Annotated in this window: 54 protein-coding genes and 1 riboswitch (1 of these 55 running past the window's edge); of the genes, 2 read left to right on the top strand and 52 right to left on the bottom strand. The window is 39.3% G+C overall.

From position 1 onward, the window contains the following. From HMPREF2795_RS07445 to eno, 17 genes are all read right to left on the bottom strand, one after another. Window positions 1-561, bottom strand: partial view of a tagatose-6-phosphate kinase gene (locus tag HMPREF2795_RS07445; RefSeq protein WP_075228561.1) — the 5' portion only. Its footprint begins 369 nt before the window's first position; 561 of the gene's 930 nt are visible here — the first part of the coding sequence; the start codon lies at window positions 559-561; the stop codon falls past the left edge of the window. A 10-nt stretch (window positions 562-571) separates the two neighbouring features. Further along, window positions 572-1,087, bottom strand: a complete 516-nt coding sequence (gene lacB, locus HMPREF2795_RS07440) for a galactose-6-phosphate isomerase subunit LacB (RefSeq protein WP_049526277.1) — start codon at window positions 1,085-1,087, stop codon at window positions 572-574. 30 nt (window positions 1,088-1,117) lie between these two features. Continuing rightward, window positions 1,118-1,543, bottom strand: a complete 426-nt coding sequence (gene lacA, locus HMPREF2795_RS07435) for a galactose-6-phosphate isomerase subunit LacA (RefSeq protein WP_000029280.1) — start codon at window positions 1,541-1,543, stop codon at window positions 1,118-1,120. A 257-nt stretch (window positions 1,544-1,800) separates the two neighbouring features. Beyond that, on the bottom strand, window positions 1,801-2,694 hold the full coding sequence (locus HMPREF2795_RS07430) for an aldose 1-epimerase family protein (RefSeq protein WP_075228560.1): 894 nt from the start codon (window positions 2,692-2,694) through the stop codon (window positions 1,801-1,803). Window positions 2,695-2,796: 102 nt separating this feature from the next. Beyond that, a complete protein-coding gene (locus HMPREF2795_RS07425; protein ID WP_000351356.1) occupies window positions 2,797-4,272 on the bottom strand; it encodes a PTS galactitol transporter subunit IIC in 1,476 nt (491 codons plus the stop codon). A 44-nt stretch (window positions 4,273-4,316) separates the two neighbouring features. Next, the gene (locus HMPREF2795_RS07420) at window positions 4,317-4,622 is read right to left on the bottom strand and encodes a PTS sugar transporter subunit IIB (protein ID WP_000590576.1); all 306 of its coding nucleotides are present in this window, start codon (window positions 4,620-4,622) and stop codon (window positions 4,317-4,319) included. Window positions 4,623-4,661: 39 nt separating this feature from the next. Then, entirely contained in the window at window positions 4,662-5,138 is a 477-nt protein-coding gene (locus HMPREF2795_RS07415) for a PTS sugar transporter subunit IIA (RefSeq protein WP_000521965.1), read from the bottom strand. 200 nt (window positions 5,139-5,338) lie between these two features. Next, entirely contained in the window at window positions 5,339-5,947 is a 609-nt protein-coding gene (locus HMPREF2795_RS07410) for a hypothetical protein (protein ID WP_000720934.1), read from the bottom strand. Window positions 5,948-6,144: 197 nt separating this feature from the next. Further along, window positions 6,145-7,968, bottom strand: a complete 1,824-nt coding sequence (lepA, locus tag HMPREF2795_RS07405) for a translation elongation factor 4 (RefSeq protein WP_001047197.1) — start codon at window positions 7,966-7,968, stop codon at window positions 6,145-6,147. A gap of 78 nt (window positions 7,969-8,046) precedes the next feature. Next, complete coding sequence (locus HMPREF2795_RS07400) at window positions 8,047-8,775, bottom strand: metallophosphoesterase family protein (protein ID WP_000133328.1); 729 nt, start codon at window positions 8,773-8,775, stop codon at window positions 8,047-8,049. After that, window positions 8,776-10,443, bottom strand: a complete 1,668-nt coding sequence (gene recN / locus HMPREF2795_RS07395; protein ID WP_075228559.1) for a DNA repair protein RecN — start codon at window positions 10,441-10,443, stop codon at window positions 8,776-8,778. A 6-nt stretch (window positions 10,444-10,449) separates the two neighbouring features. After that, window positions 10,450-10,881 (bottom strand): arginine repressor, encoded by a 432-nt coding sequence (locus tag HMPREF2795_RS07390; protein WP_001034387.1) that lies wholly within the window; start codon window positions 10,879-10,881, stop codon window positions 10,450-10,452. Then, entirely contained in the window at window positions 10,874-11,689 is an 816-nt protein-coding gene (locus tag HMPREF2795_RS07385; protein ID WP_001041049.1) for a TlyA family RNA methyltransferase, read from the bottom strand. Before HMPREF2795_RS07385 ends, HMPREF2795_RS07390 begins: the two co-directional genes overlap by 8 nt. Then, the gene (locus HMPREF2795_RS07380; RefSeq protein WP_001041145.1) at window positions 11,682-12,557 is read right to left on the bottom strand and encodes a polyprenyl synthetase family protein; all 876 of its coding nucleotides are present in this window, start codon (window positions 12,555-12,557) and stop codon (window positions 11,682-11,684) included. Before HMPREF2795_RS07380 ends, HMPREF2795_RS07385 begins: the two co-directional genes overlap by 8 nt. Then, a complete protein-coding gene (locus HMPREF2795_RS07375) occupies window positions 12,554-12,766 on the bottom strand; it encodes an exodeoxyribonuclease VII small subunit (RefSeq protein ID WP_000043228.1) in 213 nt (70 codons plus the stop codon). Before HMPREF2795_RS07375 ends, HMPREF2795_RS07380 begins: the two co-directional genes overlap by 4 nt. Continuing rightward, the gene (gene xseA, locus HMPREF2795_RS07370; RefSeq protein ID WP_000417499.1) at window positions 12,744-14,084 is read right to left on the bottom strand and encodes an exodeoxyribonuclease VII large subunit; all 1,341 of its coding nucleotides are present in this window, start codon (window positions 14,082-14,084) and stop codon (window positions 12,744-12,746) included. Before xseA ends, HMPREF2795_RS07375 begins: the two co-directional genes overlap by 23 nt. Before the next feature lie 250 nt (window positions 14,085-14,334). After that, window positions 14,335-15,639, bottom strand: a complete 1,305-nt coding sequence (gene eno / locus HMPREF2795_RS07365; RefSeq protein WP_000022825.1) for a surface-displayed alpha-enolase — start codon at window positions 15,637-15,639, stop codon at window positions 14,335-14,337. Between the two features lie 164 nt (window positions 15,640-15,803). On the opposite strand from eno, the gene HMPREF2795_RS07360 reads away from it, so the two are divergent. Continuing rightward, window positions 15,804-16,250, top strand: coding sequence for a DUF1694 domain-containing protein (locus tag HMPREF2795_RS07360; protein ID WP_075228558.1), 447 nt, complete (start codon window positions 15,804-15,806; stop codon window positions 16,248-16,250). Here HMPREF2795_RS07360 and HMPREF2795_RS07355 read toward each other — a convergent pair. The 28 genes from HMPREF2795_RS07355 to gyrA all read right to left on the bottom strand — a co-directional run bounded on the left by HMPREF2795_RS07355 (window position 16,247) and on the right by gyrA (window position 50,721). Further along, window positions 16,247-17,362: a glycerate kinase gene (locus tag HMPREF2795_RS07355; RefSeq protein ID WP_075228557.1), complete on the bottom strand. Its 1,116-nt coding sequence runs from the start codon at window positions 17,360-17,362 to the stop codon at window positions 16,247-16,249. The genes HMPREF2795_RS07360 and HMPREF2795_RS07355 overlap by 4 nt on opposite strands. Before the next feature lie 16 nt (window positions 17,363-17,378). Continuing rightward, window positions 17,379-18,020 carry a phosphoserine phosphatase SerB gene (serB, locus tag HMPREF2795_RS07350; protein ID WP_075228556.1) on the bottom strand — a complete coding sequence of 214 codons (642 nt, stop codon included), beginning with the start codon at window positions 18,018-18,020 and terminating at the stop codon, window positions 17,379-17,381. Between the two features lie 62 nt (window positions 18,021-18,082). Next, window positions 18,083-19,516: a glycogen synthase GlgA gene (gene glgA, locus HMPREF2795_RS07345; RefSeq protein WP_075228555.1), complete on the bottom strand. Its 1,434-nt coding sequence runs from the start codon at window positions 19,514-19,516 to the stop codon at window positions 18,083-18,085. Beyond that, window positions 19,513-20,652 (bottom strand): glucose-1-phosphate adenylyltransferase subunit GlgD, encoded by a 1,140-nt coding sequence (gene glgD, locus HMPREF2795_RS07340; RefSeq protein WP_075228554.1) that lies wholly within the window; start codon window positions 20,650-20,652, stop codon window positions 19,513-19,515. Before glgD ends, glgA begins: the two co-directional genes overlap by 4 nt. Next, window positions 20,642-21,784 carry a glucose-1-phosphate adenylyltransferase gene (locus tag HMPREF2795_RS07335; protein WP_006151163.1) on the bottom strand — a complete coding sequence of 381 codons (1,143 nt, stop codon included), beginning with the start codon at window positions 21,782-21,784 and terminating at the stop codon, window positions 20,642-20,644. The genes glgD and HMPREF2795_RS07335 overlap by 11 nt, the downstream gene beginning before the upstream one ends. Window position 21,785: 1 nt before the next feature. Continuing rightward, window positions 21,786-23,702, bottom strand: a complete 1,917-nt coding sequence (gene glgB, locus HMPREF2795_RS07330) for a 1,4-alpha-glucan branching protein GlgB (RefSeq protein WP_075228553.1) — start codon at window positions 23,700-23,702, stop codon at window positions 21,786-21,788. Between the two features lie 374 nt (window positions 23,703-24,076). Further along, complete coding sequence (locus HMPREF2795_RS07325; protein WP_049509042.1) at window positions 24,077-25,117, bottom strand: DMP19 family protein; 1,041 nt, start codon at window positions 25,115-25,117, stop codon at window positions 24,077-24,079. Window positions 25,118-25,349: 232 nt separating this feature from the next. After that, window positions 25,350-27,632 (bottom strand): type I pullulanase, encoded by a 2,283-nt coding sequence (gene pulA, locus HMPREF2795_RS07320; protein WP_075228552.1) that lies wholly within the window; start codon window positions 27,630-27,632, stop codon window positions 25,350-25,352. A 49-nt stretch (window positions 27,633-27,681) separates the two neighbouring features. Next, entirely contained in the window at window positions 27,682-28,614 is a 933-nt protein-coding gene (locus HMPREF2795_RS07315; protein WP_049509040.1) for a diacylglycerol kinase family lipid kinase, read from the bottom strand. Between the two features lie 3 nt (window positions 28,615-28,617). Continuing rightward, window positions 28,618-30,576 (bottom strand): NAD-dependent DNA ligase LigA, encoded by a 1,959-nt coding sequence (gene ligA / locus HMPREF2795_RS07310; RefSeq protein ID WP_049509039.1) that lies wholly within the window; start codon window positions 30,574-30,576, stop codon window positions 28,618-28,620. Between the two features lie 93 nt (window positions 30,577-30,669). Then, entirely contained in the window at window positions 30,670-31,929 is a 1,260-nt protein-coding gene (locus tag HMPREF2795_RS07305; RefSeq protein ID WP_000813114.1) for a nucleobase:cation symporter-2 family protein, read from the bottom strand. Beyond that, on the bottom strand, window positions 31,929-32,510 hold the full coding sequence (locus HMPREF2795_RS07300) for a xanthine phosphoribosyltransferase (protein WP_000770426.1): 582 nt from the start codon (window positions 32,508-32,510) through the stop codon (window positions 31,929-31,931). Before HMPREF2795_RS07300 ends, HMPREF2795_RS07305 begins: the two co-directional genes overlap by 1 nt. A gap of 76 nt (window positions 32,511-32,586) precedes the next feature. Further along, a riboswitch (purine riboswitch) is annotated at window positions 32,587-32,683 on the bottom strand. Beyond that, a complete protein-coding gene (gene guaC, locus HMPREF2795_RS07295; RefSeq protein ID WP_000931194.1) occupies window positions 32,676-33,659 on the bottom strand; it encodes a GMP reductase in 984 nt (327 codons plus the stop codon). (Overlaps the previous riboswitch by 8 nt.) A gap of 293 nt (window positions 33,660-33,952) precedes the next feature. Next, window positions 33,953-34,732 carry an L-threonylcarbamoyladenylate synthase gene (locus HMPREF2795_RS07290; RefSeq protein WP_000160518.1) on the bottom strand — a complete coding sequence of 260 codons (780 nt, stop codon included), beginning with the start codon at window positions 34,730-34,732 and terminating at the stop codon, window positions 33,953-33,955. Window positions 34,733-34,759: 27 nt separating this feature from the next. Beyond that, entirely contained in the window at window positions 34,760-35,353 is a 594-nt protein-coding gene (gene leuD / locus HMPREF2795_RS07285; protein ID WP_000410647.1) for a 3-isopropylmalate dehydratase small subunit, read from the bottom strand. 9 nt (window positions 35,354-35,362) lie between these two features. Next, a complete protein-coding gene (leuC, locus tag HMPREF2795_RS07280) occupies window positions 35,363-36,745 on the bottom strand; it encodes a 3-isopropylmalate dehydratase large subunit (RefSeq protein ID WP_000907589.1) in 1,383 nt (460 codons plus the stop codon). Window positions 36,746-36,748: 3 nt separating this feature from the next. Continuing rightward, entirely contained in the window at window positions 36,749-37,018 is a 270-nt protein-coding gene (locus HMPREF2795_RS07275) for a DUF1294 domain-containing protein (RefSeq protein WP_000772900.1), read from the bottom strand. Further along, window positions 37,015-38,052, bottom strand: coding sequence for a 3-isopropylmalate dehydrogenase (gene leuB, locus HMPREF2795_RS07270; RefSeq protein WP_000162517.1), 1,038 nt, complete (start codon window positions 38,050-38,052; stop codon window positions 37,015-37,017). The genes HMPREF2795_RS07275 and leuB overlap by 4 nt, the downstream gene beginning before the upstream one ends. A gap of 11 nt (window positions 38,053-38,063) precedes the next feature. Then, a complete protein-coding gene (locus HMPREF2795_RS07265; protein ID WP_001261090.1) occupies window positions 38,064-39,626 on the bottom strand; it encodes a 2-isopropylmalate synthase in 1,563 nt (520 codons plus the stop codon). Between the two features lie 314 nt (window positions 39,627-39,940). Further along, window positions 39,941-40,597, bottom strand: a complete 657-nt coding sequence (locus HMPREF2795_RS07260; protein WP_000461554.1) for an MmcQ/YjbR family DNA-binding protein — start codon at window positions 40,595-40,597, stop codon at window positions 39,941-39,943. Between the two features lie 43 nt (window positions 40,598-40,640). Beyond that, on the bottom strand, window positions 40,641-41,273 hold the full coding sequence (locus tag HMPREF2795_RS07255) for a copper homeostasis protein CutC (protein ID WP_000638817.1): 633 nt from the start codon (window positions 41,271-41,273) through the stop codon (window positions 40,641-40,643). Window positions 41,274-41,366: 93 nt separating this feature from the next. After that, window positions 41,367-41,726, bottom strand: a complete 360-nt coding sequence (locus HMPREF2795_RS07250) for a YbaN family protein (protein ID WP_045763427.1) — start codon at window positions 41,724-41,726, stop codon at window positions 41,367-41,369. A 256-nt stretch (window positions 41,727-41,982) separates the two neighbouring features. Next, entirely contained in the window at window positions 41,983-44,070 is a 2,088-nt protein-coding gene (topA, locus tag HMPREF2795_RS07245) for a type I DNA topoisomerase (protein WP_000179677.1), read from the bottom strand. Between the two features lie 118 nt (window positions 44,071-44,188). Continuing rightward, entirely contained in the window at window positions 44,189-45,046 is an 858-nt protein-coding gene (dprA, locus tag HMPREF2795_RS07240) for a DNA-processing protein DprA (RefSeq protein WP_025171313.1), read from the bottom strand. A 107-nt stretch (window positions 45,047-45,153) separates the two neighbouring features. Beyond that, on the bottom strand, window positions 45,154-46,089 hold the full coding sequence (gene dapA, locus HMPREF2795_RS07235; protein WP_000121596.1) for a 4-hydroxy-tetrahydrodipicolinate synthase: 936 nt from the start codon (window positions 46,087-46,089) through the stop codon (window positions 45,154-45,156). 50 nt (window positions 46,090-46,139) lie between these two features. Then, window positions 46,140-47,216: an aspartate-semialdehyde dehydrogenase gene (locus HMPREF2795_RS07230; protein ID WP_000542499.1), complete on the bottom strand. Its 1,077-nt coding sequence runs from the start codon at window positions 47,214-47,216 to the stop codon at window positions 46,140-46,142. Window positions 47,217-47,503: 287 nt separating this feature from the next. Further along, entirely contained in the window at window positions 47,504-48,253 is a 750-nt protein-coding gene (locus tag HMPREF2795_RS07225) for a class A sortase (RefSeq protein WP_000078698.1), read from the bottom strand. Next, window positions 48,253-50,721 carry a DNA gyrase subunit A gene (gyrA, locus tag HMPREF2795_RS07220; RefSeq protein WP_001153013.1) on the bottom strand — a complete coding sequence of 823 codons (2,469 nt, stop codon included), beginning with the start codon at window positions 50,719-50,721 and terminating at the stop codon, window positions 48,253-48,255. The genes HMPREF2795_RS07225 and gyrA overlap by 1 nt, the downstream gene beginning before the upstream one ends. 193 nt (window positions 50,722-50,914) lie before the next feature. Between gyrA and HMPREF2795_RS07215 the strand changes: the two genes are divergently transcribed. After that, window positions 50,915-51,901: an L-lactate dehydrogenase gene (locus HMPREF2795_RS07215; RefSeq protein WP_075228551.1), complete on the top strand. Its 987-nt coding sequence runs from the start codon at window positions 50,915-50,917 to the stop codon at window positions 51,899-51,901. A 57-nt stretch (window positions 51,902-51,958) separates the two neighbouring features. Here HMPREF2795_RS07215 and sdbB read toward each other — a convergent pair whose 3' ends face one another. The 7 genes from sdbB to HMPREF2795_RS10800 all read right to left on the bottom strand — a co-directional run. After that, a complete protein-coding gene (gene sdbB / locus HMPREF2795_RS07210; RefSeq protein WP_075228550.1) occupies window positions 51,959-52,522 on the bottom strand; it encodes a thiol-disulfide oxidoreductase-associated lipoprotein SdbB in 564 nt (187 codons plus the stop codon). A 12-nt stretch (window positions 52,523-52,534) separates the two neighbouring features. Continuing rightward, complete coding sequence (ccdA2, locus tag HMPREF2795_RS07205; RefSeq protein ID WP_049526265.1) at window positions 52,535-53,242, bottom strand: thiol-disulfide oxidoreductase-associated membrane protein CcdA2; 708 nt, start codon at window positions 53,240-53,242, stop codon at window positions 52,535-52,537. A 124-nt stretch (window positions 53,243-53,366) separates the two neighbouring features. After that, entirely contained in the window at window positions 53,367-54,227 is an 861-nt protein-coding gene (locus HMPREF2795_RS07200; protein WP_049525847.1) for a methionyl aminopeptidase, read from the bottom strand. 14 nt (window positions 54,228-54,241) lie between these two features. Next, window positions 54,242-55,519: a CBS-HotDog domain-containing transcription factor SpxR gene (spxR, locus tag HMPREF2795_RS07195; protein WP_061863167.1), complete on the bottom strand. Its 1,278-nt coding sequence runs from the start codon at window positions 55,517-55,519 to the stop codon at window positions 54,242-54,244. Next, a complete protein-coding gene (locus HMPREF2795_RS07190; protein ID WP_075228549.1) occupies window positions 55,512-56,063 on the bottom strand; it encodes a GNAT family N-acetyltransferase in 552 nt (183 codons plus the stop codon). Before HMPREF2795_RS07190 ends, spxR begins: the two co-directional genes overlap by 8 nt. 16 nt (window positions 56,064-56,079) lie before the next feature. After that, window positions 56,080-57,339 carry a UDP-N-acetylglucosamine 1-carboxyvinyltransferase gene (locus tag HMPREF2795_RS07185; protein WP_045763439.1) on the bottom strand — a complete coding sequence of 420 codons (1,260 nt, stop codon included), beginning with the start codon at window positions 57,337-57,339 and terminating at the stop codon, window positions 56,080-56,082. A 130-nt stretch (window positions 57,340-57,469) separates the two neighbouring features. Further along, a partial coding sequence (locus tag HMPREF2795_RS10800; protein WP_222563238.1) for a hypothetical protein occupies window positions 57,470-57,671 on the bottom strand: 202 nt, incomplete at its 5' end.

Here is a 57,671-nt window from a genome sequence, read left to right as displayed (position 1 = left end):
TTCTTCATTATTTGGTTTGATAACTGTTGGCTTATGTGGAGATTCAAGAACCGCCTGAAGTGAAGCTCCTGAACAGTCCAAGACAACAGGTTTACCAGCTTGGTTAGCAAGTTCAACCAGACTAGCATAATAATCCACTGGTAGTCCTGCTGGTAGACTACCTGAAATGGCCACTACCTCTACAGTCTCTAAAAGTTCTTTGAAATGAGCCAAGAAATCTTGACCTTCTTTTTCTTGAACTTCAGGACCTTTTTCTAGGATTTCTGTTTGGTTTTCTCCATGTAGAATTGCGATACAGTTACGAGTTTCACCTTGAATAGAGAAGAAACGTTTGCTTACTTTATCATCAATATTTTCTACTAAAAAATCACCAAGTTTACCACCGACAAGTCCTGTTGCGACTACGGAGTCACCAAATTCTGATAGGACCCGAGTAACATTAAGACCTTTACCACCAGCCGTTTTCGTAACATCTACAACACGGTTGACAGTGTCAATTTTTAATTCATCCAAAGGATAGGAAATATCAATGGATGGGTTCATTGTGACTGTTAAAATCATAAGTCACCTCTTAGTCGTGGTATTCACCACGATCCCATTTTTCAAGGAACTCTGTAAAGAAGTTGGCATCAGTTTGATGGTCGTTATGAGTTTCAACGTGTTGAATTTTAGCGATCAATTTTTTGTTTTCTTCAGATGGTTTGTATTCAGCGTTGATGAAAGCATCAATGATATCACACATGAGCAATTCACCAGTGATTTTACCACCAAATCCGATTACGTTGGCATTCAATTGTTCTTTTGCATATAAAGCTGTTGTCATATCGCGAACCAAAGCAGAACGAACACCTGGAACCTTGTTAACAGCGTTATTGATACCTACACCAGTACCACAGATACATACACCAAGATCAGCTTGGCCACTAACTACTGCTTCACCAACTTTTTTACCAAAGATTGGGTAGTGTGTACGAGCGTGGTCATAAGTACCAAAGTCGATGACTTCATGTCCTTTTGATTTCAAAAATTCTGAAACCGCCATTTTTTCATTTGTTACGATGTGGTCACATCCAATTGCAATTCTCATTTTTATCTTACCTTTCTTTCAATATAAAAATTAGCACATTTTGTTCAACATGTCGACACGGATTTGGTGACGACCGCCGTCATACTTACCATTTACAAAGCCTTTAGCGATGTTCTTAGCCAATTCGTCACCAACAAGTTGAGCACCCATAGTAATCATACGTGAGTTGTTGTGACCACGAGTCATATAAGCTGAACGTTCGTCAGATACTTCTGCAGCAACCATTCCTTTGATTTTAGTTGCAACCATAAATGGACCTGCACCATAAGCATCAATGACAATACCAAGGTTTTGTTCTTCTTTTTTAACTTCTTCAGCAACTGCAAGAGTTACATCAACGAAGTCTTGACCTTCAGCTGTAACATCCACAACGTGGAAGTTTTCTTTTTCCAAGAAATCTTTAACGACTTCTTTCAATCTCAAACCTGCAGCATCTGCACCAATAACAATAGACATATTGTATACTCCTTTTTTATATAGACCAGTAAAAATTTTTTGGTTCTGGAAAGAAAATGACCATCACCAAGTAGTTACTAGTAGTTTTTGTTGACTATTTTAGTTTAAGAATGATTTATCTAATCATTCTTTGTAACTTCTCCTTTGAGAAATTGGAAGAATAACTTGTTAAAACAAACACAAATTGTTCTTTCTAAACATAATATACTACTATTGTTTAAAAAAGTCAACAGTTTATGTTTGTTTTTGTTTATTTTTTAGAAAATTTCTATATCAAAACCAATTTGATCACTTTGACCTGGATTTAAGATTCGAACATTTTTCTTATCTTCTAGATGATCGCCCTCTTCGAGTGAAGTTGACAAACCTGACCAAGGTTCCAGAGCAAGGAAAGGACCTTTATTAAGCGTTGACCAAACGATGAGGTTTGGAAACTCTTCAAAGTCCAGTTTTAATCCCTTATCATGCTTACGTGACCGTAAGGAAACAGAGCGCGAGGTTAATTCATCTAACGTCACAGCATCATAGCTAAAGAAATCATAGTTTAGATCCAATTCTTTTTGCTCTTTTAACCAGCTACTTCTATCTTGAAAATCTAACATCCCTGTTTCTGGGAATGGTTTGGGAACTGTACAAGTTTCTGGCTTTTCAAATTCAAGATAGTAGTCTTCATAAGCTTCATCATCAAATAAAGGACAGTTAAAGCCTGGATGTCCACCAATAAAATATGGCATTTTCTTATCTGTTTCCTTATTGGTAACTTGATACTGTGTTCGAATAGTCTTTCCAGTAACAGTATAAGTTATTTCTAGTCGAAAATGATAGGGATAATTCTCATACATGTCTTGGTCATCTTCGATAGCAAAGGTGACAGAATTCTCTGTTTGTTCTACTAATTCAAATTCTTTTTTTCGAACCAAACCATGACGTGGAATTTTACCTTTTACTTGACTATCATCTTCTTGATCATACAAGACAGTATCATTTCTAACGGATCCACAAATTGGAAATAGAACAGGTGCTTGTCCACTCCAGTAAGTTGGATCACCTTGCCACAAATATTCAATTCCATCTTTGTCTTTTATCGAAGAAAGTGCACCACCAAAAGTTTGAAACTGTACACTTAACTGTTCTGTTTTTAATTCAATCATTAGAATTACCTCCATTTATTTAAGGCCTAAAAAACTAGGCTGTCGACTCCAGATTTGGAAACTGACAACCTAGTTTTTACAATTTACATTTTTAGGAGCGAATTATTTTGCGTTTGCTGCGTATTCTTCATTACGTTTGATCATTTGTTTTCTGTACCATGCAAAGATACCAACGTAGAATACTAGGAATACTAATGCGCCAAGGATAGCTTTGATATCACCAGTTGTAGCGTTACCAATTGCCCAACCAAATAGTTTTTCGATTGGTCCTTCAAGAGTTGAGTGAGTAATCAATTGAGTTTGGCTTACACCTTCTGGGAAGGCACCTACACCTTTAGCAAGTTCTGTTGCAAATGGTGCGATAAGTGTACCTGAAAGAAGGAAGAGTGGCAACAAGAGTGTTCCGAAGATAATCATACGAAGCAATTTACCACGAGTAACTACCAAGAGAGCTGGAGTTACACCCATTGCAATGATACCAGCAAGTGGCAAGATACCATTTCCGACATTTGAAAGAAGCACTGCTTCAACCAACATGATTGGTGCAAGTACGTTAGCACAAGCCCAGATTTCAGCACGACCAGCGATAAATGGCCAGTCAAGACCGATATTGAATTTACGTCCTTGAAGACGTTTAGTAGCAACGTTTGTAATACCTTGTGAAAGTGGTTCTACGGCTGCGATGAACCATGAACCGATCAATGAGAAGAGCTCCAAGCAGACACCGGCAGTCAAACCAAGTGACAACCAACCTTTAATAACAAGTTCCCATTTATCAGCACCTTCAACACCAGGAACTGGATGTGGAGTTCCCATCAAACCGATAACGATACCAAGGATGAAACCGATGAAGAATTTAGATCCCCAGAAACCGATTCGTTTATTCAATTTAGCAGCGTCAAAGTCGTATTTATCAAGACCTGGGAAGAGTTTATCAAAAATCTTATCCAAAACCATGATAACTGGGTTCATCATGTAGTTCATGTGAGTTGAAGTCATTGGTGATGAACTTGGTGCGTTAAGAAGGTCATCAAATGTTGGTTTCATCAAGTCAGAGTTGATGATTTTAAGAACCCCAACAAGAACAACTGCTGCAGTCGCGATGAAGAGTGAAACTCCTTGGCTAACTCCATTGTTGTCAGCGTACCATTTGATCAAAAGACCTGTGATAGACAAGTGCCAGATATCAAAGATATCGACGTCAAGTGTATCAGTTTTCTTCATTGCAAGCATTACAATGTTGACGATCAACATCACAAGCAAGAAGTAAAGTGTCCAAGCTGAACCCCAAGTGATTGTAGCAAGTGGTGCCCAACCAACGTCGGTAATATTCAATTGAATACCAGTGTTTTCAACGAATTTTGCAAGAGACGCTGAGAAAGCACCATTTAACATACCAATGATAGCACCGATACCAGTAAGAGCGATGGCAAGTTTGATACCACCTTCAAGCGCTTTGGAGAATTTCACTCCAAAAAGTAGAGCCAATACTGTCAAAATGATCAGCATGATGATCGGTCCACCCATTTCCAAGATAGGTTTGAACAGCTTATTGGCTAGTTCGATAATGATATCCATAATTTTCCTCCCTTTATTTTTATGGAATATTTACAAATTAATAATTAACTTAGACCATGTTCTTTGATAGCTGCTTCAATATTGTCATAAACTGGAGCGCTCATAGCTGGAATACGGAACAAGATTGGTCCTGCTTCAACAACTGGGATACCTGGTTCAAAACCTAAATCAGTAGCAGCGATTGGTGTGAAGATATCATAACCTTTAATCAAGTCTTCATTGACATCTTTTACCATAACAGCATCACATTGAACATCGTACCCACGGTTAGAAAGTTCTTCTTCAAGAGCACTTTTAATTTGGTGGCTTGAGTTAACACCTGCACCACAAGCAGCAAGAATTTTAATCATTTGGATTTCCTCCGTTTTTATATAAAAATTATTAACAAATTAAGCAGTCGCTTCTGAGATATATTGGAACAAAGCTTCAGGTTCCGTAATCTTAGACAGCGCTTCAAGATGACCATTGCCTGTAAAGAAGTCCATCAACTGTGCAAGTATATTTGTTTGACTTGAACTTGAATTGTTGATGATAAAGAAGAGTAATGAAACTTCTACTTCCTTATCAGGAGCAATCATATTGTGGAATGTTACTGGTTTTTCCAGACGAACCACGACAACATTTTCAGTTAGATTATGAATTGTATCAGTATGAGGGATAGCTACGTTAGGCAAATCCTTCCCTAAAAACTCCATATCCAAACCAGTTGGGAACGATTTTTCACGTTCAATCAAGGCCGATCGATAGGTCTCTGTAACAACTTTCTTTTCTTCCAGTAGGGTTGCAACTTGATCGAAAAGTTGCTCTTGATTATCTGCTTCTAAGCAAAAGACTAAGTCTTTGTCAAAGAAATGATCTAATCCCATGACCTTCTCCCTTCATATTTAACTTTTATGGTATAAGTATAACACTATATGAAACCGTTGTCAATGTTTTTTTGTTGTATTTTGTTTGATTTTTATTTTTTTTGTTTACGAATTAAACATTTAATGATTTCAAACATATTTTTTATAAATTTCTTAATAAGTAAAACAAAAAAACAGGAAGTACTCCTGTTTTCACGATGTTAACTCTTTTTATTGGTCCAACTTTCTTCCACCATTGGAAGGAGATTTTTTAATACCTCTGGAACACCTTCAAGAGAAACATATCTAAACTTACCATCATCGGATTTAAATACCCAGATAATTAAATATTTACCATTCTTAGCAATACAGTTTACTACGTAGGCCTCATAGCCACCGATAGTTGATTTTGACCCCCATACCTTGGAGAAATCTTGACTTTTCTGTTTGGATTCATAAATGCTAGTTGAAATTTGAACAGTTTCTAGCGCTGCATATTCGCTTTCACTAATACCAAACTGTTCTGGTTTAAAAGTATTGAGAGTCACAATGTTGACATCCGTTCCATCACAGTACTGAATGTCATCTCCACCTTCAATTTCTTTGAAATGAACCCATGATTTAGGAATTTTTACATAGCCATAATCATCTGAACCCACTACTTGCGTCTCTTCTGTCTGTTTTTGCGATGAACTAGACTCTTGACTTGAAGCTTCCTGAACACTTGAAGATGCTTCTGTCTTTACCTCGTTTTTCTTCTCTGAATTGCTACAAGCAATTAGACTAAGACTACAAAGTAAAAGTGTAGATAAAGTTATTATTTTTTTCATGATAACTCTCCTTTCACTTCTATTTTAAATTATGAAGGGAAAAGTGTCAAAAAAATACTGTATTTTGACACTTTACAAAAGTAACCGTGTGATTCAAACCAAAGAAAAGGATTGAAGAAAAATGTCCAAAATGGACTTTTCTTCAATCTAAATCAACTGATCGATTTCTTAAAATCAATGCTATTCTCACATAGCGACTATTCTTCATCCATGCTCAAGACGCTGAGGAAGGCTTCTTGTGGTACTTCTACAGAACCGATAGCTTTCATACGTTTCTTACCAGCTTTTTGTTTTTCAAGGAGTTTACGTTTACGAGATACGTCACCACCATAACACTTGGCAAGCACGTTCTTACGAAGGGCTTTAATATCTGTACGAGCCACAATCTTATGTCCAATAGCTGCCTGAATCGGTACCTCAAACTGTTGACGAGGAATGATTTTCTTGAGCTTATCAACGATGAGTTTTCCACGTTCATAAGCAAAGTCCTTGTGAACGATAAAGCTAAGAGCATCCACCTTATCACCATTAAGAAGGATATCCATTTTCACCAGTTTAGATGGACGATACTCTGACAATTCGTAATCAAAGCTTGCATAACCGCGTGTCGAAGATTTGAGTTTATCGAAGAAGTCAAAGACAATCTCAGCTAGTGGGATTTGATAGATAACATTAACACGATTGTCATCGATATAATCCATAGTCACAAAGTCACCACGTTTGCGCTGAGCTAATTCCATTACTGCTCCGACGAATTCTTGCGGTACCATGATTTGTGCCTTAACATATGGTTCTTCGATAGTTGCAATCTTTGTAGGATCTGGGAACTCGGATGGGTTAGACACATCCATAGACTCACCATCAGTCTGATTAACCTTGTAGATAACAGACGGAGCTGTCATAATAAGGTCGATGTTAAACTCACGTTCCAAACGTTCCTGAATAACATCCATATGAAGAAGTCCAAGGAAACCACAACGGAAACCAAATCCAAGAGCCTGGGATGTTTCTGGTTCAAACTGTAAGCTAGCATCATTTAGTTGCAATTTTTCAAGAGCTTCACGAAGGTCATTGTATTTATTTGACTCGATTGGATAGAGACCTGCGAAAACCATTGGATTCATCTGCTTGTATCCTGAAAGTGGTTCGGTCGCTGGATTTGTCGCCAAGGTTACTGTATCACCGACACGTGTGTCCTGAACAGTCTTGATAGAAGCCGCGATATAACCAACGTCACCCGTTGCTAGGAAATCACGCCCAACTGCTTTAGGTGTGAAAATTCCGACTTCAGTTACATCGAAAGTTTTACCATTGCTCATGAGCTGAATCTTATCGCTAGGTTTGACTACTCCATCCATGACACGAACTTGGAGGATAACTCCACGATAGGCATCATAAACTGAGTCGAAAATCAAGGCTTTCAATGGTGCTGACACGTCACCAGTTGGTGCTGGTACTTTTTCGACAATTTGTTCGAGAATTTCTTCGATACCGATACCCGCCTTGGCTGAAGCCAATACTGCTTCGCTAGCATCTAGGCCAATGACATCTTCGATTTCTGTACGCACGCGCTCTGGATCTGCTGCTGGTAGGTCAATTTTATTGATAACTGGAAGGATTTCCAAATCATTATCCAAAGCAAGATAGACGTTTGCCAGTGTTTGAGCCTCAATCCCTTGGGCAGCATCAACGACCAAAATAGCACCTTCACAGGCAGCTAGGGAACGTGAAACCTCATAGGTAAAGTCCACGTGTCCAGGTGTGTCAATCAAGTGGAAGATATAAGTCTCACCATCTTTAGCCGTATAATTAAGCTCGATAGCATTAAGCTTGATAGTAATTCCACGTTCACGTTCAAGGTCCATACTATCAAGAAGTTGGGCCTGCATTTCACGACTGGAAACTGTCTCTGTCTTTTCCAAAATACGGTCTGCTAGTGTTGACTTTCCATGGTCAATATGGGCGATAATAGAGAAGTTACGAATCTTCTCCTGTCGTTTTTTCAATTCTTCTAAGTTCATCATTCTCTTCCTTTCAGGGTATCTATTAATTATAAATTGTTTTTAACATTTTGACAAGACCATACCCTGTTAGGAGTACTAATCTTCAGCAACAAAGCCGTCATTTTCAATGAAGTAATGTTCTGTCATACCTTGGTCGGTAAAGATAATCCCATGAAGGACACCGCCGTAAACAGCTCCTCCATCCATTCCAATCTTACCGTCTTCTGTCATCCAAAGTTCAGATGTACCAGGTTTTTGATCCAACAAACCATAGACTGGTGTATGTCCAAAGACAATGGTTTTTCCAGTATGATTGGCTGCTTCATGAAATGGTTTTCTGAGCCATACCTTCTTATAATCGGTAGTATCATGCCAATCATCCAAAGTCAAATCAATACCGGCATGAACAAAGATATACTTATCTGTTTCAATGACAAAAGGCATCTGACGAATAAATTCCACTAAGTCTGCTGCTTCTGTTTCAACACGCTTTGCATCTGCTACTCCATCTACTGGTGCATCCAGTGGGCGCCCCAAAATAGAATTAATAGTTGTATCTCCACCATTTCGACGATAGTGGTCATAGCTTTCTTCAGGGTTATCCAACCAAGTTAAAAACATATACTCATGGTTTCCTGATAAGCAGATAGCTCCCTGATTGTCGACCAAGTCTTTGACCATTTCTAGAACTCGGCGACTATCTTCTCCTCTATCAATCAAATCTCCAAGAAAGAGTAATTGAGTCTTACCATCCCATGTTTTAAGTAAATCTTCTAACATTCCAGCTTTTCCGTGGACATCACCAATTACATAATAGTCTGTCATTTATTTCTCCTTACTTTGTAATAATTCTCTCGCTTGAGTCAATGCTGCTTCTGTCACATTCTCTCCAGCCAACATCTTAGCGACTTCTTCAATCCTTTCTTCAACTGTCAACAAGCGAACTGTTGAAACGGTTGAATGTTCATTGCTAATCTTTTCGATGAAGAACTGATAATCTGCAATCGCAATAACTTGAGGAAGGTGAGAAATAGCTAATACTTGACCATGCTGCCCAATTTTATGAATCTTTTGTGCAATGGCTTGAGCTACACGACCTGAAACTCCCGTATCCACCTCATCAAAGACGATACTGGTCTTGCCTTCCTTACGAGAAAAAGCGGACTTGATAGCTAACATCAAACGAGACAACTCTCCACCAGAAGCTACTTTTACTAATGGTTTAAAATCTTCTCCAGGGTTGGTTGAAATGTAAAATTCAACACTCTCATTACCTTCACGACTGAATTTTCCTTGACTAAAACGAACTTGAAATTGTGCTTTCTCCATGTATAGGTCTTGCAATTCTTGCTTGATTTCAGCTTCTAAGTCCTGCGCTATTTTATGGCGAGCTTGAGCAACTTGACCTGCTAGATCCACAAGATTTTTTTCAAGTTTCTTGAGTTCGATTTCCATATCTTCAGAAGATAGATTATTTCCTGTTAGAAGATTGTATTCGTCTGTAATCTTGGCAAAGTATTCAAGGACATCATCGACACTACCACCATACTTACGGGTAATGGTGTGAATTAAATCTAGTCGGCTTTCAACCTGCATCAAACGATTACCATCAAAATCTAAATCATCAATAATGGATTCCAAGCGCTTGGTGATATCTTCTAGAACATAATAGGATTCAGAAAGGGAGTTTGAAATCTCACGATACTCTGGATCGAACTCTTCAAGACTTTCCATATCATTCATGGCCGAACGAACATTTGCAAGGCTTGAAAATTCTTCATTATCAAGCATACTATAAGCATTTGTTAAAGTATCGGCGATATGTTTATGGTTAAGAAGTTTGTCTCTTTCTTGATTAAGGGCAATATCTTCACCAGCTTTCAAATTAGCTGCTTCAATCTCAGCCATCTGAAATTCCAACATTTCAATTCGAGCCTTGTGTTCCTGCTGATTTTTTTTGATGTCAAGCACTTGCTTGCGCATACGGCGGTAATTATCGAAGCTCGTCTGATAGGCTTCTTTTAATTCAAAGAAAGAGGCATCCCCAAACTCATCCAACATCTGGATATGTCGATGTGGGCGCATTAACTCCTCTTGGTCATGTTGACCATGGATATCAACTAGCTGTTGACCAATCGTCCTTAATACTGAAAGATTAACCATCTGTCCATTGACACGACTGATGCTCCGACCGTTTTGTAAAATTTCGCGACGAATAATGATTTCATCACTCAATTCTAATCCTTGTTCATCAAAAATTTCTTCTAGCGCGCGGTTACTTTCAATTGAAAAAAGACCTTCAATTTCCGCTTTTGGAGCCCCATGACGAATAACTTCTGTTGTAGCTCGAGCTCCTAACATCATATTCATAGCGTCAATAATGATTGATTTACCCGCACCTGTTTCACCGGTTAAAACTGTCATCCCTTGTTCAAAGTTCAAAGAAATTGATTCGATGATAGCAAAATTTTTAATCGAAATTTCCAGTAACATATAATCCTACCAATTTTTAACTTGCTCAAAAATATCCTTGGCTGTTTCTTCACTTCTCAATACCATCAAGATGGAATCATCATCAGCAATACAGCTAAAAATTTGGTCAGAAAAAACAGTCATCAACTGACTCTTGACGAAAATAGTATTTCCTGGAATGACTTGCAAATTAATCATATATCCCATGCGTTCAGCATGAATAATATTATTTTCTGCCAACTGCAAGCTTCTAACGATTGATTTTGGTAATTCATAAATGTAAGTATTGTCTTTCAATGGAATTTTTACAATACCTAATTCTTTAATATCTCGGGAGACTGTTGCTTGAGTAGCAGAGATACCCGCTTCTCTCAAGTGTTCAACGATTTCTTCCTGTGTGCCGATTTGATAATCTGTAACAAATTTTCTAATCTTCTCAAGTCTCTCTTTTTTATTCATCTTTAAATTCCCTATGTGCTTTCTCCACTATTTTTTCTATTTCAGAAGTAACCTGATTGATTGCGTGATTTTCTTTTCGCAAATAGGCTAAAAACTCGATATTCCCATGACCACCTTGAATAGGAGAATAATCCAATCCTAAGACTGAAAATCCTTCATCAACTGCCATTTTAGTAACTGATTCTAAAACATTTTGGTGAACTTTGGCATCTCTGATAATTCCATTTTTACCAATCTGTTCTCGACCAGCCTCAAATTGAGGCTTAACTAGAGCAACAACCTGACCTTGATCAGCTAAAACACGGTGCAAAGCCGGCAAAATAAGGCCTAAGGAAATAAAACTGACATCGATACTTGCGAAACTTGGTTCCTGTTCAAAATCAGTTTTTTCCGCATAACGGAAATTAAACTGCTCCATACTGACAACACGAGGGTCTTGGCGTAATTTCCATGCCAGTTGGTTAGTACCAACATCAACTGCAAAAACTTGTTTAGCACCATTTTGCAACATGACGTCAGTAAAACCACCTGTTGAAGCTCCGATATCAATGGTCGTTTGTCCCTCAACTGATAGACCAAAAATATCTAGCGCCTTCTCAAGTTTCAAGCCACCACGACTGACATACTTAAGTTTCTCACCCTTGAGTTTCAACTCTGTATCATCAGGAATTTTTTCTCCTGGTTTATCAAATCGTTCGCCATTTAAAACAGCGACTACCAAACCTGCCATAACACCTCGTTTGGCTTGTTCTCTCGTTTCAAATAAACCTTGTTTGTAAGCTAGTACATCTACTCTTTCCTTAGCCATTGATTCTCAAACTTTCTACTATTTTCACAATTGGCTCCTTATCAAAACTCACAACTTGACTAATCTCTTCTAGTTTCGCAGTAGCTTGATCCAAAGTTTGATTGCAAAACGCTATCGCCTGATCTAATCCTAACAAGGCAGGATAGGTTGACTTTTCGGCCTGCAAGTCTTTCTGGGGTGTTTTTCCAATTTCCTCAAAGCTAGCGGTAACATCAAGCACATCATCTCTCACTTGGAAAGCAAGCCCAATCAACTCGCCAACTGTTTTAAGCTGTTTCTGAAGATTTTCATCCAATCCAGCAATGATTCCAGCCGCTTGGAAAGGAAAGGCTAAAAGTTTACCTGTCTTATTAGCATGGATAGTCTGAAGTTCCTCTAAATTCAAGTGTTTTCCTTCGCCTTCCATATCTAACACTTGACCAGCTACCATTCCCATACTTCCAGAAGCAAGGGATAAATTAGCTATTAAATCAACCTTGGTTTGACTAGGCAAATCAGTTTGAGCAATTAAAGCATAGGGATCCAAAAAAAGCGCATCCCCTGCTAAAATGGCTAGAGCTTCACCATACACCTTATGGTTGGTCAAACGCCCCCGACGAAAATCATCATTATCCATAGCAGGAAGATCATCATGGATCAAACTTCCTGTATGAATCATTTCTAGTGCCGCTGCAACTTGAGCATGTTCCTGAGTGATAGGCACTTGCAAGGAGTCCAAAACTTCTAAAAGCAAATAAGGACGAATCCTTTTACCACCAGCATGGACGGAATAGAGAACCGCTTCTCTTAAACTGGACGCAAATTGTTGGTTGCCATAAAAGTCTTCAAGAGCTGACTCGACCAAAGCTAGTTTTTCCTGCTTGTTCATACCAGTTCACTTTCTGTTCCATCTTCTTGCATCACCTTGACCAAGGTCTTTTCAGCCTTATCAAGTGTTGCCTGCAATTCTTTTGACAAGAGCATTCCCTTTTGAAAAGCCGAAATAGCATCTTCTAGAGCAATTTCCCCATTTTCCAAACTTTGAACAATCGTTTCAAGTTCTGCTAGATTTTCCTCAAATTTCTTTTGTTTTGACATCTCTTACCTCTAATTCTACTTGACCGTCCCGCATCAACAGTGATACTTGGTCATTTTCTTTCAAAACTTTCGCAGAAGCGACTACGACTTCTCCTTTTTTGACAATTGCATAACCTCTGGCTACAATTCGACTAGTATCTAGCATAAGGAGAGCTTCTGATAGGCGTTTTACTTCTGCTACTTTTGCATCATAGGTCACAGCCATCTGGCTACGCAGAAGTTTCTTTAATTGCTGGATATGATCCTGATAACGCTGGATTTTAATAATTGGTGATAATTGTTCCAAACGGTGGACTTGTTCTTGCACCTTTTGTTGATTACGAACCAATTCAGCATTCAATCCTTGCTTCAGTCGCAGCTGTAACTGATCCAAGCGTTGTAGATAACCGTCATATAAACGCTCTGGTTGTCTGAAGATGACCGATTGACTGAGGATTCTCAATGCTTCTTGTTTCTTTGACAAACTATGCTTAACCGCTGTAGTCATGCGTTTTTCTTGATTCTGAAGATAGGTCAAAAGATCTAACTTAGTTACTGGTGTCGCAAGTTCAGCCGCTGCTGTCGGTGTTGCTGCTCTCTTGTCAGCAACAAAATCAGCCAAGGTGACATCTGTTTCATGACCTACACTCGAAATAATCGGTAAACGAGATTCAAAAATTGCTCGAACTACAATTTCTTCGTTAAAGGCCCAAAGATCTTCAATGGAACCTCCCCCACGACCAATAATCAGAACATCTAAATCCTCACGTTCATTGGCTCGAGTTATATTACGAGCAATCTCCTTTGCAGCACCCTCACCTTGAACTTTAGTAGGATATAAGACAATTTCCACACCAGGGAAGCGTCTGCTTACAGTTGTAATGATATCCTGGATAACAGCTCCACTACGGCTGGTCACCACACCTATTTTTTTTGAAAATTGTGGTAAAGATTGTTTAAATCGCTCTTGAAACAAACCTTCTTCTGCCAGTTTCTTCTTAAGTTGTTCAAATTGGATAGCTAAGGCACCGACACCATCTGGTTCAGCTTTTTCAATGATAATCGAATAACTTCCACTTGGCTCATAGACTTGGACACGACCAACCACATTGATCTTCATCCCTTCTTCCAAGTCAAATCCCAAACGTTGGTAGACCCCCGACCAAATTGTCGCCTGAATAACCGCTCGGTCATCTTTAAGAGAAAAATACTGATGGGTTGGACGCTTACGGAAGTTAGAGACTTGACCAGTTAAATATACCCGTTCCAAGTAGGGGTCTTTATCGAATTTCATTTTTAAATACTTGGTCAAAGTTGTAACCGATAAATACTTTTCCATCTCTACCTCCTTCTTTTCTCTAGTTTTTCCTAGGTATTATTATACCAAAAATATGCTTAAAAATCTTTAATTTCCACCTAGAATAGTGAAAATACAGGGAATTTATGTGCGAAATTATTTCTTAATATTTTTGCCCCTCGAACAGAAAAAAAACCCTTCGGATAAAATCCGAGGGGCTTAAAACGTTGTTAAATCAACGACCGAACTTTTGAGTTTCAAGGTTCGGGATAAAATAGTTCACTGAACTATTTTATTTCTTAAGGTTGTAGAATGATTTCAATCCACGGTATTCAGCTACTTCACCAAGTTGATCTTCGATACGAAGCAATTGGTTGTATTTAGCGATACGGTCTGTACGTGAAAGTGAACCAGTCTTGATTTGTCCTGCGTTAGTTGCAACTGCGATATCAGCGATTGTTGAATCTTCAGTTTCACCTGAACGGTGTGATACAACGGCAGTGTAACCAGCTTCTTTAGCCATTTCGATAGCGTCGAATGTTTCAGTAAGAGTACCGATTTGGTTAACTTTGATAAGGATTGAGTTAGCAGCGCCTTCAGCGATACCTCTTTCAAGGTAAGCAGTGTTTGTTACGAAGAAGTCGTCACCAACCAATTGAACTTTACCACCAAGACGTTCAGTAAGAGCTTTCCATCCATCCCAGTCGTTTTCGTCCATACCATCTTCGATAGTGATGATTGGGTATTTGTTTACCAATTCTTCAAGGTAGTCGATTTGTTCTGCAGAAGTACGAACAGCAGCTCCTTCACCTTCGAATTTAGTGTAGTCGTAAACTTTACGTTCTTTATCGTAGAATTCTGATGATGCACAGTCAAATCCGATAAATACGTCTTTACCTGGAACATAACCAGCAGCTTCGATAGCAGCAAGGATAGTTTCAACACCGTCTTCAGTTCCTTCGAAACGAGGAGCGAATCCACCTTCGTCACCTACGGCTGTTTCAAGACCACGAGATTTAAGGATTTTCTTAAGAGCGTGGAAGATTTCAGCACCCCAACGAAGAGCTTCTTTGAATGTTGGTGCACCAGCAGGTACGATCATGAATTCTTGGAAAGCGATTGGAGCATCTGAGTGAGAACCACCGTTGATGATGTTCATCATTGGAGTTGGAAGAACTTTAGTGTTAAATCCACCAAGGTAGCTGTAAAGTGGGATTTCAAGGTAGTCAGCAGCAGCACGAGCTACAGCGATAGACACACCAAGGATTGCGTTAGCACCCAATTTACCTTTGTTAGGAGTACCGTCAAGTGCGATCATAGCACGGTCGATAGCTTGTTGGTCACGTACATCGTAGCCGATGATTGCTTCAGCGATGATGTTGTTTACGTTGTCAACAGCTTTTTGTGTACCAAGACCACCGTAACGAGATTTGTCACCATCACGAAGTTCAACTGCTTCGTGTTCACCAGTAGAAGCTCCTGATGGAACCATACCACGTCCGAAAGCACCTGATTCAGTGTAAACTTCTACTTCAAGTGTTGGGTTACCGCGTGAGTCTAGGACTTCGCGAGCGTAAACATCAGTAATAATTGACATTTTTTACTCTCCTTATTGAGTTAAATTTTTTACACCTCTATGATACCTTAAAAAGACACCTTTTTCAAGGAAAAACGTTATCTTTGTGCAAATTTTCCTTAAGTTTATAAAGTAATCGCTTTCTTTTATCTGTTTTCTCCTTTATTTTATGATATACTATTTTTATGACTGATGTATCTAAACAAATCCTAGAAAAGGCCAATGGTGGTCTTAAACTAAATCCTGATGAACAAAGACGTTTTCTCGGAACATTTGAGGAACGTGTCCTTGGCTACGCGGACCTTGAAACAGCTGATGATGATAAATTTAAAAATGGATTTTTAACAATTATAGAAACCTTTAAAAAAGAAACTCAACCTCTATTTGTCAAAATTTCTCCTCAGGTAGAGTTTGATAAACAAGTTTTTTATCTAAAACAATCCAAAGATGCTGACTGCCAAGCGACCATCGTTTCTGAAGATCATAACTCTTCTCCTTTTGGCCTAGTTATCCATAGCGATGCCCCTGTTCAAACAAGTGAAAAAGACCTCAGAAGTGCCTTTTCAGACTTATGGCAGGAAAAAGAGATGAAAAAAGCTCCTACTTCTCTTTGGAAAAAGTGGTTTGGTTAATTTTTCTTCAAAGCTAAAATTTGACCAATGTTTGCAGCTGTATCTTCTAAATAGATAGCGGCATTTTTTAGACTGTCTTCCAGTGGTTCACTTTTTTCTAATATAGAAAAAGCAGCGATGACATTCTCAAATGGTAAAGGAGGTAAATCCTCAGCTAAACTACCACAAATAGCAATAACTGGAACACCATTTGGTGTTCTTTTTGCTACCCCGATTGGCGCCTTGCCTGAAAAACTTTGAGCATCCAATCTACCTTCACCAACGATAACTAGATCTGCATCTACAACCTGTTCATCAAAGTTTATTAAATCTAAACAGGTTTGAATACCAGATACAATCTCTGCTCCTGCAAAGGCACACAAACCAGCTGCAATACCACCACCTGCTCCAGCACCATCCAATTTTAACATTTCAGGTGCAACTTTGCGGTAAAAGTTTTCAATAGCAATATCAACATCTTGGAATTTAGCTGGTTCCAACCCTTTTTGCTTCCCAAATGTATAGGTGGCACCGCGAATTCCACAGAGTGGATTGGTAACATCTGCTAAGATTTTGATATGCACATCTGCAGGGATGGTAACGACACTTTTGTCCAAAATCTTACTAATTTCAAATAAGGACTGGCCACAAGCCTCAAGTTCGATCCCGTTTTCATCATAAAACTGATACCCGAGTCCTGAGACAATTCCAATACCACCATCGTTACTGGATGTCCCACCAACTCCTATATAGATCTCTTTCATTCCTTGTTCGATTAAATATAGGATCAGTTGACCAATCCCCTTTGTTTGAATCTTCAGTGGATTTCGTTTTTCAATAGGAATTTTAGCAAGCCCAACTAAATCAGCCACCTCGAAAAGAGCAAGTTCTCCTTTTTGAACATAAGTCATTTGAACCTCATCTCCAAAGGGACCTGTCACTAAAGCAGTTTTTTCTACAAGACCAAGTGAATTTTTAATGGCATCCACTGTTCCTTCCCCTCCATCGCCAACAGGTAAGAGCAAACATTTCGATTCAGGTAGAGCCTTTTTAAGGCCTCGTTTAATAGCTTTAGTTACTTCACTCGCAGGGAGACTCTCCTTAAAAGAGTCAGGCGCGATAACAATTTTCATACACTCATCTTTCTAATCAAAGGAAATCTATCAGATTCAATACTTTTGTTAAATCTCTTTCTTCAATTTGAAGGGGAATTTCCTCTTTCACGATTTCTTTGGCACAGAAGCCAATGCCGATTCCAGCTCTCTTCAACATTGCTAAATCATTAGCTCCATCTCCAATAGCAATGGTCCTTTCGATAGGTACTTTTAATTCATAAGCCCATCTTACTAGAGTTTCTTTTTTAACATCTCTGCTTATAATTGGACCAACAAGATTTCCAGTTAAATGACCATCTCTGATTTCCAGTTGATTAGCAGCAAATAATGAAATCCCTAAATCTTTTGCTCCTCTTTCAACAACAGGTGTAAATCCACCTGAAACTAAACCCACTTCTATCTGATTTTTTTGCAGAGTGTTAATAAATTGCGCAGCATTTTTACTAAGGTGTAGTTCATGATAAATCTTATCAAAAGTATCTATAGAAAGTCCTTTTAGAAGGGAAACACGTTTTCTCAGGCTTTCTTCAAAATCTAGTTCTCCCCTCATAGCTTGGGCCGTCAGCAGAGCTACTTCTTCTTCACATTCTGCTTCTTTCCCCAACAAATCAATAACTTCCTCTTCTATCAGTGTCCCATCAACATCCAGTACACAGAGTCCTTTAATTTTTTTCATATAATTGTCTTACTTTCAGAATCTCAAAAAATCGTATGAAGGTATCATACGATTTTAACTATTTAGTTTGCTAAGCTATGATACAAATCAAGATATGACTTGCAGGCTGTATCCCAAGAGAAATCACATTCCATAGCTTGAACTTGCATGTTCTTCCAAACATCAGGATGGTTGTGATAAACATCCAGAGCTGTTTGCAAAGCCCAGTTGAGCCAGTATGGAGTTAGGTTATTAAAGCTAAAGCCTGTACCTGTTCCATCAATTGGATTAAAGGCTTGAACAGTATCTCTAAGACCACCTACCTCATTTACCAAAGGAAGGGTCCCATATCTCATGGCCATCATTTGTGAAAGTCCACACGGTTCAAAGCGACTTGGCATGAGGAAAATATCACATGCTGCATAAATTTCTTGAGCTAATTTTACATCAAAAGTAATATTTGCAGAAAGTTTTTCTGGGAATACTTGACTAAACCAAGAGAAGGCTTGCTCAAATCCTGGATCTCCAGTTCCCAAGAGAACGATTTGAATATCCTCTTGAAGCATACGATGCAGGCTTTCAACCACCACATCAAAGCCCTTCTGACGAGTCAAACGTGACACGATACCAATCATTGGCACATCAGGACGTACTGGAAGACCAACTCTTTCTTGAAGTTTCGCTTTATTTTGTGCTTTTCCTGACAAATCAGTTTTATTAAAATGATACTCAAGTAAAGCATCCGTCTCTGGGTTGTATAGATCAGTATCAATTCCGTTTACAATACCAGAAACCTTACCAGATTCCATACGAAGAATCTGATCAATACCGCAACCAAACTCCGTAGTCATGATCTCATAAGCATAGCTAGGTGACACGGTTGATACACGGTCTGCATAGAGAATACCAGCCTTCATCCAGTTAAGACAATCATTCCAACGAACTGTTCCATCAGCGTAGCGCTCAAATCCAACCCTGAACAAGTCCCAAAGCATACTTTCAGAGAATTGACCCTGAAATTCCAAGTTATGAATGGTCAAAACAGTCTTGATTCCTTGGTAGGCTTGAATCCATCTGTACTTTTCCTTCAACAAGAAAGGAATCATTGCTGTATGGTAGTCATGAGCGTGGAGGACATCAGGGATAAATCCGATACGCTCCATAGCTTCAAGCGCAGCAAGTTGGAAGAAGGCAAAACGTTCACCATCATCGAAATCTCCATAAACATGTCCACGGAAGAAATAATAATGATTGTCGATGAAGTAGAAAGTAACACCGTTTAAAACAGTTTTCTTAATTCCACAAAATTGTCTGCGCCAACCAACATAGACTTCAAATTGAAGGACATCTTCAATCTGATCACCAAACTTGGCTTCAACCATGTCATAGTAGGGTAAGATAACAGCAACTTCATGCCCAGCTTTTACTAATGATTTTGGAAGTGCTCCGATAACGTCTCCCAATCCACCTGTTTTTGAAAAGGGAGCTCCCTCTGCTGCTACAAATAAAATTTTCATGAAAGGACATCCTCTGTTACTTTTTCGCCTTTTTTGATGATAACAGGGTTTTCTGCTGTACCTCGAACGACAACTCCCTCAGCTATTTCAGCACCCTTATCAACAATTGCATACTCAACTTGTGCACCTTTTCCAACGACAACGCGAGGGAAGATAAGAGATTCTTTAACCAAGCTGTCTTTATTGATACGAACATTACGCGAAATAACAGATTTATCCACTTCACCCTCAATGATACTACCAGAAGCAAATTGAGATGTGTTTACTTTAGAACCAGGTGCATAGTAGGTAGGTTCTTCGTTTTTAACTTTAGTATGAATCTTTTGATTTGGCGAGAACAAAGAGTAGAATTTATGCTGATCAAGCATATCTAAATTAGCTTGGTAATATGTTTCTACTGAATGAATATTGGCTAGGTATCCTGTGTATTCATATGCAAAAGCACCTTCTTTGGCTGCCAAATCGCGAAGAACATACCGTAATTTTTCTGGATATTCTTTTTGGGCTTCTTCTTCCAAACGCTTAATCAACCATTGAGTATCTACAACGAAGATATCTGTTGACATGTTGTAAAAATCTTGGTTTGATTTTTTATCAAAGAGTTTGTGTGAAAGTACGTGGTCAGTTTCATCAATATCAAGGATTGCATTTACTTCTGAAATGACCTTCTTAGGCAATTTCTTATAAACAACTGTAATTGGTGATTTTGTTGTATTATGCAAATGGAAAACCTGAGCAAGATCAATATTTACCAAAACATCACAGTTCAAGGAAACAGTTTGGTTAGATCCAGAACGTTTTAAATAAGTCAAGAGTTGTTGATAATACTCTTTACCGACTGTGCTACTTTCTACACGTGTATTGTAAATACCTAAATAGTAGTGACTAAGTAGTGTATTCAAGCCCCACTCACGACCTGAACGAATGTGGTCGAAAACTGAGCTGATATTATCTTGTTGGAAGATTCCAAAGACACTACGAACACCAGCATTTGCTAAACTTGAGAGTGGGAAGTCAATCAAACGATACTTTCCTCCAAATGGTAAAGTTGCCACTGGACGGTTACTTGTCAAGGTTGACATATCATGGAAACCAACGGTATTTCCTAAAATCGCTGAATATTTATCAATCTTCATCTGTTGCTACCCCCACTACTTCATTATATCCGACTACTTGTACTTCTTCTGTACCATCAATTTCTACACCATCGGCAATGACTGCTCCTTCACCGATGATTGCACGTGTAATTTTAGCTCCTCTACCGATAACTGCTCCACTCATGATGACAGAATCAACAACTTCTGCTCCCTTACGAACTTGAGCAGCTGTAGAAAGGATAGAGTGTTTTACTGTACCATTTACGTAACAGCCATCCACTACAAGAGAGTCTTCTACATGAGCATGTTCTCCAATAAAGTTTGGTGGAGCGATAAGGTTACGAGAATAAATTTTCCATTGACGGTTACGACTATCTAGAGCATTCTCTGGAGAGATGTATTCCATATTTGCTTCCCAAAGAGATTCGATAGTACCAACGTCCTTCCAGTATCCATTGAATTCATAAGCATAGACACTTTCACCAGTTTCAAGATAGTTTGGAATAACATTTTTACCGAAGTCTGACATGTCTAGGTTGGCCTTCTCAGCTGCAACTAGCATATTGCGAAGTCGTTTCCAGTCAAAGATATAAATCCCCATTGATGCCTTAGTTGATTTTGGTTCAGCTGGTTTTTCTTCAAACTCAACAATACGATTATTAGCATCTGTATTCATGATACCAAAACGGCTAGCTTCTTTAAGTGGCACATCTAAGACAGCAACTGTCAAGCTGGCATTGTTATCCTTGTGTGATTGGAGCATATCATCATAGTCCATCTTGTAGATATGGTCACCTGAAAGGATCAAAACATACTCAGGATTGATGCTGTCGATATAGTCGATATTTTGGTAAATGGCATGACTTGTACCTTCAAACCAACGGTTTCCTTCACTTGCAGAGTAGGGTTGAAGAATAGAAACACCTGTGTCAATACCGTCTAGACCCCAACTAGAACCATTACCAATGTGGCTGTTGAGAGCTAGTGGTTGATACTGTGTAATAACCCCAACATTATGGATACCAGAGTTGGCACAGTTAGAAAGAGCAAAGTCAATGATACGGTAGCGCCCACCAAATTGCACGGCAGGTTTAGCAATGCTTTGAGTGAGTTTACCGAGACGAGTTCCTTGCCCACCAGCAAGGATTAAAGCTAGCATTTCATTCTTCATTTTATACTCCTTTTTGAGTTTTATTAGCGACTTTTTTAGTAGGTTTGATGCGACGTTTGATTTTCCAAATACTTGCTCCCATAGCTGGCAATGTAAATGTCAAAGTCTGCTCATAATCCTTCCACAATCCTTCTTGAGTTTGAACTGTTTGGTTATGCTCTTTCCACACACCACCCCATTGTTCTAACTCTGTATTCCAAATTTCTTCATAAATGCCTGCAACTGGAAGACCAATTGTAAAATCAGGACGTTCAACTGGTGCCATATTGAAGATACAGACTAGCATCTCGCCTTTCTTGCCCTTACGGATAAATGAAAGAACACTCTGATCTCTATTATCCGCATCAATGATTTCAATACCATCGTAACTTGTATCAATTTCCCAAAGACAACGGTGGTCTTTATAAAGTTGATTCAACTGTGATGTAAAGTATTTCATCTTGGCATTCATCGGATCTTCTAGGTTAGACCACTCCAATTGCTCTTCTGATTTCCACTCTAAGAATTGACCAAATTCGCTACCCATGAAGAGTAATTTCTTACCAGGGTGACAAATTTGATAGGTGTATAAGTTTCTCAAACCAGCGAACTGATTGTAACGATCACCCCACATCTTATGCATCATACTCTTCTTACCGTGGACAACCTCATCATGTGAGAATGGTAGGAGATAATTTTCATTAAAGACATACATGAAGCTGAAAGTCACAAGATTAAAGTCATACTTACGGTAAATTGGATCTTCTTCGTAGAAACGTAGGATATCATTCATCCAACCCATGTTCCACTTGTAGTCAAATCCAAGTCCACCCATTTCCTTCATGCCAGTAATCTTGGTACCTGAAGAAGACTCCTCTGCAATCATCATAACATCCGGATGAGCTAGTTTAATAACGTCGTTCAAACGTTGTAGGAAATAATAGCCTTCATAGTTGAGATTGCCACCGTCTTTATTTGGTGTCCATGGAGCATTGTCATAATCTAGATAGAGAATATTACTTACAGCATCTACACGAATACCATCTAGGTGATAGAAATCAATCCAGAACTTAATACTAGAAATCAAGAAGGATTGCACTTCGTTTTTCCCTAAGTCAAAGTTGAGTGCTCCCCAACCGTAGTTGTTAGCCTTATTATGATCTTGGTATTCAAAAGTTGGTGTACCGTCGTAGTATGCCAAAGCGTCGTCATTTATTGTAAAGTGTCCAGGTACCCAGTCCACAATTACTCCGATATTGTTGATATGACATTCCTCAACGAAGTCTTGAAACTCTTCAGGACGACCATAGGCATGCTCTAAAGCGAAGTAACCCATGAGCTGATAACCCCAACTCAAACCGAGAGGGTGAGCCATCAAAGGCATAAACTCGATATGAGTATAGTTCATCTCAACGAGATAAGGAATGAGCTCTTCTTTGAGTTGAGCAAAGCTATAAGGTGTTCCATCAGGATTTCTCTTCCAAGATCCTGCATGCGCCTCATAAATGTTGACCGGTCTCTCAAAAAATCCCCAACGTTTTCTACGAGCTAACCAGAGCCCGTCCTTCCATTTTTTTTCAGGAATTTCTGTTAAAACTGCTCCTGTTCCCGGACGTGCTTCATAACGTACTGCCAAGGGATCAATCTTCATAAGCTGATGACCATTAGCACGAGTAATATGATATTTATAAATATGTCCTTCTTGAGCTAAAGTTGTAAAAACTTCCCAAACTCCAGATTCATTACGAACCATGGGGATTTGATTTTCAACCCAGTTAGTAAAATCACCAACTAGATGGACAGCTTGCGCATTTGGCGCCCAGACACGGAATGTATAGCCATACTCACCGTCTCTTTCTTCACGATGCGCTCCTAAATAGTGTTGAAGATGGAAATTTTCGCCACTAGTAAAAGTTCTTAAAGCCTCAAATTTATCCATTGAATCCCCCTTTTAATTGAAAGCGTTTTCTTATTTTTATTATACTACCTTTTAAGAGAAGTTTCAAGTAAATTACTATATTTTTAAAAATTATTTTGAAAATCTGAAAATAATTCTCTGATGCGTCCTGGGAAAATCATTTTAATTTTCCAATTTATCTTCGCCTCTTTTCATTTTCTTACATTTTTATATAATAGTAACAAAATATTCGGATTTAAGCAATTTTTAGCCTTATATTTTTGAAAAATACATTGAAAATCCGTAAATATTGAGTTTATAACATTCAATTTAGATTGCAACTATTCAGAAACAAGGGATTTCTCCCAAAAAATAGAGCAGATCTTCCAATCTGCTCTTTCTTTATTTACTATTCTTTACGATTTATCTGCACTTCCATGAAAAATGAATTTCTCTGGATATTTTTTGATAAAACTTAGCTCATTCTCATTTCCATCATAATCATAGACAAAATTATCTGCTTCATCCAATTTCTCATAAAAATCATCGCCATACTCTTCTTCCATCTGTGCTAGCAGCTCCGATCTTTCTTCTCTAACAAAGGAGATAGTTCCACCAAAGTATGCAAGGAGATTTTTGAAATTAGCAGCATGCTCCTTCATTCCAAATAGTTCGAAGCCCTTTAAAGTATCTTTCCAGACAATCCCTGTCGAATTATCGAAAAATTGATAGTGACCTCCATTGTTTACTTCGATAAAATACCAGATAATTGCCAGAAGGTATCTTTGTTCTAAAGTAAAGATTTTTGCAGAATCGAGATAGTCTTTATAGGTGTTATAGATGTTAACAGTTTCGTATACTGGTTCAATAATATCCCAAGAGTCTTCTGCATTTTGAACATCTTCTATCTTAATATTCTTGTATAATTTCTTATTCTGTGCAGTTTTCATTTCTTGATTAGTTTCATTAGCATCTTCAAAATAGTATTTCTGAAGCAGGGGATATTCTGTTGGCTTGCCTTCAAAAACTTCCTTTAGAGAACCTACTTTAACCAACTCAATACACCATTCAATGACTGGATTTGTTGAGGAATCAGCATTTTTGATAGCATTTTCTAATAAATCTAGAGCCTGATTAGCTTCAGTTTCAAAGTCCTTGTTCGGATCACTAGATAAACGCCAATGGGTAAAACTATTTCGATAATACCAAATAGCATCCCTATCTTCTTCAGAGACCATCTCTAAAACTCTTTTGGCTTCTTCGAATTGACTCCAATTATTATAGACTTTGGCTAGTTCACTAAGGACTAGTCCACTTAAATTTTCTAAGCCAAGCTCTAAAAGAATTTCTATTACTTTCTCGAATTGGAAGTTATGCTTAATGTCTTTAAGACACTGAACTTTCTCCGATTCATTTAATGTGATAAATGTTTCCAGCGTAATTGTATTGATATCCATAGGTATCTCCCACTAAAACTAATGAACTTTTATAATTTTAATTCAATTTGTAATGAAACTTCTGCTTTTTCTATCGTCTCCAAGATAAACTTTCTAGAAGTATAGGCCGAGATAAAAAATCCCGACCTCACATTTTAGTAGAAATGAGTCTTTGAAATACTTTTGTTCATTTATTGGACTCTGCAAAATAGTTTTGCCCTACACTTCATTGTGTCAATCTTCAATCTAAGACTTACGATAAAACATTCATAACTGCCACACTGACATCGTCAATGGCATTTTCTTGGTTAGAACGGCTATTGGTTACCAACATTTCTAGGTTTCCTGCATTTTCATAGTAATAGGAAGCCCCTTTAGCATTGAATACAACCAAGAAGTGCTCTTCGCCACCATGAATCTCATAAACAATCCAACCACTATTTTCAATGGCCGTGTGTACAAAGACATGACGGTAGACTTCTTCATAGGTAGGGTATGAAAAGGCACTGTTTTGTGTTTTAAGTCGGATAATCTGACGAACAAACTCGATACTATCTTGACGCTCATTGATCAAATCCCAGTTGACTTGGTTGACGCTATCAGGAGCATTGTAACTATTCATAGCTCTCTCACGCTCTGCGTGAGTCAACTCACCATTTTCTCCTGTAGCTACAAGCTTGGTACGGCCAAACTCTTGCCCCAACTCCATGAAGGCCATCCCTTGCATGAGAAGGTTCATGGCTGTCGCTGTTTCTACTTTCTTCATGATACGTTTTTCACTCTCCGTTGGATGAAGGGTTTTAAGCAAATCATGCAAATTGTAGTTATCGTGGGCTTCTACATAGTTAAGAACCTGATTGGGGCTAAGGTAAGAACCCAGCTCTCGGCTTCCAAGGATAGCCTTTGCGACGATCGGTTCAGTTCCAGCACCACTGACGAAACCAGATTTGATAGAGCCATAGACTTCACAACCTTTGACCGCATCACGTTGATTATCATTAAAGAATCCAATGTTTGGCAATTGATAGGCATTATCTTTCTTAGCCTTATCATAAGGAGCAAGACCAGTTCCCATATCCCATCCTTCTCCATAAAGGATGATTTTAGGATCGACTTCGTCCATAGCCCAACGAATCATCTGCATAGTTTTGACATCATGGATTCCCATCAAGTCAAAGCGGAAACCGTCAATATTGAATTCTTTTACCCAGTAGAGAAGAGAATCAATCATATATTTACGGAACATTTCATGCTCACTGGCAGTTTCGTTACCGACTCCTGTTCCATTTTGATAGGTTCCGTCATGGTTCATTCGATAATAATAATCGGGAACCGTTGTTTGGAATGGCGCATCCACCGTTGAGAAGGTATGATTGTAAACAACATCCATAATAACACCTATACCAGCATCGTGATAAGCTTGGACCATGGCTTTCAAATCACGGATAGCTTGACCTGGATCGTTTGGGTTTGTAGACATGCTAGTTTCTGGAGCATTGTAGTTTTGTGGATCATATCCCCAGTTATAAGTTACATTTCCATCAGCGTCGTATTCTTTATGACGGTCAGCAATTGGTTGCAGCTGAACATAATTGACACCAAGTTCTTTGATATAGTCAAACGCAGTCGACTGACCATATTGGTTAACTGTTCCAGTTTGCGCAGCACCTAAGAAGGTTCCTCTTAATTCTGGCGCAACACCAGATGTTTCAGACTTAGTCAGATCACGGATGTGCATTTCATAAATGACTGCTTGGCAAGGATTTTCCAAACGCCAAGTTGCTTCTGTACCATGCTTAACCTCAAAACCTTCGACCTGACGATCTTGGTTTGAGACAATGGCTGAACGTTTTCCATCAGGACTTGTCGCTATTGTATATGGATCACGAGTTAATGACAGGTGATGAGGAAAGTCAATTTGGTAGTGGTAAGCACAACCTGCTAAGCTTTCTGGAACTGATAAACTCCAAACACCAATTGTATTATACTTGTGACTATAGGAGTAACTATTTCCTCGCTCCATTTCAAAGGTTTTAAGGATAGGTGCGTCGTTACTTGCAGATTCATAGACTACTACTTGGACAGATGTAGCGGTTGGTGCCCATAGGCTAAATCTTGTTTCAGTTTCAGAAACTTGACATCCCAACTCTCCTTGATAACCCCAGTGGTGGTCAAAACTAGCGCTATTGATTGCCTTGTCGAAGGCAAAAGGATTTTGGTCTTTATAATGAGTACTTGCAATAGCTGGATTTTCAGAATAATAAACTGTATCATCTCCATCCAAAATCCAAACCTCTGTCAAAAGTGGATAATAATTGAAGCGAATAGGATATTCTTTGCTGACACCATCTTTTTCAACAGTAAAAGTCATGGTCTCAAGAGCTACTTCACTCGATTGAGTCAGTGAGAATTTTGCTCCAAAATATTCTTCTTCTTTGATAAGTTCTGCTGAATCTAGAGGCTTTATGCTGAAACTGCAAGCCTCGTAAGCTTCATCTTTACGATGATAATGAATAAGTACAAGATAATTGTACATGGTTCTCCCTAATTTCTAAATAAATTTGATTTTATATGTGACTAATAATTTATTGATCAAGTGCCTCACGATTCACAAAAAATTCAATGTGATTATGGCACACCTCCAAATCTACTGGCGTGTCGCCACCGTATTCTCCATCAAGATTGAGCATAAAAGGCTCTTCATGATCCAAAGTTTCAATTCGGAGTTTACTCGTTTTAAGGTATTCAACATTGATATCTGAAACGTGTTGGCCTCCGTTCATGGCCTGAACTAGCAGACTCAACATATCTAGTATTTTATCCGTCTTTACTAGAATAAGCGTGAAATTGCCGTCATCCAGTTTGGTATCAGGTGCAAATTGCTCAAATCCACCAATAGAATTGGTCAAGGCAACAAAGACAAGAGAAACTTCTCCTGTAAAAATTCCCCAATCATGGTAAATACGAACAGGACGGGCTTTGGATTTTGGAAACATCTCGAAGCCTTTAGCAACGTAGGCCAGATAACCCAAACGCGTCTTTAGTTCACTCGGAACGCTAAAAGTTAACTCCGTAAGAGTTCCTGCCGCAGCAATATTGATGAAATACTTATCACCATAAGCACGACCAATATCAATTTGCTTGGTTTCATTTTTAGCAATGATTTTCGCTGCAGCAACTGGATCTCCCATAGGTATTTTCAATGCTCTTGCATAGTCATTGGTAGTTCCAGTAGGAATGATGGCTATCTTTGGACGATGTTCCAGAGGTGCAATTCCATTAACCACTTCATTGATAGTACCATCGCCACCAGCTACCAAAACCAAATCAAATCCAGCTTTTGCAGCTCTTTCTGCTTCTTTCTGGGCTGATAAGTGTTCAGTTTTGGTCTGAAAAGCACTTGTTTCATAGCCTATGCTCTCTAACACTTCTAGAACTTCTGCGATATTTTGCTTGATAATTTCCTGGCCTGAGGTCGGATTATAAATGAGACGTGCGCGTTTTTTTACTTCTTTCATAGCTTACAAACTCTCAAGCCAAGCTTCATCACGAATCTCTATTCCCAGTTCTTGTGCTTTTTGGAGCTTGCTTCCTGCATCTGCTCCTGCTACAACAAGGTCTGTTTTTTTCGACACACTACCAGTAACCTTGGCTCCTAGACTTTCTAATTTATTTTTAGCTTCTGAGCGATTCAAACGCTCTAGCTTTCCTGTCAATACGACAGTTAGACCAGACAAGGCTGCATTTGCTGCAACTGTCTGTCCTATGTAGTCTAGATTAACACCTGATTCTTTCAATTCCCTTAAAAGGATTTCAGAACCCTCTGTAGCAAAATAGGTCTGAAGGCTTTGGGCAATGACACTTCCCAGACTTTCGATACTTGCAATTTCTTCAGGATTGGCTTGTGCTAGCGATTCGATTGAGTGGAAGTTTTGTAAAAGCAACTGACTTGCCTTACTTCCTACATGACGAATCCCCAAACCAAACAAAAGTTTTTCAGCAGAATTTTCTTTGGATGCTTGAATAGCCTGGTAGAGCTTTTGAGCAGATTTTTCCTTAATACCATCTAGCAAGAGCAAATCTTCCACAGTCAAATGATAAATATCTGCAACATCCTTAACCAAATCGGCAGCAAATAGTTTCTCAACGATCGATGGACCAAGGCCAGAGATATTCATGGCATCACGCGATGCGAAGTGCGTCAAGCCTTCCTTGATCTGAGCAGAACAACGTGGATTGATACAACGAAGGGCAACCTCATCTTCAAAATGCAAAAGATTACTGTCACAACTTGGACAGTTTGTTGGAATATCTAGTCTTTCCTCTGACACTCGCTTGGATTCTACCACTCGTAGAACAGCAGGAATGATATCACCTGCTTTGTACACAATGACAGTATCATCCTTACGAATATCCTTTTCAGCGATATAGTCGACATTATGAAGGGTTGCACGACTTACAGTTGTACCTGCAAGTTGTACTGGAGTAAGATTAGCAGTCGGAGTCACAACTCCTGTACGGCCAACAGTCCAGTCAACAGAAAGAAGTTTCGCTTCTTTTTCTTCTGCTGGGAATTTATAAGCGACTGCCCACTTAGGTGCTTTGACTGTAAATCCTAGTTGCTCCTGACCAGCTAGATCATTGACCTTAATCACAACTCCATCGATATCATAAGGCAACCTATCTCTTTCTTGACCAATTTCTTGAATAAACGCCCAAACCTCATCCATACTATGAGCTAATAGACGTCTTTGATTAACCACAAAGCCTAATTGTTCCAAATGTTTCAAAACCTTCTCTTGACTATCCCGAGTTGAAGGACTAGCTTCTTGGTAAAGGAAAGTCGCCAAATTTCGTTTTGAGACTACTGACGTATCTAACTGACGAAGGGTTCCTGCAGCAGCATTTCGCGGATTGGCAAATTCCGGCTCCCCATTTTCTTGACGAGATTGATTGACCTGGTCAAAAGAAGCTCTCGGCATATAACATTCACCACGAACTGTAATATCTAATTTTTCTGGTAATGATAAAGGAATGTCTTTCACTCGTTTAAGATTTTCAGTGATGTTTTCCCCGATGGAACCATCACCACGAGTTGCCCCAGTAACAAAAATTCCCTGCTCATAAGTCAAGGAAATCGATAAACCATCAATCTTCAACTCACAAATATAAGTGACATTATCCAATTCTTTACGAACACGCGCATCAAAAGCGTCGAGTTCTTCACGTGAAAAAGCATCCTGCAAACTATAAAGAGGATACTGATGACTATATTTCTCAAACCCATCAAGAATCTTTCCACCAACACGATGTGTCGGACTTTCTGGTAAAACTTGGTCAGGATGAGCTTTTTCTAACTCTACCAATTCACGATAAAGACGGTCATACTCACTATCAGATACAGATGGATTATCACTTGTATAATACTCTGTCGCATAGCGATTGAGCAGTTCAACGAGCTCTTTCATTCTTTCATTCATAGAACCATTTTACCATAAAAAGGACTCTATAAACAATACTCAAGCTCTAAAAAAGAAAATGAGAAGGATATTTCTATCGCTTCTCATTTATTTTTATTTTTTACGATTCAAAATAGCATTCAAGACGATGGCTACTGTACTTGCAATGACAATACCATTTGAGAAGAACATTTGTAATTCAGTCGGTAAAGTATTAAAGAGATTGCTTCCGTTTAATCCCACCCCAGCAGAGATAGAAACCGCTGCAATGAGGAAGTTGTGTTCATTGTGTTCGAAGTCTACACGCGCCAAGATTTGCATCCCTTGGAGAGACACGAAACCGAACATGACGAGCATTGCTCCACCAAGAACAGGGCTAGGAATAATCTGAGCCAAGGCACCAAACTTAGGCAAGAGACCGAGCAAGATAAGGAAACCAGCTGCGTAATAGATTGGCAAACGAGTACGAATACCTGAAAGTTTCACCAAGCCTACGTTTTGTGAAAATCCTGTATAAGGGAAGGTATTGAAAAGTCCACCAAGTAAGACAGCAAGACCTTCAGCGCGATAACCATTGCGGAGACGAGTGCTATCGATTGGATCTTTAGTAATATCAGAAAGGGCAAGATAAACACCAGTTGATTCTACCATAGATACAGTAGCGATGATACACATCATTACAATAGAAGAAATCTCAAATTGTGGAGCACCGAAGTAGAATGGAGTTGGGATATGAACTAGTGGAGCTTCTGCTACTGGAGAGAAGTCAACCAAGCCCATAGTAGCAGCAATAATGGTACCTGCAATCAAACCGATCAAAATGGAAATAGATTTGATAAATCCTTTGGTAAAGATATTAACCAAAAGAATAATGAGAACTGTAATCATTGCCAAAGCTAAACTTTGTCCAGTAGGTTTTTCAACGTTATTTCCCATATTTCCGATGGCAACTGGAATCAAGGTCAATCCGATAGTTGTGATAACAGAACCGGTTACGATAGCAGGGAAAAGATTGGCAACCTTAGAGAAGATACCAGAAATCAGGATAACATAAATCCCTGAAGCAATCAAAGCTCCAAACATAGCACCACTACCATGACTCTGACCGATCATGATAAGAGGAGCAACAGACTGGAAGGCTACCCCAAGAACAATAGGCAAACCAACACCAAAATGTTTATTGAGTTGCAATTGTAAGAGAGTTGCAACCCCACACATAAAGATATCTGTTGAGATAAGATAGGTCAACTGTTGAGCTGAATACCCTAAAGCACTTGCAATCATGATTGGTACCAGGATTGAACCTGAGTACATGGCTAGCAAGTGTTGCAAACCAAGAACGGCTGCCTGTGAGTGGTTTTCCTGTTGTTTCATTAGATATCTGCCTCCTTAAAGATAACTTTTCCATTTTCAAAACGCTCTAATCGCGCGAGTGATACTACTTGATGACCTGATTTTTCTAGCAGTTCACGACCATCTTGGAAGGATTTTTCAATCACAATTCCGATAGCTTCAACTGTAGCACCAGCCTGTTCAATGATCTGAATCAAACCTTTAGCTGCTTGACCATTAGCCAAAAAATCATCAATAATCAATACTTTATCTTGAGGAGATAAGAACTTACCTGCAATAGATACGGTACTAGTTACTTGTTTAGTGAAAGAATAAACCTCAGCAGTCAAAATTCCTTCATTCATCGTAATATTTTTTGCCTTCTTAGCAAAAATCATAGGTACATCTAACTGTTCAGCCACATAAAGGGCTGGGGCAATTCCTGACGCTTCAATGGTCACGACTTTGGTAATACCAGCATTTTTAAAATGCTCTGCAAAGGTACGACCAACCTCGCGCATCAAGGAATAATCAACTTGGTGGGTCAAGAAGGAATCCACCTTAAGAATATTCTCACCAAGGACGTTTCCGTCCTTTAAAATTCGTTCTTCTAATAATTTCACAATAACCTCCGAAATAAAAAGAGACTTACCAAGTAAGCCTCTAGGAAACAAAGAAATAGATTTAACACCTATCCTTTTATCTCTGCAGCTTACTCATTGTTAGGTATTTACGGTACCTTGTAGAAACGCCACGCCAATTCGTGGCATAAATAAGTAATAGTAATATTAGTGAGCGTCACCATTCCAGATAGAGTTTTTCACAATGACATAGTCAACGTGACGAAGATCAGCTACCTTTCGACCTCCAGCATAAGAAATCGAACTTTGCAAATCTTGTTCCATCTCTGTTAAGGTATCTTGCAAATGTCCTTTGGCAGGAAGAAGAATTTTCTTACCTTCGACATTCTTATAAGCACCTTTTTGGTATTCTGAGGCTGAACCATAGTATTCTTTAAATTGTTTACCATCAACTTCAACTGTTTTACCAGGACTTTCGATATGCCCTGCAAACAGTGAACCAATCATGACCATGCTCGCACCAAAGCGGATTGACTTGGCAATATCACCATGTGTACGGATACCACCATCGGCAATAATCGGTTTACGCGCAGCTTTAGCACACCAGCGAAGGGCTGCTAACTGCCAACCACCAGTACCAAAACCAGTTTTTACCTTAGTAATACATACCTTACCTGGACCGATTCCGACCTTAGTAGCATCTGCACCAGCATTTTCAAGTTCACGCACGGCTTCTGGAGTACCAACATTACCAGCGATGACAAAAGTATCAGGTAATTCTTTCTTGATGTGCTGAATCATTGAAATCACGCTGTCTGCATGACCATGAGCAATATCAATGGTGATGTACTCTGGTGCATCAGCCTTTAATTGACTCACAAAATCATACTCGTAGTCTTTAACACCTACCGAGATTGAAGCAATCAAGCCCTGATCGTGCATACGTTTGACAAAAGGAATGCGTCCTTCTTCATCAAAACGATGCATAATATAGAAATATCCACCCTTAGCAAGTTGTTCAGCAACATTTTCATCTAGGATTGTTTGCATATTGGAAGGAACAACTGGTAATTTAAAGGTATGCTTCCCTAAAGTTACCTGCGTGTCAGCCTCTGCACGACTTTTAAGAACACACTTGTTAGGGATTAGCTGAATATCTTCATAGTCAAAGATCGGAAATTCGTTTAACATATTTCTCTCATTTCTCTTGTTTAGACCTTCCTAAAGTTAGGAATAGCCTCGTCTTTTCCAGACAATTACTCTAACAAGTTTACAATAATGTCCGTGTTTTGTCAATTGTAATGACCGAAAACAAATAATGTTCGTGTTTATAATTCTTGATTTAGATAATAAGTAGACATTTAGATACCTTATGTCTGAAATTTCACTGCCTTAATGATACCTTCTATAAAATGTTTTTGAAGATTAAAAAAAGCCCAGCGTAGAGGCTTTCTCACCTCTTAACACTAGACTTATTTCTTATTTTAATAATACTCACCTTGACGATAATCCCATGAGTTAAAGGTATCTGACAGGTGCATCATGATTTTATCAATGTCAAGCCCTTTACGAATCACAACTGGTGCCGGAGAAGTTGAACGTGCTCCACCTTGTTCTGGAATGAGTTTGCCGTCTTTATCGACCATAGACACCATCACGCCCTGTTCATAGCGTGTTTCAACTGTTTTATCTGGCTGGATAGATGCAACATAGTCGTCTGCTTCAATAACAAGATCCACTGCTCCTTCGATACGTTCACCGATTCCTTCAATCTTACCTCGATTTCCTTTTCCTGAAGGGTTTGCAGATGAAGCATATACCATTTTGCCTTCTTCCCAAAGTTTGGCAGCTAATTGTTCACCAGCTTTCCCAAACTTGATAACAAAACAGCTAGTTCCACGCACATCGGTCATGAGTTCTTCACGACCATCACCGTAAGCTTTCAATTTTTCAAAGGCTTCTGGTTTCCATGGAAGGATACAACCAAGAAGAATGTCTTCATCCCAATGTTTTTGATAGAAGGCTTCGATTTCAGGATTTAGCTGCGCTAAAGCGCGAAGCTCATCCATGCTACCACAGAGAACTACTCCTGGTTTATTACGATTACGTTCTTTGGCTTCAAACTTGCGCTCAAGTCCTGCCTTGTCGCTAGTCATGATGATGTAACCAACTTTTGTAGGGCAAACGATACATCCGCCCTCACCTTTTAAGATTTCATAGCCTTCTTGTGAAAGTGTTCCGTTCCATTGAATGTGTTTTGTCATAGTTCTATTTCCTTTTCTATATTTATTCTAATCCTGCCAATAGGCTGGGCGTTGTTTTTCATATGCAGCAATCAAGTCTTCATACTGCAAGGTAATACCGATATCATCCAAACCATTTAAGAGCTTGTGTTTCCATTCGCTATCGATTTCAAAGGAGAATTCTCCAATAGGTGAGATGATTTTTTGTTGTTCCAAGTCAACCGTCACTTGGTCAGTTGGTTGGAGCTGGGCGAGTTTTTCTCTAACTTCCCTAGGTTGAATAATAGGCAACATACCATTATTGAGTTCATTATTGTAATGAATATCTCCAAAAGATCCTGCAATCACGACCTTAAAACCGTAGTCTGCTAGTGCCCATGCTGCGTGCTCTCTAGAAGATCCAGCCCCAAAGTTATCCCCTGAGATGAGGATAGTCGCCTTGCGATATTCAGGTCGGTTAAAGACAAAGTCTGGGTCCTCAGTATACCGATCATCCAGATAACGCCAAGCATACATGAGGTACTTACCAAATCCTTTCTTATCAATTAACTTGAGAAACTGCTTGGGTAGGATTTGGTCGGTATCAATATTATCATTCATAAGAGGAACCGTTGTTCCTGTATAAACTGTAAATTTTTCCATATCCTCTCCTTACTGGGCTTCAGGCATTTTCCGAACATCTACGAAACGTCCCTCGATAGCTGCCGCAGCTGCCATTGCTGGACTACAAAGATGGGTCTTCGCTCCAAATCCCTGTCTATCTTCAAAGTTACGATTGCTAGTTGAGGCGCAGTGAACACCATCTGGTACCTTGTCAGGATTCATTCCTAGGCACATGGAGCAACCTGGGTCTCTCCACTCAAAGCCTGCATCTTGGAAAACCTTATCCAAGCCCAACTTTTCAGCAGCTCGCTTGACTGGTCGAGAACCAGGTACCACGATTGCTGTCAGGTTGGGAGCAATTTTCTTCCCTTCGACAAATCGCGCTGCCAGTTGCAAATCGCTAAGTCGAGCATTGGTACAAGAACCAATAAAGACATAGCCTAGTTGGATATCTGCTGGTTTCTGACCTGGTTGTAAATCCATGTAATGATAAGCACGTTCATCATTCATATCCTTTATTTCTGGGAAGCTACTATCAAAGTCAACACCCATAGCTGGATTGGTGCCCCAGGTCACCATAGGAGCCAATTCTGAAACATCCATACGGATAACCTTGTCATAGACGGCATCGTTATCACTAACCAGCCTTTTCCAGTCAGCAACTGCTGCGTCAAAATCCTTTGGAACACACTCGCGCCCCTTAAGATAGTCATAGGTGGTTTGGTCTGGATTCATAATTCCCATCTTGGATCCAAACTCGATAGACATATTGCAGATGGTCATTCGCTCTTCCATGCTCAAAGCATCAATAGCCTGACCTCGATACTCCACCACGTAGCCAACACCACAAGCAACACCGTACTTAGCAATCAAGGCTAAAATGAAATCCTTGGAATAGACTCCTTTTTGAGGAACTCCTGTGAATTCCACCAACATTTTCTTGGGTTTGACCTGCCAAATGGTTTGAGTTGCAAAGACATGTTCAACCTCACTAGTTCCAATTCCAAATGCAATCGCTCCAAAGGCTCCATGGGTTGCTGTATGGCTATCACCACAGACGATGAATTTTCCTGGTTGTGTTCGTCCTGTTTCTGGACCAACCATGTGAACGATGCCCTGTTTTTCAGAACCATGGGCCGCATGTTCAATCCCGAATTCCTCAACATTTTCTGCCAACTTATCAATTTGAGCCTTGGATATCACATCTCGAATATCGTAGATATTAACTGTCGGTACATTGTGGTCAAAGGTCCCAAATGTCAAGTCTGGTCGTCTCAATCTGCGTCCTGCGTCTCGCAATCCTTGAAAAGCCTGAGGACTGGTCACCTCGTGAATATAGTGTTGATCCACATACATAAGCTGAGGTTGTCCCTCTTCTCCTGTGATCACATGGAGGTCCCATAATTTATCAATAATTGATTTTCCTGCCATTCATTACCTCCATACAAAATATAAAGCTACTAACGTGGTCACCATTCCTAGAAACCAAACTGTTTTAAAATACCATTTTCTAGTCTTGTGATGAAAAGTGAGTCCTGCCAACCAGGCCCCAAAACCACCACAAAAAAATGCAAATGATAATAAATATTTTTCTGGGATTCGCCAATCACCTCTTTTGGCTTTAGATTTATCAATGCCATATATCAAGAAAATGATGAGATTCCAAATCAGGAGGGCAAAAGTAATTCCTTCGTTTAGTTTCATAGTCTTGCGATAATGGCTTCTGTCATTTCCTTAGTCGAAGCCTGTCCTCCTATATCTCTTGTTAAAATTCCAGCAGCTAAAGTTTCTTCTACAACATGTTCGATACGCTGCGCATCCTCATAACGTCCAAAGCTATCTCGCAACATCATAGCGACTGATAAAATCATGGAAATAGGATTGGCAATGCCTTGTCCAGCAATATCAGGTGCTGAACCGTGAATCGGTTCATAAAGACTCGGACCATCTTCAGAGTGGCTGGCTGATGGCATAACCCCGAGTGTACCAGATAGAACGCTTGATTCATCAGATAAGATATCTCCGAAAAGATTCTCTGTCACGATAACATCAAACTTAGCTGGATTTGTAATCATGAGCATGGCAGCTGAGTCGACCAACTGGTGTTCCAAAGTTACATCTGGAAAATCTTTTGCGACTTCATCAGCAACTCTCCGCCATAGTTTTGATGTTGCCAAAACATTTTGCTTATCGATACTGGTAACAACTTTTCTCCGACTTCTTGCAATTTCAAATGCCTTACGAATAATTCGTTCTACTTCCTCATAACTATAATCGTTGATATCACGCGCTTTTTTTTCTTCAAGAATATGATCACCAAAGTAAATTCCTCCTGTCAACTCACGTACTACTACAAAGTCAACACCAGTTATTCGTTCTGGCTTCAGAGGTGACAAATGCTTGAGACTCTCAAAGATTTTAACCGGACGAATATTGGCATAGAGATTAAGTTCCTTTCGAAGGGCCAGAAGCCCTTGTTCGGGTCGAACTGGAGCATCATCATACTGAGGACTACCGATTGCAGCGAGTAGAATAGCATCCGCTTCTCTAGAAGCCTTGAGCGTTTCGTCTGGCAAGGGATGTCCTGCAGCATCAATACCAGCCCCTCCAAAAGGTCGTCTGTCTATCTCGTAGTCAAAGCCTGTTTTTTCAGATATAGATGCTAGAACTTCTAAACCAGCTTCCATGATTTCTGGGCCGATACCATCACCTGCTAGGGCCACTATTTTCTTTGTCATAGCTTTCTCCTTTATACGGTAGGCATGTCGCGATAGGAAACTGTTGTTCCCATCTCACCAGTATTCTCTTTTTGAACAAAGGTATTGGCATTAATGTAGGCAATAGCCGAAGCCTTCAACACATCGAAATCAAGTCCAGCTGCGTTAAAGATAGTCTCTGTATCTCTGTTTTCAACAGTTACCAATACACGTGCCTGGGCATCAATCCCATCAGTTACCGCATCAATCGTATAGGATACCAAGCGAACAGATTGATTAAAGAATTTATCAATAGCGTTGAAAATAGCTTCAACAGAACCTTGACCTGTCGCATTAAATTCAACTTTCTCACCATCAAAATTAGCTAATCTAACTGTCGCTTCAATATCATTTTCAGAATGGGTTTGAAGTTGCAAGTCATCAAAGTGGAAGCCTTCTGGATTTTCAACCATGGTACCAGCTACCAGAGCTCGAATATCAGCATCTGTGATTTCTTGCTTTTTATCTGCCAAGGCCTTGAACTTAGCAAAGAGTGGCTTGATATCTTCGTCTGTAAAGTCTAGGGCTAGCTCTCTCAGTTTTTCAACAAAGGCATGGCGACCAGACAATTTACCAAGCGGAAGACTATTGCTCTTGGCACCAACCAATTCAGGTGTAATGATTTCATAAGTGAGAGGATTTTTAAGAACACCGTCTTGGTGAATACCTGATTCGTGAGAGAAGGCATTTCCTCCAACAACCGCCTTGTTTTTTGGAACTGGAATTCCTGAGAAGCGAGAGACCATTTCGGACGTATTAATTGTTTCATTTAGGACGATACTTGTCTCTGCTTGGTAATAATCTTGGCGAATATTGAGGGCCACCGCTATTTCTTCTAAAGCAGCATTCCCAGCTCGTTCTCCAATACCGTTAATGGTTCCTTCAACACGCCCCGCACCATTCTTAACAGCAGCAAGGCTATTTGCAACTGCCATTCCAAGGTCATCGTGACAGTGAGGTGAATAGATAATCTGACGGTCGGTTTTAACATTATCAATCAGATACTTGAAGATATTCCCATATTCCTCTGGTGTGGTAAAACCAACCGTGTCAGGAATATTGATATAGGTTGCACCTGCGTCTACCGCTGTTTGAACGACTTGTAAGAGGAAATCCAGCTCAGTTCTAGTCGCATCTTCAGGAGAGAATTCTACCACTTCAAATTTACTACATGCATAGGAAACATGCTCTTTAATAGCTTCCAATATTTCCTCTTTGCTTTTATTCAACTTAAATTCACGATGAATAGGACTAGTAGCGATAAAAACATGGATTTGTGGATACTTAGCTTCCTTCAGTGCTTCATAACAAGCGTCAATGTCTGATTTAACAGAGCGAGCTAAACCAGTCACCGCTGTTTTCTTCAAGACTTTTGCGATTTCCTGAACTGCAGTAAATGAGTCTGGACTAGCTGCTGGAAAACCAGCTTCAATTGCCGAAATTCCCCATTTTTCCAGTTGTCTTGCAATGGCAATCTTTTCCTTGATCGAAAAATTAACACCTGGTGTCTGCTCACCATCTCGAAGGCTAGTATCTAGAAATTCAACTGTTCTCATAAGATTTCCCCTTTTCTAAATTCGGTTTTAAAAAAACATCTCGCTCGGAGTTCCAAGCGAGATGTTGATTTACTCCCGCTTGGTAAGCCAAACAGGACTAATGCTTTTGCACTAGTCCGAGTACCTCAACAACAAAGCAAATTGATTAAACTTAGCTGTTTTCATGTTTGACTTTCTCCTTCGTTTGATATCTTGTTTAGTATTTTAGCATAGGAAAAAACACATGTCAAGAAAAAATCCAATATTTTCTGAAAATTTCTTCAGTAAAGAATATTTTGCTAATTGAAAGTATTTGAAAAATCAAGTAAATCTAATTACTTTTTCAAGGTCAAGTTCCAACTTTTTTCGATCAATTCTAGCAGCTCTTCATCTGATAAACTGTCATCAAGTGGCACACTTATCCAATAGCGCTTGTTCATATGAAAGGCTGGATAAATCCCTTTTTTTACCAACAAATCAGATACTTGATCATGTTTGAGATTGACTGCTTCCACTAGTCCTTCTCTGCCCTTTTCAAGCTTATCCCAAGAGATTTTCATCAAAACAGCATACCACTTTTGATTGCCCTCATGGCGCAAAACAGCTGTATCAGGGGATTTCTCCCATAGATATTCCAATTGATTTCCATACTTTTCTTGAACGAGTGCCATGATTCTCTTGGTCTGAGGACAGAGAAATCCCTGCACGTCAAAACAGGCCTTTCGAATGTCATAAAGAACTTCTAAACAAGCCTCTCGAACAGTTCCAACAAACGTACCTCTCATACTGGTCATATGAACTTGAGGATAAAGATCGCCAGTTTCTTGGTCATAAACTTGAAAACTTAAGTCTCCATCCTCAACTGTAACCATCATGAGAAAATCTCCGTGCAAGATAGTCGAACTATGGTTCCATACGCCTTGATTTTCTACAAATCCATACTCTTTAGCCTTTTTACTATTAAACTGATAAGCTTTAAAAATTTCAAACATAAGCGAAAACTACTACCAAAAGCTAGCAGTTCCTTTCTATTTATTAAAAGACGACCTTAGTTCCATGTAATTGTGTCACACCCAGTTGGTCAATAAAGGTTTGACGGTTATCCATGTCAATCCCTCCACCAGGTAAAATTTCAATTTTTCCTGCAGCGTGTTCTAGAATTCTATGATAATGAGCAAATCGTTTCTCTAACGAATCTCCAGATACACCAGCTCTCGTCAAGATACGTGTCACTCCAGCTTGACTAAGCCAATCAATAGCTTCAAGTTGATCTTGGTCACTTAAGTCATCAAAAGCCATATGGAAGACAATCTCCATATCTTTAGATGCAGCGATCAACTTTTCAAGGTTGGCCATATCCAATTTCTTATCTGCTGTTAAAGCACCGAAGACGACCCCTTGGCTACCTGCCTGAGCAGTTAGACGAATATCCTCGAGCATAATAGAAATCTCGAGGTCATTGTAAACAAAGTCGCCACCACGTGGACGAATCATAGTCATAATAGTCGTATCGTAGTTAGTTGCCAGCTCAACAGCTGCCTTAGTTACTCCATAACTTGGTGTCGTTCCACCAACAGCTAAATTATCACAGAGCTCAATACGGCGAGCTCCAGCCTGCATAGCCTTTTCAAGCAAGGTTACATTTTCAGCACAAAATTCGTAAATCATTTGATTCTCCTTGAAGATTACTTTAAATTTATTATATCATATTATTTCGAATATGTTTTTGTTTTTATCAAGGAAAATCGTTACTTATTAAAGCTATTCTTTATCAGGAATCACCTTGAAAAGATAGTAGGTGATAAAGATGGTTAAACATCCCAGACCGATTTTTACTGGCAAAAGCGGAGCGAAATAAATGGAAATTCCCATTAAGATATAAATCGATACAATAATTTTTTTCTTACGTTCACGCGCAATAGACTTGGTCTCACGAAAGTCCGCCACGTAAGTCTGATAAAGTTTGGTATGATAAAGCCAATCTTCAAAACGCTTGGAACTTCTGGAAAAACAAGCAATAGACAACAAAAGAAAAGGAGTCGTGGGCAACAAGGGCAAGACAACTCCAACAATAGCCAGAGCTAATGACAGAAATCCAATAATCAGATAGATAATACGCATAACTTCTCCTAGTTAATACTCTTCGAAAATCTCTTCAAACCACGTCAGCGTCGCCTTACCGTATATATGTTACTGACTTCGTCAGTTCTATCTACAACCTCAAAGCAGTGCTTTGAGCAACCTGCGGCTAGCTTCCTAGTTTGCTCTTTGATTTTCATTGAGTATAAAATAATCTTCTTCTAGTTTCGCATACAATGATGAATTTTGTCAAGCACTAATCAAAAGAGCCTGAAATTTACTTTCAGGACTCATTTTTTTATTTGATTTTTTCTTCTTCGTAATCACCATTGCTACAAACGATCTGCTTACCGCCACCACGGACTTTTTTCTCCATGAGGAAGTTGCCACATTTTGGACAATCTCGTCCAACAGGCTTGTCCCAAGAAGTGAACTCACACTCTGGATAGCGATTGCAACCATAAAAGATACGATTACGCTTAGTTTTTCGTTCAATAATCTTACCTTGATGACAGCTTGGACACTCAACACCAATCTCTTTCACGATAGCTTGTGTATGACGGCAATCTGGGAAATTGCTACAAGCATAGAACTTACCAAAACGACCAAGTTTAATGACCATCGGACTGCCACACTCTTCACAATCAAATCCTGCTGGCTCATCCTTGATTTGGATTTTTTCCATTTCCTCTTCGGCTTTGGCAACCTCTTTAGAGAAGGGTTTGTAAAATTCATCAATGACTCGTTGCCACTGCTCTTTTCCAACTTCGACATCATCCAGTTTACCTTCCATTTCAGCTGTAAAGGTTACATTGACGATATCTGGGAAGTATTCAACAATCAGTTTATTGACAATTTCTCCCAATTCTGTCGGTTCAAAACGCTTGGCTGCCAAACGCACATAATAACGCTTTTGAATGGTTTCAATAGTGGGTGCATAAGTTGATGGACGTCCAACACCATTTTCTTCCAAGGTCTTAATCAGTGTTGCTTCCGAATATCGAGCTGGTGGTTGAGTGAAGTGCTGCTCAGGTTTACTATTGACCTGCTTGACGACATCACCAACTGCCATATCCGGCAACATCTTATTCTTATCTGAATCATTGTAAATAGCCAAGTAACCATCAAATTTAACCTGACTACCATTCGCTGCAAATTGAACTCCATTTTGAGAGAGCTTCACAGCCATGGTATCAAAGATAGCACCCGTCATCTGACTCGCTACAAAGCGATTCCAGATAAGGGTATAAAGCTTAAGTTGGTCTTTATCCAAATACTTAGCAATTTTTTCTGGCGTGTTAAAGACACTTGATGGGCGGATAGCCTCATGGGCATCCTGTGCACCAGTCGCATTCTTTACCTTGCTGCCATGCTTAGAATACTTACTGCCAAAACGTTCGTTAATGTAGTTTGCAGCTTCATTTTGAGCAACTGGACTGATACGAGTCGAGTCTGTACGCATATAGGTGATCAAACCTTGGACGCCCGTACCAATATTAATCCCTTCATAGAGTTGCTGGGCAACCATCATGGTCTTTCGAGTACGGAAATTAATTTTATTAGCTGCATCCATCTGCATAGTTGAGGTAGTATAAGGGAGTGGAGCGTTTCGTTTGCGTTCTTTTTTATCCACCTGATCCACTCTAAAGTCTTTGCTGGTCAGGTGAGACAAGACTTCTTTGACCTCTTCATTGGTAGCCAATTTCATCTTCTTGCCATTCATTCCATAGAAGGATGCTTGGAATTGCTTAGTGCCCTTTTTGAAGACTCCATCAATAGTCCAATATTCTTCTGGTTGAAAAGCATTGATCTCATTTTCACGGTCAATGATTAACTTGAGCGCAACAGACTGAACACGGCCAGCTGACAAGCCCTTCTTGACCTTTTTCCATAAAATTGGTGAAATAGAATAACCTACCAAGCGGTCCAAGACACGACGGGCTTGTTGGGCATCCACCAAATCCATATCAATCTTACGAGGTTCTTTAAAGGCATTTTTTACCGCATCCTTGGTAATCTCGTTGAAAACAACACGGTTAGCATCATTTTCATCTAGATTAAGAATATGAGCTAAATGCCAAGAAATTGCTTCTCCTTCGCGGTCCGGGTCACTTGCGAGAAAGACTTTATTGGCTTTTTTCGCTTCTTTTTTCAAGTCATTGATCAGAGGACCTTTCCCACGAATATTGATATATTGGGGTTCATAATTATTTTCTACATCGACTGACATACTGGATTTTTTCAAATCACGAATATGACCAACACTGGCTAAAACCTTATAATTTCTACCCAGGTATTTTTCAATCGTTTTAGCCTTTGCAGGCGACTCCACGATTACTAGATTTTTTTTAACTGTTGATTTTTTTTTCTTTGTTGCCGTAGCCACAGTATCACACCTTTTCAAAGTAATAAACTTTATAAAGTGTAAACCATTTTTAAAAACCTGTCAAGACTTAACTCCTATATATAGAAGAAAAGTTTAAACAATAAAGCCTTACTAGTTCTTAAAATTCAAATTCTGCTAGCACATCCTGACCACTTGAAACAAGTTTTGCACCTTCTTGAACCAAGTGATGACAACCATCTGAACGACCATCTAAAATGCTACCTGGAATAGCAAAGACATCTCTTCCTTCTTCCATAGCTCGCTCACAGGTAATCAAACTACCCGATCTCATCTTTGCCTCAGCAACGATAACACCCATACATAGGCCAGCAATAATTCGATTTCGTGCTGGAAAGTGATATTTCAAGGGTTCTTCACCCGATCCATATTCACTCAGTAGCAAATGATATTCACCGATGTAGTCCTGCAGTCGTTTATTAGAACGTGGATAGTAAACATCCAAGCCAGTCCCAATGACTGCAATGGTTTTTCCACCACCTTGAAGAATTGACATATGCGCTGCAGTATCAATCCCTCTAGCAAGCCCACTCACAATCACCAGCTCATTCTCCAGTTCTTCAATAACCTTACGGACCGATTTTGTTCCTGTTTGACTACAAGAGCGACTGCCTACAACCGCAATCTTAGGCAATTTTAAGAGATTTAAATCGCCCTTATAAAATAACAATACTGGAGCATCATAGATTTCACTGAGAGCAAAGGGATAGACATCGTCTAGGATGGAAAAAGAGGGAAATTTTTCAAAGTCACTTCTTAATCTCTCCATACTTTCGAAGGTGAGTTTATGATAACGTTCCATAAAAACCACTGGGTTTCGACACTCTGATGCTTCTGCTATCGTTTCTAGGGTTAATTCTTGATCATAGATTTCTCCATATTGAAGTACCTTTAAAACCTGTTGATTACTCAGACCTGCTTGTTTCAACTTATAAATCTCAAAATTATCAATCTTAATTTTCATGATAGACTCCTTGTTTTTCTCTCTATCTATTTATTCGTAGAAAAAGAAAAAAACTTCCCAACAATTTTACTTGTTTAGGAAGTTTTTTTATATTAGTTATCTTAGTAATCAGGACGAAGGACTCCAGTGACAGTTGCCTTAGTTGCTTCGTAATCCCCATCAATAACAACCTTGATAATGCGTTTAGCATCCTCTTCAGGCGCAGGAACCAAAGGTAGACGAGTTGGCCCAGCTTCGAATCCCATATAGTTGAGTACCGCCTTAACAGGTGCTGGACTTGGGTAAGAGAAGAGAGCATTGACTTTAGGAATAAATTTACGTTGAATAGCTGCCGCTTTCTTCATATCACTTTCTTCGATTGCAGTAAACATTTCATGCATCTCATCTCCATTTGTATGGGAAGCAACAGAGATAACTCCGTCTGCACCAAGGTTCATAGCATGGAAGGCATCTCCATCTTCACCAGTATAAACCAAAAATTCTTCTGGTTTATGCTCAATCAAGTAAGCCATATTGGCAAGACTGGTACATTCCTTAACACCAATGATATTTGGATGTTCCGCCAAACGAAGTAAGGTATCTGGAGTCATTTCTACAACTACACGACCTGGAATGTTATAGATGATAATGGGTAAATCAGAAGCATCTGCAATAGCTTTAAAGTGTTGATACATACCTTCTTGGGATGGTTTGTTATAGTAAGGAACAATCGCAAGACCAGCCGCAAAACCGCCAAACTCTGCTACCTCTTTGACGAACTCAATAGAGTCACGTGTATCATTAGTACCAACACCAGCGATTAAAGGAACTCGTCCGTTGACAACCTTTTGAACAGCCGCAAACAACTGCAACTCCTCATCGTGAGTTAGAGTCGGACTCTCAGCAGTTGTCCCTGCTAGGAGGATTCCGTCTGTATGATGTGCTAATAAATGTTCAATCAACTTTGGAATGGCATCGAAATTGATAGAGCCATCTTCATGAAAAGGAGTAATAAAGGCTGTGATAATTTTACAATCTTTTAAATCTTGATAAGACATACAAAACACCTTTCTATTTTAAAGAAGGAGTTCAAAAGAACTCCTACACATTATTTCAATTCAAATTTTAATTCAGCTGTTGGGCGAACCAATCCACGTTCGTGAAGTGTTTCTGCGATTTGAACTGAGTTCCAAGCGGCACCTTTAAGAAGGTTATCAGAAACCACCCACATATGAATACCTTTTTCTGCATCCAAATCTTTACGGATACGTCCAACGAAAGTATCACGTGAACCAACAGCATTAACTGCTTGAGGATAGATTTGGTGAGCAACATCATCTTCAAGAACTGCACCTGGGAATGCAGCAATAGCTGCTTTCACTTCTTCGATTGGTGCTACTTCTTTTGTTTCAATATAGACTGACTCAGAGTGAGCTGACAAAACTGGAATACGTACACATGTTGCTGATACGGCAATGCTATCGTCTTCCATGATTTTCTTAGTTTCATTGGTCATCTTCATCTCTTCATAAGTGTAGTCATTATCAGTGAAGACGTCAATTTGCGGAAGAGCGTTGAAGGCGATTGGATAGTGTTTCTTATCGCCACCTGAAGGCAGGATTTCCGCATGCAAATCACGTGGATTCACACCGTCATTCAAGACTTCACGAAGCTCACGTTGGGTTTCAAGAATTGCTCCCATACCAGCACCTGAAACTGCTTGATAAGTTGAAACGATAATACGGTCCAATCCCCATTTTTGACGAACGGGCTCAAGAGCCACCATCATTTGAATTGTTGAACAGTTAGGACAAGAGATAATTCCGTTGTGAGCATCAAGGGCGTGGGCATTCACTTCAGGAACAACCAATGGTACATCTGGATTTTGACGGAAATAAGAAGTGTTATCTACGACGACTGCGCCTGCCTTAACAGCATAAGGTGCATATTTTGCAGAAGTTGATCCACCAGCTGAGAAAAGAGCAATATCAACCCCTTCAAAAGCGTCTTCTGTTGTTTCTTCGATGGTCACATCTTGACCTTTGAATTGCAAAACCTTTCCTGCAGAACGTGCAGACGCAAGGTAACGAATCTTATCGATCGGAAGAGTTGATTCTTCCAACATTTTGATCATTTGAGCACCAACGGCACCTGTAGCGCCGACAACAGCAACTGTGTATCCCATAACAAACCTCTTTCGGAATTTTCTAAAAATTTCTATAATATAAACATTATACTACTTTTTACCAAAATTGAAAAGTCTTTTTCCTATCTATTTTCTGAAATTGACAAGAAAAGGCGGTGGGACAGAAATCGATAGACAGAGTCTCGATTTCGTAGTCCCAGCCCCGCGAGGATGATTAGGAGCTTTTTGGAGTCTAAAAGACGAACAAAAAGTTCAATCAGCTACCGCGTCAAAGTTTGATTGCTAATAAAAAATGAGGTCGGGCTCTTTTGTCCCAACCTCTTCTACTATTCATAAAATTGTTTATAGGGTTTATTAAAGGCTTCTAAGATATCTGATGGAGTCTCTGCATAAGATTTTATCTCTGTCAAATTCCCTTTAACGATAATTCTCTCAACTGCATTAGCATCTTCACAGGTTACCAAGGTAATCTCTTTAATCCCATCACGTTCGTCAATTACATCTACGCGATCAGGAGTTACAATTTTAACCTCTTCAATCTCGTATGTATAGACTTTTTCTTTATCAGTGAGATAAATTTTCATCCCTTTCTCAGCACGAGCAAGAGGAGAAAATAATTTCTTATCTGCATTTTCACCTGCAAAGATACGGTGACTTGCTAGAGAATAATTTCCTTCCCCCATTACTTGATTGGCTTTCATTGTCCCAGCACCATAAAAAAGGTTAACATTATCGAGTCCCTTAAATATTGGTAGATTCATTTCAAGCTCTGGAATGGCAATCCCTCCGATTACCGGAAGTTGCTGGGAATTCCATTGAGCTGATAGGACTGCCTCCGAGGAAAGTGATTTTACAGAGTCAAAATCGAAATTTCCTTCTGTTTCTTTGTTCTCTTCAATCTCTTCCTTGGTCACTTGACTGACCTGATACTTATTAGTGTTCCAAATCATGAACATATCACGAATATTAGCATTGAAGATTAAAGCGATAGATAGCAAGATTAGGAATCCTGCCAGTATGTTAATCAGTAGATTTTTACGTTTATTTTTTTTACTTTGATTCTTTTTTTGAGACATTATGCTTCACTTTCTGTTTCCTGTTCTGCCCCAACTTCTTCTTTTTCTGCTGCTGCAACACTTGTAAAAGTCACAATCTTAGCATCTTGATCTAGACGCATCACTTTTACTCCCATAGTTGAACGTCCCGTTTGTGAAATATTGGCAACATTGGTTCGAATCATGACACCTGTGTCAGTGATAATCATCAGATCTTCGTCCCCTTTTACTGTTAAGAGACCAGCCAGAGGACCATTTTTTTCAGTAACATTGGCTGTTTTCATTCCCTTACCGGCACGCCCTTTTGTTGGATATTCAGTCGCAACTGTGCGCTTACCATATCCTTTTTCAGTAATGATAAGGACTTCATCTTGATCAGTAATCACTCTCGCTCCCACTACAGCATCACCTTCACGAAGATTTACCCCTTTAACACCAGTGGCGATACGACTCATACTACGAACTGAAGACTGATTGAAACGAACTGCATAACCTAATCTGGTTCCGATGATGATATCTGTGTCTTTTTCAGTTAGTAAGACATTAATCAACTCATCCTCATCTTTCAGATTTAAGGCTTTGAGACCATTTTGACGAATGTTGGCAAATTCTTTGACACTGGTTCTTTTGACAATACCTGCGCGAGTTGTAAAGAAGAGGTAAGCATCATCACTACGTTCTGATTCAACATTGATAATGGTTTGAATGCTTTCACCTTCATCCAGTTTCAAAAGATTGACAACTGGCAAACCTTTGGCTGTACGACCGTATTCTGGAATTTCATACCCCTTAAGACGATAAACACGTCCTTTATTGGTGAAGAATAGCAAATGATCGTGAGTGCTGGTTGAAACCAATTCACGCACAAAGTCATCGTCCTTAACTCCAGTTCCTTGAACGCCACGTCCACCACGTTTTTGAGCTGTAAATTCGTCTTGGTCCAAACGTTTGATATAACCTTTATTTGATAGAGTGATGAGGACATCAGACTCTTCAATCAAGTCTTCATCTTCAAGAGTCAAGACTTCACCAACCATCAACTCAGTACGACGTGGATCGCCAAACTTACGTTTGACCTCATCCAATTCTTCCTTGATGATTTGCGCTACACGTTCTGGTTTTGCAAGAATGTCTGCCAAGTCAGCAATCAAAGCAATAAGCTCATCATATTCTGACTGAATCTTGTCACGTTCCAAACCTGTCAAACGACGAAGACGCATATCGAGAATTGCTTGACTTTGACGTTCAGATAACTTGAACTTGCTCATCAATTCAGCTTGGGCTTCTGCATCCGTTTCACTGGCACGGATGATACGAATAACTTCGTCGATGTGGTCCAGAGCAATCAGCAAACCTTCCAAGATATGGGCACGTGCTTCAGCTTTTTCTTTATCAAATTGAGTACGACGAGTCACCACTTCTTTTTGGTGCTCAATATAAGCATCCAAGATTTGACGAAGAGAAAGAATCTTTGGTACACCATTCTGGATAGCCAGCATGTTAAATCCAAAGCTAGTTTGCATTTGAGTCATCTTGAACAAGTTGTTCAAAATAACATTAGCAGATGCATCACGCTTCACCTCAATTACGAAGCGAACTCCCTCACGGTTTGATTCGTCACGAACAGCTGTAATACCTTCGATACGTTTTTCTTGAACCAAACGCACAATATGTTCATGGACTTTGGTCTTATTAACCATGTATGGAAATTCTGTTACAACGATACGTTCGCGACCAGTCTTAGTTTCTTCGATTTCAGTACGAGAACGAAGCACAATCGATCCTTTACCAGTTTCGTAGGCCTTATGAATACCTGATTTCCCCATAACAAGGGCACCAGTTGGAAAATCTGGACCAGGAAGAACTTCCATTAATTCCTTGGTTGTAACTTCTGGATTATCCATGACCAACTTCACTGCATCAATGGTTTCACCCAAGTTATGTGGTGGAATATTGGTCGCCATACCAACAGCGATACCTGTAGCTCCATTGACCAAAAGATTTGGGAAACGAGCTGGCAAAACTAAAGGTTCACGTTCATTGGCATCATAGTTATCTGCAAAATCAACGGTATTTTTATTGATGTCGCGAAGCATCTCAAGAGCAATCTTACTCATACGTGCTTCAGTATAACGCTGAGCTGCGGCACCATCACCATCCATGGAACCAAAGTTCCCATGCCCATCTACAAGCATGTATCGATAACTCCACCATTGCGCCATACGAACCATAGCTTCGTAGATAGATGAGTCACCGTGTGGGTGGTATTTACCCATGACATCCCCTGTAATACGAGCAGATTTCTTATGAGGTTTATCTGGTGTCACACCCAATTCGTTCATACCGTATAGAATACGACGATGAACTGGTTTCAAACCATCTCGAACATCAGGAAGGGCCCGCGATACGATAACACTCATGGCGTAGTCGATAAAGCTGGTCTTCATCTCCTTTGTCAGATTGACATTCACTAAATTTTTATCTTGCATTAACAAATGCCTCATTTCACTATTAGTAACTAGATATATTATACCATAGTTTGTCTCTTATTTCAGTGTTACAGTACGACTAAAACGTTTACATAGCTAAGTGGATGTTATATTCGTGACAAAGCTATTTAAAAGTGATAGAATGAAACTAAACGGGGGAAGCCCTTAAAAAATGAAGGAGATGTTTAGACAAATGACATTAACTAAACAACACAAAAAAGTTATCCTTGTCGGTGATGGTGCCGTAGGTTCATCTTACGCTTTCGCTCTTGTTAACCAAGGAATTGCCCAAGAACTTGGTATCATTGAAATTCCTCAATTACACGAAAAAGCTGTTGGTGACGCTCTTGACCTTAGCCACGCCCTTGCTTTCACTTCACCTAAAAAGATCTATGCTGCTGAATACGCTGACTGTGCGGACGCTGACCTTGTAGTTATCACTGCTGGTGCTCCTCAAAAACCAGGTGAAACTCGTCTTGATCTTGTTGGTAAAAACCTTGCAATCAACAAATCAATCGTAACACAAGTTGTTGAATCAGGATTTAACGGTATCTTCCTTGTAGCTGCTAACCCAGTTGACGTTTTGACATACTCTACATGGAAATTCTCAGGATTCCCTAAAGAACGCGTTATCGGTTCAGGTACTTCTCTTGACTCAGCTCGTTTCCGTCAAGCCCTTGCTGAAAAATTGGATGTAGACGCTCGTTCAGTTCACGCCTACATCATGGGTGAACACGGTGACTCAGAATTTGCCGTTTGGTCACACGCTAACATTGCTGGTGTTAACCTTGAAGAATTCCTTAAGGACACTCAAAATGTTCAAGAAACTGAATTGATCGAATTGTTCGAAGGTGTTCGTGACGCTGCTTACACAATCATCAACAAAAAAGGTGCTACATACTATGGTATCGCCGTTGCCCTTGCTCGTATCACTAAAGCAATCCTTGATGATGAAAACGCAGTACTTCCACTTTCTGTATTCCAAGAAGGCCAATACGGAATCAATGACGTCTTCATTGGTCAACCAGCTGTTGTTGGAGCACACGGTATTGTACGTCCAGTGAACATCCCATTGAACGATGCTGAACTTCAAAAAATGCAAGCTTCTGCTAAAGAATTGAAAGCTATCATTGATGAAGCTTGGAAAAACCCTGAATTCCAAGAAGCTTCTAAAAACTAATTTAAGTTAGAAAAAATGTCTAGACGGTTTGTCTAGACATTTTTATATTTCATTACTTTATTTCATTTGAGCAAAAGCTGCTTCTGCATCTGCGTTACTAATCGCACCTAATTGAATCTTAGCAATTTTACCCTGTGAATCAATTAGATACTCTGTAGGGATGCTTCGAATTTGATAATTTTGAAAAACAGTTCCTTTTGTATCATATAAAACAGGAATGTCTTTATAACCTTGTTCTTCAAACCACTTTGGAAATTGATCTATCGTTTTTTCACCTTGAATACCCGGCGCAATGACAGATAAAATTTCGAAATCACGATCTTCCTTAGCAGCAAGCTCCATCAATTCTGGCATACTCTTCTTACATGGTCCACACCAAGATGCCCAAAATTTAAGATAAACTTTTTTACCTTTAAAATCAGATAATTTCACTTCTTTTCCATCCATTGATTGAAGCGTAAAATCAGGTGCTTCTGCTCCTACAGCCACTTGCTTCACAGTTGCTTGCTGCTGTGTCTGAGTCGTTTGATTTTCTTGACTTGATTTTTTCTCTTCCTTGCCACAAGCAATCAGAAGAAAGAGAGACAAGAAACTAAGCCCAAAATAGATAATTTTTTTCATAGATAACTCCTTTTATCCTAATATTCCAGATAAGACATTTAACTGTCCCAACATTAATAAAATTCCCATGAGAATGATCAATAAACCACCAATTTTCTTCAATAAAAGTATGTGGGATTTGATTCTACTAAAATAAGGCATGATAAGACCTGATGCCAAGGCCAGAACTAAAAATGGAAGCGCCATTCCGAGAGTGTAAATGAGGGTTAATAAGGCTCCCTGAAGAGCTCCATTTCCTCCTGAGGCAGCCAGTGCTAAAACAGAACTTAAAACTGGGCCTATACATGGAGTCCAGCCAAAGCTGAAGCTGATACCCAGTAAAAAGGCCGACATATATTTGCTAGACTGTTTTTGCTTAAATGTTACTGTTTTTTGTACCTCTAATTTTTGTAAGTGAAGAATTTCCATCTGATGCAAACCCAGTATAATAATCATGATTCCCATGACATAACGGAACCAGTCAGTATAAAGTAAATTCCCAAGGAATCCTGCTCCAAATCCAAGAATAAAGAAGATGAGAGAGATACCCGCAATGAAACAGAGTGTCCGAATCAATCCTGACCAGGCAACATCTTTACCCAAAAAACGAAATGTCCTTGACTCCTCTTGATCATCTAGCAGAACACCTGCGTAGACTGGTAACAAGGGAAAGATGCAGGGAGAAAAGAATGACAAGATCCCAGCTATAAAGACAGAAATAAAAAATAAAATACTTTCCAATTAAGAACCTTCTTTCATATAGTCATCTTTTATTTTACTATAAAAGAAAACGTTTGTAAGAAATCCGCTACGCAAATTTATTTTCAACTTGAAAGAATCAAAAAAGGAGCTCAGCTCCTTTTTTTTAATAAGTTCCCTCTTCACCTTGACTTGTCAAGATTACAGGCCCATCTTTAGTAATAACAAACTGATGCTCGTACTGACATGATAGTCCACCATCGATTGTTTTATGTGCCCAACCTGTTTTCATATCTGTATCGATTTCCCAATCACCTGTATTGATCATAGGTTCGATTGTCAAAACCATGCCTTCACGAAGGCGGAGACCGCGACCTGCGATACCATAGTTAGGAACCATTGGTTCTTCATGCATAGTTGGACCAACGCCGTGTCCTACAAGATCACGAACAACGCCGTAACCACGACTTTCAGCATATTCCTGAATAGCAGCTCCAATATCTCCAATACGGTTTCCTACAACAGCTTTTTCAATACCAATGTACATAGCTTCCTTGGTCACGTCCATTAAGTTTTTAACTTCTTCTGACGGTTTACCAACAGCGTATGCCCAACAAGAATCTGCCAAGCCGCCCGTAAAGTTTTGAGTATATTTTTTCATCTGCTCAACGTTGTTAAAGTTGAGTTTAGAAACATTGAGGTCAGACTTAGCGATTGGCCCACCAAGAACCATATCAACCTTCAGCAAATCGCCTTCCTTCAAAATATAGTGGCGTGGAAAAGCATGGGCTACTTCGTCATTGAGTGAACAGCAAGTGGCATAAGGATAATCCATCATTGCCCCATCAACACCGATTTGTAGTGGAAGGAAATTTTCTTCTTTACAACGACGACGCACATATTCTTCTACTTCCCACATATCTACACCTGGTTTGATGATGTCACGCAAACCGATGTGAATACTGGCAAGAAAATCGCCAGCTTTATCCATTGCTTCGATTTCTCTAGCTGATTTTAATGTAATCATGTTTTCTCCTAGTTTTAATTAATTTTTACAGTAACATTTGCTTTTGATACGATTTGATGATTGATATAAATATCATAGTCGATAATGGCTGACCTTCTCGTATGATGAATAATTCTAGCCTGAATTCGCAAGATATCATCAATCTGAACAGCCTGTAAAAAGTAAATCAACATCTGTTCAATGATGAGATTACGTCCGCTATTCACGACCAGATCCTGCGTCATATGTGTCAAAATTTCTGAAAGAACTCCATTTGCAAGGACTCCATTTTTTTCCAACATAAATGGTTCAACCGTAATGACAACTTCATCATGGTGGTAAGATAACTTCTGACCAACCTGTTCTGAAAATGTTGGCAAAGCTGAAACTTGAGAGCGGCTCATCTTTTCCATGACATCCCGTCTAGTAATAACACCAAGTAAAGTTTGATTACTTCTCACAACAGGTACCATTTCAAAGTCTTCAGCAATCATTCTCTGGCTAACATTAGCGATATTCGTCGCTAAACCAGTCATATAGACAGTCCTTGTCATGACCTTATCAATGGTCGTTCCTGGAGATTTATCACCTGCATCACGCATAGTAACTACACCAACAACAACCTGATGCTGATTAATGACAGGGAAACGGCTTGTTCTATTCTTACGAACCAAGTCTAGATAATCTTTGACAGTATCCGTTTCCTGTAGAAATCCATATTCATGACTAGTACGATAGATTTTTTCAACCGTCAAAATATCTGTCTTGATCTGAACGTTGGACAAAGCTCTGTTGATCATAGTCGCAATTGTAAATGTATCATGTTTACTGCGTAATACTGGAATATTTTTCTTATTGGCAGATTCTAAAACATCTTCGTGAACTTCAAATCCACCTGTTACTAGAACTGCATTTTCATTTTCGAGTGCCAATAATTGGATTCGTGTTCGATCTCCTACGATAAGTAAGCCGCCATCATGAAGATAAGAAAGAATATTCTTTTCAGTCATCGCTCCAATGGAGAATTTACTAAATTCTCTATCCAATCCAGCTTGACCAGCTAAAACTTCCGAGCCTGTAACTTCTGCAATTTCTGCGAACGTTAATTTCTCAATAGCTACTTTTTTTGACTTTACACGTACTGTTCCACTTCGAGGACGTGTTTCAACAAGTCCTCTATTTTCAGCTTCTTTGATAGCCCGATATGCTGTACCATCACTTACTCCCAGCCGATTTGAAATACTACGAACACTAACACGCTTCCCAACTGGTAATTCTTCCAAGTAGGCTAATATTTCTTGGTGTTTACTCATTTAGATTTCCTTTTGTATAACGGAATTCTAGATAATCCCGCATCTTTCGGGTATAACGATCGCTACCTTTAAAACGACGATAAAGAACAAAATCTGATTTTTCTGCTACTTTCTGACTAGCAACATTTTCTAGATGTGTCACAATCGAAAGTTGCTTCAAGGCAAACTCGTTCATGGATAAATCTCGTAATTTGGTAACTGCTTCAGTCATATAACCCTGAGACCAATAGTTTTTCTTTAAAAAATAGCCAATTTCTGCTTCTTTCTTAATTTCATCAAGCTTTTCAAACTTGATAGCTCCAATCATTCTTTGCTCATTTTTATCACAAATAGCCCAAATCCCCAAAGGTGATTTCATAAAATAATTGGCAAGAGCATACTGACTTTCTTCAATACTTGCTTGTGCAGGAAAGATAAATTGAAGATTTTCAGGATCTGATGCAAGTTGATGAAAATCATCTACATCCGTAAAAAAGAAGGGACGGAAATATAAACGTTCCGTCTCATAGAAAGAAAATTTTGCTAATTTAGTCCAGATATTCATTGCAATCCTCAAATTGCTAATCTTCAATTAGCTCAATATCTGCTCCAAGATTACGCAATTTTTCGATAATATTCGAGTAGCCTCGAAGGATGAATTCAACATTGGTAATCTCTGTTTTTCCTTCAGCCATCAAGCCAGCAATAACTAAGGCAGCTCCAGCACGTAGGTCTGTTGCCTTAACTTTTGCACCCTGCAAAGGATTTCCACCCTTATAAAGTATGTGGTCGTTTGTTGTTGAAATATCTGCATTCATTTTGGCTAATTCAAAAACATGGTTGACACGTTTTTCATAGATTGTATCAATCAATGTGCCACGACCTTCTGCTTTTAATAGCAAGGGAGTAATAGGCTGTTGAAGATCTGTTGCGAAACCTGGATAAGGAGCTGTCTTAATATTAACAGCCTTTAGATTTGTTTGCTCTTCGACGAAAATACTGTCTTCAGAAACAGTCATGTGAACACCCATTTCTTCAAGTTTAGCAATAAATCCTTCTAAATGCTCATAAAGTACATTATTAATTCGAATCCCATGACCTACTGCAGCTGCCATTGAAATATAAGTACCTGCTTCGATACGGTCAGGGATGACTTGGTGGCGTGTCCCATGCAAGCTATCCACACCATCAATTGTAATCATATCTGTACCTGCTCCACGAATGTGAGCGCCCATATTGTTTAATAATGTAGCCACATCAATGATTTCAGGTTCGCGAGCAGCATTTTCAATAACTGTTCGACCTTTAGCTTTTACTGCTGCTAGCATTGTATTGATTGTTGCACCAACACTAACAGTATCCATATAGATATGCGCACCATGTAGACTTGATCCCTGGGTTGAGAGATTCATATTATCTCCCTCGTAGGTTGTCTTAGCTCCCATAGCTTCAAATGCTTTTAAGTGCAAATCAATCGGACGTGGTCCTAGGTCACACCCTCCAGGCAAACCTACAGTTGCTTCACCAAAACGACCTAAAAGACTACCATAGAAATAATAAGACGCACGCAAGCTATTAATTTTACCATAAGGCATTGGTTTATTTTGAACACCACGAGGATCAATCTCAAGAACATCGTCATAACGCTTGACACTAGCTCCCATGATTTCCATAATCTCAATAAGACTAGCTACATCAGAGATGTCCGGAACACAATCCAAAATCACAACATCATCTGATAAAATAATGGCAGGAATCAAGGCAACGACACTATTTTTAGCGCCACTAATCGTAATTTCACCTTTCAATGGTCTCCCACCGTTAATGACAATTTTTTTCATTTTATACTCTTTCACTATTTATTAAGAAGGTCTCACCCTATATTATACCATATTTCTTACTAATAGCCAATCCTATAAAAAAATTAGGCCCAGAACTATCTTGATATTAAAGACGAGAACTGTGGTTATATCAGTTAGAATTATCATACTTATCAAAGCTAGTAAAAATTTTCCTAGCCTGTAATTTAAAGGCTTGCAACAAAATTTTTACTGTACATTTTTTGTTTGCGATTGGGTAAAGAAAGACAGGCTTAATAAGTCTATGCGATAGTATATACACTTTTATAAAATAAGAAATTAATACTCTTCGAAAATCAAATTCAAACCGCGTC

This window comes from Streptococcus sp. HMSC056C01, assembly GCF_001811305.1.
GTDB lineage: Bacteria > Bacillota > Bacilli > Lactobacillales > Streptococcaceae > Streptococcus.
Note: the sequence above shows the minus strand (reverse complement) of the source record. Positions and strands in the feature narration are given on the sequence as shown.

Excerpts from the sequence above, each read along its gene's own strand:
- HMPREF2795_RS07385 (WP_001041049.1), bottom strand. The coding sequence starts at position 11,689 with ATGGCTAAGGAAAGAGTAGATGTACTAGCTTACAAACAAGGTTTATTT.
- HMPREF2795_RS07265 (WP_001261090.1), bottom strand. The coding sequence starts at position 39,626 with ATGAGAACAGTTGAATTTCTAGATACTAGCCTTCGAGATGGTGAGCAG.
- HMPREF2795_RS07415 (WP_000521965.1), bottom strand. The coding sequence starts at position 5,138 with ATGGGATTAGATCATTTCTTTGACAAAGACTTAGTCTTTTGCTTAGAA.
- HMPREF2795_RS07275 (WP_000772900.1), bottom strand. The coding sequence starts at position 37,018 with ATGAAACTAAACGAAGGAATTACTTTTGCCCTCCTGATTTGGAATCTC.
- HMPREF2795_RS07420 (WP_000590576.1), bottom strand. The coding sequence starts at position 4,622 with ATGATTAAAATTCTTGCTGCTTGTGGTGCAGGTGTTAACTCAAGCCAC.
- leuD (WP_000410647.1), bottom strand. The coding sequence starts at position 35,353 with ATGGAAAAATTTACAGTTTATACAGGAACAACGGTTCCTCTTATGAAT.
- HMPREF2795_RS07425 (WP_000351356.1), bottom strand. The coding sequence starts at position 4,272 with ATGGATATCATTATCGAACTAGCCAATAAGCTGTTCAAACCTATCTTG.
- HMPREF2795_RS07225 (WP_000078698.1), bottom strand. The coding sequence starts at position 48,253 with ATGTCTCAAAAAAAGAATCAAAGTAAAAAAAATAAACGTAAAAATCTA.
- lacB (WP_049526277.1), bottom strand. The coding sequence starts at position 1,087 with ATGAGAATTGCAATTGGATGTGACCACATCGTAACAAATGAAAAAATG.
- leuB (WP_000162517.1), bottom strand. The coding sequence starts at position 38,052 with ATGACAAAGAAAATAGTGGCCCTAGCAGGTGATGGTATCGGCCCAGAA.
- HMPREF2795_RS07325 (WP_049509042.1), bottom strand. The coding sequence starts at position 25,117 with ATGGATATCAATACAATTACGCTGGAAACATTTATCACATTAAATGAA.
- HMPREF2795_RS07215 (WP_075228551.1), top strand. The coding sequence starts at position 50,915 with ATGACATTAACTAAACAACACAAAAAAGTTATCCTTGTCGGTGATGGT.
- HMPREF2795_RS07305 (WP_000813114.1), bottom strand. The coding sequence starts at position 31,929 with ATGAAACAACAGGAAAACCACTCACAGGCAGCCGTTCTTGGTTTGCAA.
- HMPREF2795_RS07430 (WP_075228560.1), bottom strand. The coding sequence starts at position 2,694 with ATGATTGAATTAAAAACAGAACAGTTAAGTGTACAGTTTCAAACTTTT.
- ligA (WP_049509039.1), bottom strand. The coding sequence starts at position 30,576 with ATGAATGAAAGAATGAAAGAGCTCGTTGAACTGCTCAATCGCTATGCG.
- spxR (WP_061863167.1), bottom strand. The coding sequence starts at position 55,519 with ATGAGTAAACACCAAGAAATATTAGCCTACTTGGAAGAATTACCAGTT.
- sdbB (WP_075228550.1), bottom strand. The coding sequence starts at position 52,522 with ATGAAAAAAATTATCTATTTTGGGCTTAGTTTCTTGTCTCTCTTTCTT.
- pulA (WP_075228552.1), bottom strand. The coding sequence starts at position 27,632 with ATGTACAATTATCTTGTACTTATTCATTATCATCGTAAAGATGAAGCT.
- HMPREF2795_RS07200 (WP_049525847.1), bottom strand. The coding sequence starts at position 54,227 with ATGATTACATTAAAATCAGCTAGAGAAATCGAAGCAATGGATAAAGCT.
- HMPREF2795_RS07410 (WP_000720934.1), bottom strand. The coding sequence starts at position 5,947 with ATGAAAAAAATAATAACTTTATCTACACTTTTACTTTGTAGTCTTAGT.
- leuC (WP_000907589.1), bottom strand. The coding sequence starts at position 36,745 with ATGGCAGGAAAATCAATTATTGATAAATTATGGGACCTCCATGTGATC.
- HMPREF2795_RS07230 (WP_000542499.1), bottom strand. The coding sequence starts at position 47,216 with ATGGGATACACAGTTGCTGTTGTCGGCGCTACAGGTGCCGTTGGTGCT.
- lepA (WP_001047197.1), bottom strand. The coding sequence starts at position 7,968 with ATGAACTTAGAAGAATTGAAAAAACGACAGGAGAAGATTCGTAACTTC.
- HMPREF2795_RS07250 (WP_045763427.1), bottom strand. The coding sequence starts at position 41,726 with ATGCGTATTATCTATCTGATTATTGGATTTCTGTCATTAGCTCTGGCT.
- recN (WP_075228559.1), bottom strand. The coding sequence starts at position 10,443 with ATGTTACTGGAAATTTCGATTAAAAATTTTGCTATCATCGAATCAATT.
- HMPREF2795_RS07260 (WP_000461554.1), bottom strand. The coding sequence starts at position 40,597 with ATGTTTGAAATTTTTAAAGCTTATCAGTTTAATAGTAAAAAGGCTAAA.
- HMPREF2795_RS07185 (WP_045763439.1), bottom strand. The coding sequence starts at position 57,339 with ATGAAAAAAATTGTCATTAACGGTGGGAGACCATTGAAAGGTGAAATT.
- eno (WP_000022825.1), bottom strand. The coding sequence starts at position 15,639 with ATGTCAATTATTACTGATGTTTACGCTCGCGAAGTCCTAGACTCACGC.
- serB (WP_075228556.1), bottom strand. The coding sequence starts at position 18,020 with ATGAAAAAAATTAAAGGACTCTGTGTACTGGATGTTGATGGGACACTG.
- HMPREF2795_RS07255 (WP_000638817.1), bottom strand. The coding sequence starts at position 41,273 with ATGATTTACGAATTTTGTGCTGAAAATGTAACCTTGCTTGAAAAGGCT.
- lacA (WP_000029280.1), bottom strand. The coding sequence starts at position 1,543 with ATGTCTATTGTTATTGGTGCAGATGCTGCAGGTTTGAGATTGAAAGAA.
- glgD (WP_075228554.1), bottom strand. The coding sequence starts at position 20,652 with ATGAAGATTGATAAATATTCAGCGATTTTAGGAAATACCGTTGGTTTC.
- HMPREF2795_RS07290 (WP_000160518.1), bottom strand. The coding sequence starts at position 34,732 with ATGACAAAACACATTCAATGGAACGGAACACTTTCACAAGAAGGCTAT.
- HMPREF2795_RS07335 (WP_006151163.1), bottom strand. The coding sequence starts at position 21,784 with ATGAAGAATGAAATGCTAGCTTTAATCCTTGCTGGTGGGCAAGGAACT.
- gyrA (WP_001153013.1), bottom strand. The coding sequence starts at position 50,721 with ATGCAAGATAAAAATTTAGTGAATGTCAATCTGACAAAGGAGATGAAG.
- xseA (WP_000417499.1), bottom strand. The coding sequence starts at position 14,084 with ATGGAAAAGTATTTATCGGTTACAACTTTGACCAAGTATTTAAAAATG.
- glgA (WP_075228555.1), bottom strand. The coding sequence starts at position 19,516 with ATGAAAATTTTATTTGTAGCAGCAGAGGGAGCTCCCTTTTCAAAAACA.
- glgB (WP_075228553.1), bottom strand. The coding sequence starts at position 23,702 with ATGGATAAATTTGAGGCTTTAAGAACTTTTACTAGTGGCGAAAATTTC.
- HMPREF2795_RS07380 (WP_001041145.1), bottom strand. The coding sequence starts at position 12,557 with ATGAACAAGCAGGAAAAACTAGCTTTGGTCGAGTCAGCTCTTGAAGAC.
- guaC (WP_000931194.1), bottom strand. The coding sequence starts at position 33,659 with ATGTTAAACGAATTTCCGATCTTTGACTATGAAGATATTCAGCTAATC.
- HMPREF2795_RS07390 (WP_001034387.1), bottom strand. The coding sequence starts at position 10,881 with ATGAATAAAAAAGAGAGACTTGAGAAGATTAGAAAATTTGTTACAGAT.
- HMPREF2795_RS07375 (WP_000043228.1), bottom strand. The coding sequence starts at position 12,766 with ATGTCAAAACAAAAGAAATTTGAGGAAAATCTAGCAGAACTTGAAACG.
- HMPREF2795_RS07315 (WP_049509040.1), bottom strand. The coding sequence starts at position 28,614 with ATGAAAGAAGTAAAAAAACGCGCACGTCTCATTTATAATCCGACCTCA.
- HMPREF2795_RS07190 (WP_075228549.1), bottom strand. The coding sequence starts at position 56,063 with ATGAATATCTGGACTAAATTAGCAAAATTTTCTTTCTATGAGACGGAA.
- HMPREF2795_RS07400 (WP_000133328.1), bottom strand. The coding sequence starts at position 8,775 with ATGACAGACTATTATGTAATTGGTGATGTCCACGGAAAAGCTGGAATG.
- HMPREF2795_RS07355 (WP_075228557.1), bottom strand. The coding sequence starts at position 17,362 with ATGAAAATTGTTATCGCGCCTGACTCTTTTAAGGAGAGTCTCCCTGCG.
- dapA (WP_000121596.1), bottom strand. The coding sequence starts at position 46,089 with ATGTCTTATCAAGATTTAAAAGATTGTAAAATTATCACAGCCTTTATT.
- HMPREF2795_RS07360 (WP_075228558.1), top strand. The coding sequence starts at position 15,804 with ATGACTGATGTATCTAAACAAATCCTAGAAAAGGCCAATGGTGGTCTT.